Origin of the sequence: Devosia sp. WQ 349K1, from assembly GCF_016595685.1 — a bacterium.
Taxonomy (GTDB): domain Bacteria; phylum Pseudomonadota; class Alphaproteobacteria; order Rhizobiales; family Devosiaceae; genus Devosia.
In genome coordinates this window covers 57,672-113,400 of sequence record NZ_JAENGO010000007.1, presented here as the reverse complement: position 1 = coordinate 113,400, position 55,729 = coordinate 57,672, and the positions used below count along the sequence as shown (strand labels likewise).

The 55,729-nt window shown below is 57.1% G+C and carries 59 protein-coding genes, 2 tRNA genes and 1 riboswitch (2 of these 62 only partly in view); of the genes, 24 read left to right on the top strand and 37 right to left on the bottom strand.

Annotation, left to right across the window (positions count from 1 at the left end; genetic code table 11):
* From JHL21_RS14570 to JHL21_RS14535, 8 genes are all read left to right on the top strand, one after another.
* Window positions 1-21 carry the 3' end of an ABC transporter substrate-binding protein gene (locus tag JHL21_RS14570; protein ID WP_367948211.1) on the top strand. Its footprint begins 1,446 nt before the window's first position, so 21 of the gene's 1,467 nt are visible here — the last part of the coding sequence; its start codon lies beyond the left edge, outside the window; the stop codon is at window positions 19-21.
* A gap of 134 nt (window positions 22-155) precedes the next feature.
* Entirely contained in the window at window positions 156-1,103 is a 948-nt protein-coding gene (locus tag JHL21_RS14565; RefSeq protein ID WP_367948210.1) for an ABC transporter permease, read from the top strand.
* The gene (locus tag JHL21_RS14560) at window positions 1,100-1,945 is read left to right on the top strand and encodes an ABC transporter permease (RefSeq protein ID WP_200214242.1); all 846 of its coding nucleotides are present in this window, start codon (window positions 1,100-1,102) and stop codon (window positions 1,943-1,945) included. The genes JHL21_RS14565 and JHL21_RS14560 overlap by 4 nt, the downstream gene beginning before the upstream one ends.
* The gene (locus tag JHL21_RS14555; protein ID WP_367948204.1) at window positions 1,945-2,745 is read left to right on the top strand and encodes an ATP-binding cassette domain-containing protein; all 801 of its coding nucleotides are present in this window, start codon (window positions 1,945-1,947) and stop codon (window positions 2,743-2,745) included. The genes JHL21_RS14560 and JHL21_RS14555 overlap by 1 nt, the downstream gene beginning before the upstream one ends.
* Window positions 2,742-3,503: an ABC transporter ATP-binding protein gene (locus JHL21_RS14550; RefSeq protein ID WP_200214239.1), complete on the top strand. Its 762-nt coding sequence runs from the start codon at window positions 2,742-2,744 to the stop codon at window positions 3,501-3,503. The genes JHL21_RS14555 and JHL21_RS14550 overlap by 4 nt, the downstream gene beginning before the upstream one ends.
* A complete protein-coding gene (locus tag JHL21_RS14545) occupies window positions 3,500-4,285 on the top strand; it encodes a DUF1684 domain-containing protein (protein WP_200214238.1) in 786 nt (261 codons plus the stop codon). Before JHL21_RS14550 ends, JHL21_RS14545 begins: the two co-directional genes overlap by 4 nt.
* Window positions 4,286-4,615: 330 nt before the next feature.
* Window positions 4,616-5,023, top strand: coding sequence for a CidA/LrgA family protein (locus JHL21_RS14540; protein WP_367948203.1), 408 nt, complete (start codon window positions 4,616-4,618; stop codon window positions 5,021-5,023).
* Window positions 5,020-5,739 (top strand): LrgB family protein, encoded by a 720-nt coding sequence (locus JHL21_RS14535; protein WP_200214237.1) that lies wholly within the window; start codon window positions 5,020-5,022, stop codon window positions 5,737-5,739. Before JHL21_RS14540 ends, JHL21_RS14535 begins: the two co-directional genes overlap by 4 nt.
* Window positions 5,740-5,778: 39 nt before the next feature.
* On the opposite strand, the gene JHL21_RS14530 is transcribed toward JHL21_RS14535, so the two are convergent.
* Window positions 5,779-6,624 (bottom strand): division plane positioning ATPase MipZ, encoded by an 846-nt coding sequence (locus tag JHL21_RS14530; protein WP_254082074.1) that lies wholly within the window; start codon window positions 6,622-6,624, stop codon window positions 5,779-5,781.
* A 371-nt stretch (window positions 6,625-6,995) separates the two neighbouring features.
* On the opposite strand from JHL21_RS14530, the gene JHL21_RS14525 reads away from it, so the two are divergent.
* A complete protein-coding gene (locus JHL21_RS14525) occupies window positions 6,996-7,844 on the top strand; it encodes an HAD family hydrolase (RefSeq protein ID WP_367948202.1) in 849 nt (282 codons plus the stop codon).
* 12 nt (window positions 7,845-7,856) lie between these two features.
* On the opposite strand, the gene JHL21_RS14520 is transcribed toward JHL21_RS14525, so the two are convergent.
* On the bottom strand, window positions 7,857-8,906 hold the full coding sequence (locus JHL21_RS14520) for a helix-turn-helix transcriptional regulator (protein WP_200214232.1): 1,050 nt from the start codon (window positions 8,904-8,906) through the stop codon (window positions 7,857-7,859).
* Between the two features lie 166 nt (window positions 8,907-9,072).
* Here JHL21_RS14520 and JHL21_RS14515 point away from each other — a divergent pair, with 166 nt between their 5' ends.
* Window positions 9,073-9,759 carry a hemolysin III family protein gene (locus JHL21_RS14515; protein WP_200214231.1) on the top strand — a complete coding sequence of 229 codons (687 nt, stop codon included), beginning with the start codon at window positions 9,073-9,075 and terminating at the stop codon, window positions 9,757-9,759.
* 3 nt (window positions 9,760-9,762) lie between these two features.
* Here JHL21_RS14515 and JHL21_RS14510 read toward each other — a convergent pair whose 3' ends face one another.
* Window positions 9,763-10,215, bottom strand: a complete 453-nt coding sequence (locus tag JHL21_RS14510) for a DUF192 domain-containing protein (RefSeq protein WP_254082073.1) — start codon at window positions 10,213-10,215, stop codon at window positions 9,763-9,765.
* Between the two features lie 26 nt (window positions 10,216-10,241).
* On the bottom strand, window positions 10,242-10,850 hold the full coding sequence (locus JHL21_RS14505; protein WP_248306052.1) for a cold-shock protein: 609 nt from the start codon (window positions 10,848-10,850) through the stop codon (window positions 10,242-10,244).
* A gap of 200 nt (window positions 10,851-11,050) precedes the next feature.
* On the opposite strand from JHL21_RS14505, the gene JHL21_RS14500 reads away from it, so the two are divergent.
* The 3 genes from JHL21_RS14500 (at window position 11,051) to JHL21_RS14490 (ending at window position 12,240) form a co-directional block, all read left to right on the top strand.
* Complete coding sequence (locus JHL21_RS14500) at window positions 11,051-11,467, top strand: VOC family protein (protein ID WP_169196130.1); 417 nt, start codon at window positions 11,051-11,053, stop codon at window positions 11,465-11,467.
* Between the two features lie 139 nt (window positions 11,468-11,606).
* Window positions 11,607-12,083 (top strand): D-Ala-D-Ala carboxypeptidase family metallohydrolase, encoded by a 477-nt coding sequence (locus tag JHL21_RS14495; RefSeq protein ID WP_200214230.1) that lies wholly within the window; start codon window positions 11,607-11,609, stop codon window positions 12,081-12,083.
* An 82-nt stretch (window positions 12,084-12,165) separates the two neighbouring features.
* A tRNA-Glu gene (locus JHL21_RS14490) sits at window positions 12,166-12,240 on the top strand.
* A gap of 133 nt (window positions 12,241-12,373) precedes the next feature.
* Here JHL21_RS14490 and JHL21_RS14485 read toward each other — a convergent pair.
* The 10 genes from JHL21_RS14485 to JHL21_RS14440 form a co-directional block, all read right to left on the bottom strand.
* The gene (locus JHL21_RS14485) at window positions 12,374-12,826 is read right to left on the bottom strand and encodes a GreA/GreB family elongation factor (RefSeq protein WP_200214228.1); all 453 of its coding nucleotides are present in this window, start codon (window positions 12,824-12,826) and stop codon (window positions 12,374-12,376) included.
* A 179-nt stretch (window positions 12,827-13,005) separates the two neighbouring features.
* Window positions 13,006-13,227, bottom strand: coding sequence for a hypothetical protein (locus tag JHL21_RS14480; RefSeq protein WP_182395956.1), 222 nt, complete (start codon window positions 13,225-13,227; stop codon window positions 13,006-13,008).
* A 249-nt stretch (window positions 13,228-13,476) separates the two neighbouring features.
* Entirely contained in the window at window positions 13,477-14,712 is a 1,236-nt protein-coding gene (locus JHL21_RS14475) for a cyclopropane-fatty-acyl-phospholipid synthase family protein (RefSeq protein WP_200214227.1), read from the bottom strand.
* A 165-nt stretch (window positions 14,713-14,877) separates the two neighbouring features.
* A complete protein-coding gene (gene recJ / locus JHL21_RS14470) occupies window positions 14,878-16,668 on the bottom strand; it encodes a single-stranded-DNA-specific exonuclease RecJ (protein ID WP_200214225.1) in 1,791 nt (596 codons plus the stop codon).
* A 57-nt stretch (window positions 16,669-16,725) separates the two neighbouring features.
* Window positions 16,726-17,712: a class II fructose-bisphosphatase gene (gene glpX / locus JHL21_RS14465; protein ID WP_169196125.1), complete on the bottom strand. Its 987-nt coding sequence runs from the start codon at window positions 17,710-17,712 to the stop codon at window positions 16,726-16,728.
* A gap of 38 nt (window positions 17,713-17,750) precedes the next feature.
* Window positions 17,751-19,091: a homoserine dehydrogenase gene (locus JHL21_RS14460; RefSeq protein ID WP_254082084.1), complete on the bottom strand. Its 1,341-nt coding sequence runs from the start codon at window positions 19,089-19,091 to the stop codon at window positions 17,751-17,753.
* A 222-nt stretch (window positions 19,092-19,313) separates the two neighbouring features.
* Window positions 19,314-20,150, bottom strand: coding sequence for a DMT family transporter (locus JHL21_RS14455; protein WP_200214223.1), 837 nt, complete (start codon window positions 20,148-20,150; stop codon window positions 19,314-19,316).
* 121 nt (window positions 20,151-20,271) lie between these two features.
* Window positions 20,272-21,240, bottom strand: coding sequence for an iron-siderophore ABC transporter substrate-binding protein (locus JHL21_RS14450; RefSeq protein ID WP_200214221.1), 969 nt, complete (start codon window positions 21,238-21,240; stop codon window positions 20,272-20,274).
* A 77-nt stretch (window positions 21,241-21,317) separates the two neighbouring features.
* Window positions 21,318-22,463, bottom strand: a complete 1,146-nt coding sequence (gene rlmC, locus JHL21_RS14445; RefSeq protein WP_200214220.1) for a 23S rRNA (uracil(747)-C(5))-methyltransferase RlmC — start codon at window positions 22,461-22,463, stop codon at window positions 21,318-21,320.
* A 53-nt stretch (window positions 22,464-22,516) separates the two neighbouring features.
* On the bottom strand, window positions 22,517-23,737 hold the full coding sequence (locus JHL21_RS14440) for an LL-diaminopimelate aminotransferase (protein ID WP_169196121.1): 1,221 nt from the start codon (window positions 23,735-23,737) through the stop codon (window positions 22,517-22,519).
* Between the two features lie 420 nt (window positions 23,738-24,157).
* Here JHL21_RS14440 and JHL21_RS14435 point away from each other — a divergent pair, with 420 nt between their 5' ends.
* Complete coding sequence (locus JHL21_RS14435; protein ID WP_169196120.1) at window positions 24,158-25,453, top strand: glycosyltransferase; 1,296 nt, start codon at window positions 24,158-24,160, stop codon at window positions 25,451-25,453.
* 165 nt (window positions 25,454-25,618) lie between these two features.
* Here JHL21_RS14435 and lon read toward each other — a convergent pair whose 3' ends face one another.
* Entirely contained in the window at window positions 25,619-28,042 is a 2,424-nt protein-coding gene (gene lon, locus JHL21_RS14430) for an endopeptidase La (protein WP_200214218.1), read from the bottom strand.
* 251 nt (window positions 28,043-28,293) lie between these two features.
* Here lon and rocF point away from each other — a divergent pair, with 251 nt between their 5' ends.
* Window positions 28,294-29,274, top strand: coding sequence for an arginase (rocF, locus tag JHL21_RS14425; RefSeq protein WP_200214216.1), 981 nt, complete (start codon window positions 28,294-28,296; stop codon window positions 29,272-29,274).
* A 206-nt stretch (window positions 29,275-29,480) separates the two neighbouring features.
* Here the strand turns inward: rocF and clpX are convergent, their stop codons facing one another.
* From clpX to JHL21_RS14410, 3 genes are all read right to left on the bottom strand, one after another.
* Complete coding sequence (gene clpX, locus JHL21_RS14420; protein WP_169196117.1) at window positions 29,481-30,758, bottom strand: ATP-dependent Clp protease ATP-binding subunit ClpX; 1,278 nt, start codon at window positions 30,756-30,758, stop codon at window positions 29,481-29,483.
* Between the two features lie 174 nt (window positions 30,759-30,932).
* Complete coding sequence (locus tag JHL21_RS14415; RefSeq protein WP_169196116.1) at window positions 30,933-31,562, bottom strand: ATP-dependent Clp protease proteolytic subunit; 630 nt, start codon at window positions 31,560-31,562, stop codon at window positions 30,933-30,935.
* 228 nt (window positions 31,563-31,790) lie between these two features.
* Entirely contained in the window at window positions 31,791-32,018 is a 228-nt protein-coding gene (locus JHL21_RS14410) for a hypothetical protein (protein ID WP_169196115.1), read from the bottom strand.
* Window positions 32,019-32,202: 184 nt separating this feature from the next.
* On the opposite strand from JHL21_RS14410, the gene JHL21_RS14405 reads away from it, so the two are divergent.
* Window positions 32,203-33,462: a cytochrome P450 gene (locus JHL21_RS14405; RefSeq protein WP_200214215.1), complete on the top strand. Its 1,260-nt coding sequence runs from the start codon at window positions 32,203-32,205 to the stop codon at window positions 33,460-33,462.
* 94 nt (window positions 33,463-33,556) lie between these two features.
* Here the strand turns inward: JHL21_RS14405 and JHL21_RS14400 are convergent, their stop codons facing one another.
* The 6 genes from JHL21_RS14400 to JHL21_RS14375 all read right to left on the bottom strand — a co-directional run bounded on the left by JHL21_RS14400 (window position 33,557) and on the right by JHL21_RS14375 (window position 38,445).
* Window positions 33,557-34,924 (bottom strand): dicarboxylate/amino acid:cation symporter, encoded by a 1,368-nt coding sequence (locus JHL21_RS14400; RefSeq protein WP_200214214.1) that lies wholly within the window; start codon window positions 34,922-34,924, stop codon window positions 33,557-33,559.
* Window positions 34,925-35,090: 166 nt separating this feature from the next.
* Window positions 35,091-35,729, bottom strand: coding sequence for a hypothetical protein (locus JHL21_RS14395; protein ID WP_210338918.1), 639 nt, complete (start codon window positions 35,727-35,729; stop codon window positions 35,091-35,093).
* A 63-nt stretch (window positions 35,730-35,792) separates the two neighbouring features.
* The gene (locus JHL21_RS14390; RefSeq protein ID WP_200214212.1) at window positions 35,793-36,188 is read right to left on the bottom strand and encodes a VOC family protein; all 396 of its coding nucleotides are present in this window, start codon (window positions 36,186-36,188) and stop codon (window positions 35,793-35,795) included.
* A 96-nt stretch (window positions 36,189-36,284) separates the two neighbouring features.
* Entirely contained in the window at window positions 36,285-36,767 is a 483-nt protein-coding gene (rpsI, locus tag JHL21_RS14385; protein WP_169196111.1) for a 30S ribosomal protein S9, read from the bottom strand.
* A gap of 1 nt (window position 36,768) precedes the next feature.
* Complete coding sequence (rplM, locus tag JHL21_RS14380) at window positions 36,769-37,233, bottom strand: 50S ribosomal protein L13 (RefSeq protein WP_169196110.1); 465 nt, start codon at window positions 37,231-37,233, stop codon at window positions 36,769-36,771.
* A 159-nt stretch (window positions 37,234-37,392) separates the two neighbouring features.
* Window positions 37,393-38,445: a COX15/CtaA family protein gene (locus JHL21_RS14375; RefSeq protein WP_200214451.1), complete on the bottom strand. Its 1,053-nt coding sequence runs from the start codon at window positions 38,443-38,445 to the stop codon at window positions 37,393-37,395.
* A gap of 89 nt (window positions 38,446-38,534) precedes the next feature.
* Here JHL21_RS14375 and JHL21_RS14370 point away from each other — a divergent pair, with 89 nt between their 5' ends.
* Entirely contained in the window at window positions 38,535-38,753 is a 219-nt protein-coding gene (locus JHL21_RS14370) for a DUF2842 domain-containing protein (protein ID WP_169196109.1), read from the top strand.
* Here JHL21_RS14370 and JHL21_RS14365 read toward each other — a convergent pair.
* Window positions 38,750-39,790 carry a polysaccharide deacetylase family protein gene (locus JHL21_RS14365; protein ID WP_200214211.1) on the bottom strand — a complete coding sequence of 347 codons (1,041 nt, stop codon included), beginning with the start codon at window positions 39,788-39,790 and terminating at the stop codon, window positions 38,750-38,752. The genes JHL21_RS14370 and JHL21_RS14365 overlap by 4 nt on opposite strands.
* Window positions 39,791-39,801: 11 nt before the next feature.
* A complete protein-coding gene (locus tag JHL21_RS14360; protein WP_200214210.1) occupies window positions 39,802-42,078 on the bottom strand; it encodes a GumC family protein in 2,277 nt (758 codons plus the stop codon).
* A 149-nt stretch (window positions 42,079-42,227) separates the two neighbouring features.
* Between JHL21_RS14360 and JHL21_RS14355 the strand changes: the two genes are divergently transcribed.
* From JHL21_RS14355 to JHL21_RS14345, 3 genes are all read left to right on the top strand, one after another.
* A complete protein-coding gene (locus JHL21_RS14355; protein WP_210338917.1) occupies window positions 42,228-42,779 on the top strand; it encodes a polysaccharide biosynthesis/export family protein in 552 nt (183 codons plus the stop codon).
* A gap of 29 nt (window positions 42,780-42,808) precedes the next feature.
* Window positions 42,809-43,915: a glycosyltransferase family 4 protein gene (locus JHL21_RS14350; RefSeq protein WP_200214208.1), complete on the top strand. Its 1,107-nt coding sequence runs from the start codon at window positions 42,809-42,811 to the stop codon at window positions 43,913-43,915.
* Window positions 43,916-44,100: 185 nt separating this feature from the next.
* A complete protein-coding gene (locus JHL21_RS14345) occupies window positions 44,101-45,501 on the top strand; it encodes an undecaprenyl-phosphate glucose phosphotransferase (RefSeq protein ID WP_367948201.1) in 1,401 nt (466 codons plus the stop codon).
* Window positions 45,502-45,766: 265 nt separating this feature from the next.
* Here JHL21_RS14345 and JHL21_RS14340 read toward each other — a convergent pair.
* Window positions 45,767-45,843 (bottom strand) — tRNA-Pro (locus tag JHL21_RS14340).
* 233 nt (window positions 45,844-46,076) lie between these two features.
* On the opposite strand from JHL21_RS14340, the gene JHL21_RS14335 reads away from it, so the two are divergent.
* From JHL21_RS14335 to JHL21_RS14325, 3 genes are all read left to right on the top strand, one after another.
* Window positions 46,077-46,280, top strand: a complete 204-nt coding sequence (locus JHL21_RS14335; protein WP_169196103.1) for a YMGG-like glycine zipper-containing protein — start codon at window positions 46,077-46,079, stop codon at window positions 46,278-46,280.
* Window positions 46,281-46,470: 190 nt separating this feature from the next.
* A riboswitch (FMN riboswitch) is annotated at window positions 46,471-46,612 on the top strand.
* Between the two features lie 94 nt (window positions 46,613-46,706).
* A complete protein-coding gene (locus JHL21_RS14330) occupies window positions 46,707-47,669 on the top strand; it encodes a DMT family transporter (protein ID WP_200214203.1) in 963 nt (320 codons plus the stop codon).
* Window positions 47,670-47,745: 76 nt separating this feature from the next.
* Window positions 47,746-47,994, top strand: coding sequence for a hypothetical protein (locus tag JHL21_RS14325; protein ID WP_200214201.1), 249 nt, complete (start codon window positions 47,746-47,748; stop codon window positions 47,992-47,994).
* 33 nt (window positions 47,995-48,027) lie between these two features.
* Here JHL21_RS14325 and JHL21_RS14320 read toward each other — a convergent pair whose 3' ends face one another.
* The 6 genes from JHL21_RS14320 to JHL21_RS14295 all read right to left on the bottom strand — a co-directional run bounded on the left by JHL21_RS14320 (window position 48,028) and on the right by JHL21_RS14295 (window position 52,224).
* Window positions 48,028-48,483: a MerR family transcriptional regulator gene (locus JHL21_RS14320; RefSeq protein ID WP_169196100.1), complete on the bottom strand. Its 456-nt coding sequence runs from the start codon at window positions 48,481-48,483 to the stop codon at window positions 48,028-48,030.
* A 27-nt stretch (window positions 48,484-48,510) separates the two neighbouring features.
* Window positions 48,511-48,822 carry an integration host factor subunit alpha gene (locus JHL21_RS14315; RefSeq protein ID WP_169196099.1) on the bottom strand — a complete coding sequence of 104 codons (312 nt, stop codon included), beginning with the start codon at window positions 48,820-48,822 and terminating at the stop codon, window positions 48,511-48,513.
* Between the two features lie 212 nt (window positions 48,823-49,034).
* Entirely contained in the window at window positions 49,035-50,012 is a 978-nt protein-coding gene (locus JHL21_RS14310) for a beta-ketoacyl-ACP synthase III (protein WP_169196098.1), read from the bottom strand.
* Between the two features lie 5 nt (window positions 50,013-50,017).
* A complete protein-coding gene (plsX, locus tag JHL21_RS14305) occupies window positions 50,018-51,079 on the bottom strand; it encodes a phosphate acyltransferase PlsX (RefSeq protein ID WP_200214200.1) in 1,062 nt (353 codons plus the stop codon).
* 74 nt (window positions 51,080-51,153) lie between these two features.
* Window positions 51,154-51,699 carry a DUF177 domain-containing protein gene (locus JHL21_RS14300; protein WP_169196096.1) on the bottom strand — a complete coding sequence of 182 codons (546 nt, stop codon included), beginning with the start codon at window positions 51,697-51,699 and terminating at the stop codon, window positions 51,154-51,156.
* Between the two features lie 3 nt (window positions 51,700-51,702).
* Window positions 51,703-52,224, bottom strand: a complete 522-nt coding sequence (locus JHL21_RS14295; protein WP_200214198.1) for a ubiquinol-cytochrome C chaperone family protein — start codon at window positions 52,222-52,224, stop codon at window positions 51,703-51,705.
* 167 nt (window positions 52,225-52,391) lie between these two features.
* Between JHL21_RS14295 and JHL21_RS14290 the strand changes: the two genes are divergently transcribed.
* Window positions 52,392-52,829: an outer membrane protein assembly factor BamE gene (locus JHL21_RS14290; protein ID WP_169196094.1), complete on the top strand. Its 438-nt coding sequence runs from the start codon at window positions 52,392-52,394 to the stop codon at window positions 52,827-52,829.
* A gap of 20 nt (window positions 52,830-52,849) precedes the next feature.
* On the opposite strand, the gene JHL21_RS14285 is transcribed toward JHL21_RS14290, so the two are convergent.
* The 4 genes from JHL21_RS14285 to glyA all read right to left on the bottom strand — a co-directional run.
* On the bottom strand, window positions 52,850-53,836 hold the full coding sequence (locus JHL21_RS14285) for an acyltransferase (protein WP_200214196.1): 987 nt from the start codon (window positions 53,834-53,836) through the stop codon (window positions 52,850-52,852).
* A 93-nt stretch (window positions 53,837-53,929) separates the two neighbouring features.
* Complete coding sequence (gene nusB, locus JHL21_RS14280) at window positions 53,930-54,412, bottom strand: transcription antitermination factor NusB (RefSeq protein ID WP_169196092.1); 483 nt, start codon at window positions 54,410-54,412, stop codon at window positions 53,930-53,932.
* Window positions 54,413-54,432: 20 nt separating this feature from the next.
* On the bottom strand, window positions 54,433-54,909 hold the full coding sequence (nrdR, locus tag JHL21_RS14275; protein WP_169196091.1) for a transcriptional regulator NrdR: 477 nt from the start codon (window positions 54,907-54,909) through the stop codon (window positions 54,433-54,435).
* A 15-nt stretch (window positions 54,910-54,924) separates the two neighbouring features.
* Window positions 54,925-55,729: the 3' portion of a serine hydroxymethyltransferase gene (glyA, locus tag JHL21_RS14270; protein ID WP_200214194.1), read on the bottom strand. 485 nt of this gene lie beyond the right edge of the window; 805 of the gene's 1,290 nt are visible here — the last part of the coding sequence; its start codon lies off the right edge, out of view; its stop codon occupies window positions 54,925-54,927.

Genomic DNA, 55,729 nt, shown 5'->3' with positions numbered 1-55,729 from the left:
GGCATCGAAAAGACTGAATAAGCCTCGCGCTTATAGTCTTTAGAGACACGAATTATACGCGCCACCGGGTTCGCCCGGTGGCGTTGTCATTGCGAGGAAGCTAATGTCGCGCTTTCTCTTCGAATTAGGGATTCTCGGCCATTCTCGCCTATACGATCCGACGCACGTTCATCTTGTTGGTATCGCTGTTTATTGCGGCGATTGTGCTCTTTGTCCTTTTGCGTTTGCTACCCGGCGACCCAGCCAATGCGCTGCTTGGTGTCGGAGCAACTCCAGCACAAATTGAAGCGGCGCGCGCGCAGGTTGGTTCTGACCAGCCGCTTTACGTGCAATTTGGCAGCTATCTTCAAAGCCTCATCCGTTTTGACCTCGGCAATAGCTTTGTCAGCAAAGCCTCGGTGCTTGAGGAAATCGGCAACCGCATGTCGGTGACACTGCCGCTGGCGCTGCTGGGTTTTGTCCTTTCCATCCTCATTGCTGTCCCACTCGGCATCGTCTCTGCGGTGAAAGCGGACAAATGGTATGGCTGGTTGATCTCGGTGGTTTCCCAATTGGGCATTGCGATCCCGGTGTTCTGGGTGGGGATTTTGCTGGTGACGCTGTTTGCCATCAATTTGCGCTGGCTCCCTTCTGGCGGGTTTCCGCTCAAAGGATGGGCTAATTTCTCTGACGCTGCGATTGGCATGATCCTACCGGCGGTGACCATTGGGCTGGTGATGGGCGCTTCGTTGCTGCGCTATGTTCGAGCGGCAACACTGGACGTTCTGGGCAGTGACTATCTGCGGACGGCCCGCGCTATGGGCGCAGGCTTTACCGAAGCCCTGCTCAAGCATGGTCTACGCAATGGCGCTGTGCCGGTGATTTCTATTTTGGGCATTGAATTGGCGACGACTTTTCTTGGCGCCGTGGTGATCGAGAAGGTGTTTAGCCTACCGGGCATGGGCTCGATGCTGCTGCTGGCGATCCAACAGCGCGACTACCCCAATGTGCAGGGTGTTCTCATCATCTCTACTCTTCTCGTCCTGCTGATTGGCTTTGCTGCGGATATTTTGCAGCGTGTTGTCGATCCGCGTCTGCGGACAAAATCGCGGGTGCAAGCATGAGTCAGACCATGGACTTAAGCGCGCCAGCCAAACCAAAACTTTCACTCACCTTGTGGGCCGGAATTTTTCTCGTTGGCCTGCATGTTGTTGTTGGCCTGCTGACGCTCGTCTGGCTGCCCTATGATCCGAACGCCTTTACTGGCGGGCGACTTGAGGGCGCCAGTTGGCTGCATTGGACAGGCACTGACCGTCTCGGGCGCGATCTCTTCACCCAGTTGATGATCGGCAGCCGCATTGCGCTCCAGGTGGGCGTCTGCGCAGTGATCATTGGTGGTGTGATCGGGGTCACTTTGGGCACGATTGCGGCCTTTGCCACGCGCTGGCTGGATGATGCTCTGGCGGCAACGCTCGATATTCTGATCGCCTTCCCCACTCTACTCATTGCCATGCTGGTGGTGGCAGCGAGTGAGACGGCGTCGCTGGGCTCAGCCATCCTCGCACTGGGGATCGCGCTTTCGGCTATCGTGGCACGATTGACGCGTATTCTGGTGAAGCGCGTCCTTGTGATGGACTACATTACGGCCGCACGCACTTCGGGCTCGGGCTGGCTAAAAATCGTCTTCGTCCACATCATCCCCAATATCTGGCCAACGCTGTCGGTGAATTTTGCCCTGCAGTTTGGCTTGGCTGTGATCGCAGAAGCTTCGCTCTCTTATCTGGGCCTGGGTGCGCCGCCGCCGAACGCCTCTTGGGGGCGGATGCTGCAGGAAGCGCAGGCTACAGTTTATAACGCTCCCCTCGGGGCCATCGCGCCGGGTGTGGCGCTGGTGACGCTGGCAATTGGCGTCAATCTTCTCGCCGACGGTCTCCGCGACGTCATTGATCCGACGAGGCAGGGATGATGAGCCTTCTTACTGTCAACAATCTCACTGTGAAGGCTGGCGCAAAGGCGCTGGTCTCAGACCTGAGCTTTACCCTCGACAAGGGCGAGCGGCTGGGGCTGATCGGGGAATCCGGTTCGGGCAAATCTCTGACGTCACTGGCCGTGACAGGCCTTTTGGCAAGGCAGTTGCAGGCTGAGGGCATTGTGACGCTCAAAGGCACACCGATCATTGGCGCGAAAGACCGTGACCTCAATGCTCTACGCGGCACTGCAGTCGCCATTGTTTTCCAAGAGCCACTAACGGCGCTCGATCCGCTGATGCGCGTTGGCAAGCAGATTAGCGAAGTGGTCAACCGCCGCGCCAAGCGTGACGGCGATCGGGTGACGCGTGGGCATATGGACGCGGAAGTGGCAGCCCTCATGGAGGAGGTAAACCTCCCCGCCTCGCTCGCCAGCAAATACCCGCATGAAATGTCGGGGGGCCAGCGGCAACGCATCGCCATTGCTATGGCGCTCGCCTGCAAGCCTGATCTTCTAATCGCCGACGAGCCGACGACGGCTCTCGACGTCACGACGCAGGCCGAAATCATGAGTCTTATCAAACGGCTCGTGGCGGAACGTAACATGGCACTTCTCTTTATCAGCCACGATCTGCCGGTGGTCGCCAACACGGTGGACCGGGTGGTGGTGATGCGGCACGGGGTAGCCGTGGAAGCCGGTTCTGTGGGCGAGGTATTCCGTTCGCCTCAGCATGATTACACCAAGAGCCTGCTGGCGGCGGCGAAGGCCTTTGACAACGCGATCGGGGGCCAAGCATGAGCCTCGTTAGCATCGACAATGTCAGCTTCGCTTATACAAGCGAGCGGCAGATTTTGGCTGGCGTCTCCACTGAGATCGCACCGGGCGCTACCGTTGGCCTTGTGGGGGAATCCGGCTCGGGCAAAACCACGCTGCTCCGTCTGCTGCTGGGCCTGACCAAGCCCCAGGGCGGGACCATTCGGTTTGATGGGCAGGTGCTCGACCCGAGTAATCGGGCGTTTATGCGCGATTATCGTCGGCAGGCGCAGGTGGTGTACCAAGACCCCTACTCCTCGCTCGATCCGCGCCAAAAAGTGTTTTCCATTATCGCCGAGCCGTTGAAATCGCTGCGTATCGCAGGCGACCACAAGGCGATGGTGATGGCGGCGCTGGAGGCCGTTGGTCTTGAGGCCGATAGCGCCAATCGCTATCCGCACCAGTTCTCTGGCGGCCAGCGTCAACGCATCGCTATTGCACGCGCTATTGTGGCGAAGCCCAAGCTGCTGCTTGCCGACGAAGCCGTGAGCGCGCTGGATCTGACGACCAAGGTGCGCGTTGTCGAATTGCTCCGCACACTGAGCCGCGAGATGGCCCTGCTGTTCGTTTCGCATGACATCGCGGTCGTCGCAGCGCTGTGCGAACACATTATAATTTTGGAAAAGGGCGTGATCGTCGAGCAGGGTAAGACTGCTGAAGTTCTCGCCAATCCGCAACATGCCTATACGCAGCGGCTGCTCTCCAGCGTGCCGCGCCTCTCGTTCAAGGATGAAGAGCTATGACTGACTATCCAACTGAATATGCCGCCTGGAAAATCCGCCGCCTTGAGGCGCTGAAGGCTCCAGATGGCTGGCTCAATATCATTGCGCGCGACTGGCTGAGCGAAGGCACGGTCAAAATTGGCGCGGCAGACGATAACGACATTATCTTGCCGACCGGCCCGGCTCATGTTGGCACGCTGACACAGGACGCAGAAGGTGGCGTGACTTATGCCGCGGCTGATGGTTCGGCCCCGATCAAGCTCGAATTGAACAAGTATAAGCCACCGCGCTTCACGGCTGAAAACCTGCTGCTGGAAGTGACAACGCTGAACGGCGAGAACGCTGTTCGCGTGCGCGACACCGCGTCCAAGGCTGGCGAAGAGTTGGGCGAGATCGAGTATTTTGATCTGGACCCAAGCTGGCGCATTGAAGCCAAGTGGGTGGCGCTCGAAGAGGCGAAGAACCTCTCCATCTCGACCTCGAAGGCGATCCCCACCGAAGTTCAGGCAACGCATAAGGCCGTGTTCGACAAGGACGGCGTGACCTATGAGTTGCTGGCAACGCACGGCACCAAGGAAAGCCCGCAGTTCGTCATTCGCGACCTGACCAGCCGCGACAGCACCTATGGCGCGTGCCGCTTTGTGTTTGGTGAAAACGCGAGCGAAAACAGCATTGTACTGGATTTCAATAAGGCATTGAATCCGCCATGTGCGTTTACCGATTTTGCTGTGTGCCCGCTGCCGCCAGCCGAAAACGTGCTGCCGATCCGCATTGAAGCGGGCGAGAAGCGTCTCGGGCACTAAGGGCGTTTTAGGACGTGAGACCTCCACGTTCGGGGGGGGTACGGGGTGGTGAGTTTTCGGGCTCGCCACCCTTTTTGTATGTGTTTTGGGAGCCCCACCCCGGCACTCCCCACAAAGGGGAGAGGGATTGAGGGTGGCGGGTTCAAGCCTCACGAGATTGGAAGGCCCCCTCACCCGGCCTGCGGCTGACCTCTCCCCCTAAGGGAGAGGTGACGAAAGGTTCTGGGGCAAGTCGGGCGGGAGATTGCGTCTTGGCGGGGAGCGGCATATGTCGGGCGCAATAGCTCAGCGAAGCGGTAGCCCTATGCACGCTTCACAACGGAGATTTCGGTGCCCCCAATCGAAGAACAGCCGCTAAAGCCCGGTGATTATGTCGCCGGGTTTGCCATTCTCATCCTCTGTCAATTAGCGGGGGAAGTGCTGGTGCATGCGATCCGCATTGTGCTGCCCAGTTTTGCCTTCCCCGGCCCTGTGGCGGGAATGCTGCTCCTGCTCGCACTGCTGCCCCGACTTCCAAAGCAGCGGCGCTCGGTGATGGCCGTGGGCAATGCCCTCCTCGGTATTTTGGCGATGCTGTTCGTGCCTGCGGCAGTGGGCGTGATGCAGTATGGCGATCTCGTGCTGGCTTGGGGCATTCCCCTTGTCTTCGCGCTGGTTGTTTCAACGGTGCTGACACTGCTCGCGACGGTTGGCACGTTCCTGCTGACGGAAAAGCTAATGAACCGAGGCAAGCCATGACCGGGCTGACGGGCGTTTGGGTATATCTCGCAGCCTCCCCCCTGACCTGGCTGGCCGTGACGCTGGTGGCCTATGCCACCTCGCTCAAGATCGGGGCATTCTTCAAAGGCTCGCCCTTTGCCAACAATGTGCTGATCAGCGCCGCGATCATCATTCCGATCCTGCTGATCTCCGGAACGAGCTACCCGACCTATTTTGAGGGCGCGCAGTTCGTGCACTTCCTGCTTGGGCCAGCAACGGTTGCGCTGTCGATCCCCTTGTTCCGGAATATCGACGCTGTGAAGCGCTCGCTGGTGCCAATTGCTGTGTCGCTGGTGGTTGGCGCTGTCGTGGCCATGGCGAGCGCCGTGGGCATTGTCTATCTCTTCGGTGCGCCGGCTGAGGTAATCGCGTCGATCACCCCGAAATCGGTGAGTGCGCCGATTGCGATGGAGCTGGCCAAGAGCCTTGGCGGCATTCCATCGCTTGCCGCCGTCTTGGGGATCTCCACGGGCATTACCGGGGCTATTTTGGTTACGCCTCTGATGAACGCACTCAAGATCAAGAACTATGCGGCGCGCGGCTTTGCGGTCGGCGTAACATCGCATGGGATCGGCACGGCCCGCGCCTTGCAGGTGAGCGACGTGGGGGGCGCGTTTTCGGGCATTGGCATGGCGCTCAATGGCGCGTTCACCGCGCTGATCGTGGTGGGCTTACAAGTGTTGGTTAACGCGTAGCCAGACAAACAAAAAGCGGCGTTTCGGCGCCGCTTTCTTTTATGCTGAGAGGCGTGCGTCCTGCGCGAGACGCGGGTCTGGCAAATGCAGCATGGCGACCAGATCGCGGTATTCCTGCCGCGCATTGACGTGGGACATGGACGGCGCCGCGCCCAAAAGCTGGGCATCCAATGGATCAAACACGGTCATGCCGATGGGGAAGAGCGAGCGGAAGATCACGCGCTCGGCAATGCCATCGGCGACGCGGCACGTCAGTGCATCGGCAATTTTCACCACGCTATCATGCACGCTCGCGCCATTGCGATTGGAGAGCGCCGAGATGCGGTTACGGACGATGACCCAATCACTTGGCGCGCCGGTGGCGATTTGGCGCTCAGCGCGGGCGCGCTGCACGTTCTTGGAATAAGGCGAGAGACTTTCCGGATCGCCGGTGCGCACGTCAATTTTTGCCAGCACGTCGAGGTCGATCATGCTGTCATTGACGGGGGTCACAAGCGTGTCGGCCGCACTATGGGCGAGGCGCGCGAGATGGGCGTCAAATCCCGGCGTGTCGATGACGATGAAATCGACTTCGTCATAGAGCTTATCCATCGAGCGCGAAAAGAGCTCGAGCTCGGCCTTTTGGTTTTCCTTTATCGAGTCGCTCCAGCCAGTGGGCACATGGACGTGCTTGGGCATCGGAATGTCACGGCCCGTGGTGTCGAGCGTATTGCGGCGATTACGGATATAGCGGGTCAGCGTTTGCTGGCGGCTATCGACGTCGACGGTGGCAACGCGAAAACCTTGATGCAGCAAATAGACAGCTAGGTGCAGCGACAAGGTCGACTTGCCGGAGCCACCCTTCTCATTTCCCACCACAATGACGTGCGCGCGTTGCTGGCCCAATTCCGCCTCCAAATCACAGGAGTTACCCTTAATGCCATCAACGGCTCGCATGGTTAATAAGGATTTAAGAGCACCCCAAATCACTCTGCTTATGCCGCGTGGTTTTGCGCTTCAGCACATGGTGAGTCTGGTAAAAGACGCTGCGCCTGCACCTTGCATGAACGAGCGGGAGGCACCTTGCGCCGGGCCGTGGGAGTTCTTCCAATTGCATTTTCTGGAGGGTTAAGTCCCAAGGGCCACTCTCACGGTGCTCCACCGCGTGTGGGAATAAATTTCCAGCTTAAGTCAGCGACTTAATAGAGGGGGCAACTGGTCGCGAAGCTTGAGCTTTTTGGGAATATGTTCGGGTTCGGAGCAGTGGAAAGATCGTTTTGGAGGGCCCGATATTGTGGCTTCTCCGCGGCAAGAGGGCGCGGGGTTGTGCCTGCAGGGTTGTACGGAGGACAAATTTAGGCCATTTTAACTATCGTCTAACGGGAGCTGAACCTCTGGCTAACCAAGCGAACCGACCAACCATCGTCCTCTTCGATCTTGATGGGACCCTGGTGCACCACGTCAATCCACGCGTGCTGCAAATGCTCGAATTCTTGGACGACTGTTCCCATAAGGGTGGACGGCTGGCAGCACGATTCCGTCTGCAGCGTCGTCAGCGCTTAAAAGAACAACGCCCACCGCGGTTATTGGTTCACCGCGCGATCCACAAAGTGCGTCGCAAGACGGTCAACGAGATGCTTTCGCCATGCGAGAACATGCGTTGCGTCCTCGAGCGCCTCCACGCTGAAGGCATTGCCACTGGCGTCGTCAGCAACGGCCTCGGCCGCGGCTATGGCCACGATGTGCTGGAAGCTTTCGATCTGCGGAAGTATTTCTCCACGGCCGTGTTCCGTGAGGACGTACGCCGCGGCAAGCCGTGGCCAGATTCGATCCTGGAAGCGCTGTCCAATATTGGCCGCGAACTCCGCCGGACCGACGTGATCTGGTACATTGGCGACCAGCGTAAAGATATTGCGGCTGCGCAAGCGGCTTCGGAAATTATCGGCCACACCATTCGCCCGATCGCCTTGGGCGCACGCGCGGCGCTTGGCGCAATCGAACAGCGCATCCCGAATTCGCAGATTATGTGGTGTGCGGCCGACTTTGAACGCGCCGTCCATAACGCATTCGACAGCGATGATTACTCGCTGCCGATGTATGGTCCTGTCGCTGCGCCCGTCGTCTAACAGCCGACCTCTTTAGAAGTCGAAGCCCATTTGATTGATCGAAAGCTCAATCTCTTCGGCTTCGACTTTTTTGTCTTTCTTCTTTGGCTTCTGCTTGGCCTTTGCGGCCTCTTCCGCCTCAGCGAGTGCTGCCGCTTCAGCAGCGAGATCTGCCTCGGACTGAATGACGAAGATCGACTCTAGGTCGTCCACGGGCTTTGCATCAGCGGCACTGGCATCGCTCGACACAGGCTGCGCGACTCCGGCCTCAACAGCTTCAGAAGCGGTCTCTTCCAAATCCGTGCTCTGCAGGACACTTTCATCCTCGACAACGAAGTCCTCAGCGGCAGCAGCGAGCTCCTCCCCGTCGAAGAACGGCGTATCGTCGGTAGAGGCATAAGCGGGCGCGCTAAAGACCTCAGCGTCTTCCAAAGTGTCCATGGCCGCAAATACGGCTTCGGCTTCGGCTTCGGCTTCGGCTTCGGCTTCGGCTTCGGCTTCGGCTTCGGCTTCGGCTTCGGCTTCGGCTTCGGCTTCGGCTTCGGCTTCGGCTTCGGCTTCGGCTTCGGCTTCGGCTTCGGCTTCGGAGGTCATGTCATCTTGCTGTTCAGATGCAAGCGCTTCTTCGCCAAACACCGGCGCAATATATTCGCTCAGCTCAACGCGCTGCGGGTCTTCCGTTTCGGCAGGTAACACTGGCGCGCTGTGGGCGTGTTCAGTGGCTTCAAAACTTTCAGCGACCGGAGCCGACACGGTTACCTGTTCGTCGGCTGAGACGAGCACATCGGCTTCGTCATCCACCACCGCTTTGCTGAGCAGAAGCTCGACCCAATCGGTGGCTTTCACCAGCGGCTTGGTCTTAAGGGTGTAGAGGTTTTCGCGTCCCTTCTTCACCTCGACCACAAGCCCCGCCGTCTTTAGCACGCGCAAATGGCGCGAAATGGCCGGGCGGCTAATCGTGAAGGCGTCCGCGAGCTTATGCACGGGAATGGGCCCCTGCATGAGGATCTCGATAATGCGGCAGCGCGTAGCGTCGCCGAGTGCGGAATAAACTGCGATGGGGGCTTTGGTCTTGCGCTTCATACTCTGGTTTAAAGTAACATCAGAGTTACCCGTCAAGTGAGCACGCAGCTTCCTCAGAGTTTGTTCACTGAGATTGTTAGAGCATTCTAGACCATGGCCGTATTTTGCGGAACTGAAGAAAGGTTTCGGTCATTCCCGTCCCACAGGATGCTGGAAAAGGCCAAACATGAAACAGACCAATTACAGCACCAATGCCATGCAGTTCGACCCGCGCCGCCGATATTCGGTTGGCGAAATGGTGGCCGACGCGGTGGTGCATGTCCTGGGCCTGATCGTGGCGATTGCCGCTGGCTCAGCTCTATTGACGCTCACAGCCTTCGAGACCGCCCCGGAAGCGGTGCCCGCATTGTCGATTTACGTTGGCACGTTGATCTTCGTCTTGGGCGTGTCGCTGGCCTATAATCTCTGGCCACACAATTCCTGGAAACACGTGTGGGCGCGCCTTGATCAGGCGGCCATCTTTCTCTTCATCGCGGGTAGCTACACGCCATTTTTGGCAGTGCTCGGAAATTCCACGCTCGGGATTACGATGATGGCAATTGTCTGGGGCGCGTCGCTCGTCGGAGTAGCGCTAAAGCTGATCGTGCCAGAGCGTTTTGGGCGCGTTGCCATCCCGCTTTATCTCGGGATTGGTTGGAGCGGCATCTTCGTGTTCAACGCCCTTGCCACCGCCCTGCCCCCAACAACCCTATGGCTGCTGCTGGCAGGCGGCGTCGCCTATTCGGCGGGGATCATCTTCCACGTGTGGGAAAAGCTACGCTTCCAAAACGCGCTTTGGCACGTGTTTGTAGTGGCAGGGGCAAGCCTGCACCTTTGGGCCGTCATTGACTGTATGATCGTTGCGCGGATGTAGCGGTTACTGAATGCGCGAATGAACGACGCTGTCGCCAGCCTCGATGCCCAATTCGACGGTGCGTCCGCCGGGCACTTCAAGCACATACTGCACAGGACCATCCGAAGGGATTGAGGTCTTGTCATGCGGGACGGCGTTGACGTGAATGTTCTTGATGGTGCCATCCGAGGTGATGAACAGCATGTCGAGCGGGATGAAAGTGTTCATCATCCAGAAAGCGACGGGACGCTCTTCTTTGAAGTCAAAGAGCATGCCAGCGTCTGGTGCGAGCTCATGGACATTCATCAGGCCCTTGGCACGGGTTTCAGGCGTATCGACAACCTCAACCGTAAACACATGATCACCAGTCGAAGACTTAATGGTCAGGGTCTCTTCCTGGCTGTACGCAGCCAAGGGCAGCGCAACGACAAGAGCCGTCGCAGCGGCGGCGAGAGTACGGGTTACGCTGTGCATCATGAGGTCCTCGTCAGGTAGGGCAGCCGTCAGTGTGACGACGGCGCGTCGCCCCAACCGTCAGGCCGAATTTCGGCGACCATAAGGCCTTTCGGGCCGTTACCATAACGAACCAACACATATTGGCCGGGACGCAGTTCTGTAATGCCGAAGCGGCGCAGGGTTTCCATGTGAACAAACACATCCGGAGCACCCTCGCCTTCCGAGAGGAAGCCGAACCCGCGGATACGATTGAACCACTTCACTTCAAGGCGAACCATGCCGGAGGTTGGCTCAACCACCACATGGGTGCGCGCTGCTGGCATTTGGGAAGGATGGCGAGCCGTCGACTCGTCCATGGAAACAATGCGGAAGGCCTGTAGACCACCGGGGCGGTTCAGCGCTTCGACAACGATGCGCGCGCCTTCATATGCGGTCTGATAGCCGTCTCGTCGGAGGCAGGTGACGTGCAGCAAGATATCTGCGGTGCCATTATCGGGAATGATGAAGCCAAAACCTTTGCCTGCGTCAAACCACTTAATGGTACCGGTAACTTCGATGGTGTCTAAAGCGCCCTGTGGCGACAGGGCAGTTTCGTCAACCCGTTTCGTCACCGCTGCCTCACTGGACAGATCGATAGTGCCGTCGCTGTCGCCCATGCCCTTGGCCCCCATGACCCCTCAGCCCTTTTACACGTCCGCTTACGCGGGTACTCAACCACTAGACCAAATCAGTCTGTCCGATTCAGTGTCAGAAGTTAAGAAGTTCTTGCTGATTTGTCGACATATGCCGTGAACGCATTGTCGAATTGCCAGTGACTTGGTAGCCCAGAGGGAATTTCGTCCGATTGGAGGATGTCTTGAAGTATCTACACACGATGGTGCGCGTCACCAATATCGAAGAAAGCCTGCGGTTTTACTGTGAAGGCCTCGGCCTTGAAGAGGTGCGCCGCCGCGAGAGCGAAAAAGGTCGATTCACACTGATCTTCCTCCGCGCCCCGGGCGATGAGGGCGGCGAAGTCGAACTCACCTATAATTGGGATCCAGAAGAGTACACCGGCGGGCGCAACTTCGGGCACCTCGCCTACCGCGTTAAGGACATCTATGCCCTGTGCCAGCATTTGCAGGACATGGGCGTCGTCATCAACCGCCCACCACGCGACGGGCACATGGCCTTCGTTCGGTCGCCAGACGGCATTTCCGTTGAACTGATCCAAGACGGCACCCTTGAACCACAAGAGCCGTGGCTCTCGATGCCGAACACCGGCAGCTGGTAAACAGCGTTTAGAGCGAATTCATGTTTCGCTAACCTTTCCAGTTAGCGGGTGGTTAGCGAAACATCTCTAATTTTAGCGATTATCTCACCGGCCACTTGCCTGTTGCGCAATGACGACACTGGCCCCGTGGAAATCGCTCATGCTCCCTATCGCACGCTCACTCGCCGCTATCATCACCACCGCTACTGTTTTGGCGGGCTGCTTGCCAATGGCTCTGTTCGCGAGCGGTTCAGGATCTGGCTACAGTGGTGTGCGCCAAGACTGGGGCACTTACGTCGCGTCAAAGCAGGTGAATGCCTTCTGCATTTCTCCAAAACTCAGATTTGTTATCTGGGAGTTTGAAGGTCGCTTTGGCAAGAAGGTGGTTATGCAGTCGGGCTATCGCGACACAGCGCATAACAATGCGGCTGGCGGTGCCTCCAACTCGTTCCACACCAAGTGCATGGCGGCGGACTTCTACATACCGGGTGTTCCGAAGAACCAGCTCATCGCCTTCGCACGCAATCTTCCCAGTGTTGGCGGCTTGGGTTGCTATCCGGGCCGGAACTTCATCCACGTCGACGTTCGCGATCGTCCACGCGGTTATCGCGGCCCTGTTACCTTCTCAGGCTGTTGAAAACTAACAGGTTTGCATTTTTCTTCGCGCTCGGGGTTGCGCAAGCTGCAACCTCCATCTATACGAGCGTCATCGAACTGATGCGCCCTTCGTCTATCGGTTAGGACGGCACCCTTTCACGGTGCAGAGAGGGGTTCGATTCCCCTAGGGCGTACCACTTTCCACCTGTTTTCTTTGTAACGGTGGACGATCTCTCCTCCCCCAGACTGTTATAGAATAAGCAGACGCAAGTCGGCTCGGCGTTTTCTGCTCGAATTGGCAGCCCCTGCGAACAGAGACTGCCAGTGGTTTTAGGCTGCCGTGGGGCCAGATGGATCTGTGTCGGTGGTGTCTGGGTTTGACACACTAAGCACCTTAATGCGCCGCACGGACTGATCCGCCCCTTCAACCCAGCTCATGACATGGCCCGGCCGCAAGCCGAGAAGGGCCGCGCCCTCTGCCGAAGTCACCGATAGGCGGTATGTACCGCCCAATTGCACCTCTTCTGGCATGACCAGCTTGGCGCAACGCTCTTCGCCCGGCAGCAGAACATATTTGACCAAACTGCCTATCCGCACGACATCTCGCGGCAAGAACGCATCGGCAATAATGCTTGCCCGATCAAGCTCATAGAGCAAAAAGTCCATGCGCTCGGCAGTTTGACCAACTTCGGTCAGAGCTGCCACCGTCAGGCGCTTATGGTCCTGCTCCCCTATGAGGAGCTCTGGCGAAGGCATCCAATCAGACAAAGAAATGGTCGTCATTTTCCGGTCTCCTTGAGGGACAAGGCGGTCGATGGAATTTTCGATGCTCGGTCAAAGGTGGTAAATAAGTGTTCTGGTGCCGCAGGGGGCTTATCGAAATCGCGCAGGCACCACGGGCAGCGATTAGCTGCCCTTGGCCTCGGTCCTGAACAGGATCGACAATAGCGGAGAACCTGCATTCATTTCTCCGAGCCGTCGAGCGACCTTCGCGAGATGTTCTGCAACAGTGTCTGACGATCCTCCAGCGAGCGCAGACGGATGGTCATTGTCTCGGTCTTGATCGGCGTTTGTGGTGGAAGATTGTAATCGAGCTCCGGCATGTGAGCATCGGCCCAAGCCTTGAAACGGCTCAGCTTGTGACTGCCAAGGATAGGGAGGGTGACGGAATACTTATAGGTCATCGACAGGATCTCATGCGCAAGTAGACCCGATGCAGAAAGCATCCGGCTAAAGCGTTCAAAATGTTAGAGAGGGGAACACTGAGGTTATCCTGGTGCCGCTCTTGCCATTACGGCAGGTAGCAACACCAGGCTACTAAAGTGCCTGGCGAAGACCGTGTCCCAACAATCGGGTTATGCAGATCGTCCCGTTCATGGCCCCATCATGGCCATTTAGACAGCTTTGTCAAACCGTTGGCGACAAGCCCGAAATTACTCGGGCTTTCTGTATTGATAGATGCCGACGTCGATAGCGCCCTCGGCAAAACCCGCTTCGCAATAGCTCAGATAATAGACCCATTTGCGCTTGAAGTGCTCGTCATAGCCTAGCGGCGCGATCATGGGCCAACGCTCCAGGAAGCGTTCGCGCCAGAGTTTTAACGTGCGGGCATAGGACAGCCCGAAGAGCGACGTGTTTTCAAGCACGAGGCCGTGACGCTCGCCAAATTCCTTCATCACCGACTTGGTCAGCAGCATGCCACCCGGGAAGATATAACGCTGGATGAAATCAGGGCCACTTCTATAGGCCTCAAAATCCTCTTCCCGGATCGTGATTGCTTGGATGGCGGCGGTGCCGCCGGGCTTGAGACGGTCATTCAGGGTTTTGAAATAGCTTGGCCAATTGTCTTCGCCGACGGCTTCGATCATTTCGATGGAACAGATGTGATCAAACTGCCCCTGGGTATGGCGATAGTCCTCAAAGACGAGAGTGCCGAGATCATCCAGCCCTTGGCGGGCGAGGCGTTCTTTGGCGAATTTGAGCTGTTCCGCAGACAGGGTGATGCCGCGCAGATGGGCCTTATAGTCTCGCGTGACCGTTTCAGCGAACCCGCCCCAGCCACACCCGATCTCGAGAATACTACTCCCCTCCGTGACGCCTGCCATGTCGGCAACGCGGCGATATTTTGCCAGCTGCGCCTCTTCAAGGCTTTGGTCTCCGGAACTGAAGAGCGCTGAAGAGTAGGTCATCGAAGGGTCGAGCCACTGCCCGTAAAAGTCATTGCCGAGATCGTAGTGCTCGGAGATGTTTTTCTTGGAGCCCTCAAGCGTGTTCCGACGCGAAAGGTGATAGTGCAGATCGCCAGCGGCCTTCTTAAAGAACCCCTTGTTGGCATTATCGAACATGTCGCGGTTTTGCAGGAAGAAGCGGAACACCTGAGTGAGGTCATCCGCTTCGATATCGCCATTCATATAGGCGGCTGCAAACCCAACAGTGCCGCGCTGACTGGCTTCTTTAAGGACCTTAAAATTGTTCAGGCGAAGCGTGGCATGGCCACCAGCATTCCCCTGCCCGACGGTCCGACTGCGACCATCGGGAAACACAACCGTTAGGGAACCATGGCGCGGATTGCCGATTAGAGAAACGCCAATCTGCGCGACCAACCAAGACGAAAAATGCGCCCACAAAGACGCGCCGCCGTTGGAATTATTGACAGCTGTCTTGCTCATTGCCGTGTCGTCCTACCATCCAAAAAGGCGATGGCTCTTGGCCGTCGCCGAGATATCTAAGCGCAGGCACCCGAAGTGTTGCTCGCCCTTGGGCGCACTACAGGTCAGCGCTTAGTTTATTCACTGCAAATGGATACGCAAGCGGGCAGTTCCCAGATCACCGCTTTAGCGGCCGGGACGCGCAATATCTGTCAGGCGAAGTTGAGCTTGCTCGCGGCCTTGGTAGTGATCGAGCGAGAGGCTGCCAGCGAAGTGGAACGGCTGATCGGCTTCACGCAAAAGCGTGTCACCAATTGGTGTGCCGGCGGCGCGGAAGGCGATGGCTTTAAGCTTGGCACCATCGTCGGAGGTGAGGGTGAAACTGACGTGACCGCCCTTCCCCACAACTTGCGGGTAGCGCGCGCGGTGCGCCGGAAAGACAAAGACCGGATTTGGGTTGCCGGAGCCATAAGGCCCGGCTTTTTCGATTTTGTGCAGAAGATCAACCGTTGCACCGCGAGCCGTGAGCGCTGCGTCGATTTTGAGCGCTGAAGCGGCGCGCGCCGTGCGCACGCTGGCTTCAAGACGATCAGCCATAAAGGCGCGGAAGATGCCGAGGTCGCCTTCCTTGATGGTGATGCCTGCCGCCATCGCATGGCCACCACCCTTGGGCAGAATGCCAGCGTCCACAGCAGCGATAACGGCGCTGCCGAGATCCACGCCCGGAACCGAGCGGCCCGAGCCCGTGCCGGTCCCATCCGGATTGATGGCAATGGCAAAGGCGGGCCGGTCAAAGCGCTCTTTGAGGCGCGCAGCGACGAGGCCGACAACGCCGGGGTGCCACTTTGACGAAGCCAGAACCAGAAGCGGAGGCCCTTCACCGCCGGCGATTTCAAGCTCGGCAGTGGCGTAGGCTTCTTCGACGGCCTCAACTTCAATGCGCTGACGCTCGGTATTGAGTTCATCGAGCTTGGCAGCAATGACCATCGCCTGCTGCTCATCATCAATGGTGAGGAGCTTGGTGCCCAAAGCTGCGTCGCCAATGCGACCGCCAGCGTTGATGCGTGGCCCCAAAAGGAAACCAAGGTGATACGGGTTAAGGGGGCCATTGAGGCGAGCGGCTAAGCTAAGCGCCTGCATGCCGGGCTTCTCGCCCTTGCGCGCGACTTCCAGCCCGCGCAACACGAAGGCACGGTTAAGACCAACCAATGGCACGACGTCACAAACGGTTGCCAGCGCCACAAGGTCGAGCAATTTCATTAGATCAGGCAGGCCCGTGTCGCCGCGATTGCGCAACACACGGTTGACTGCGACCAGAACCATAAAGGTTACGCCTGCTGCGCAGAGGTGCCCAAGGCCCGAAATATCGTCGGGACGATTTGGGTTCACCAAGGCATTGGCGTTGGGCAGCGCGTGATCGGCTAGGTGGTGGTCGATGACCAGCACATCGGCGCCGCGCTCACGGGCATGGGCGATTGGCTTTTCGCTGGTAGTCCCACAATCGAGCGTGATGATAAGGCTTGCTCCACCATCGATGAGCTTATCCATCGCGCCAATGTTTGGGCCATAGCCTTCAAAGATGCGGTCTGGAATATGAACCTGCGGGTCGAGGCCAAAATGGTGCAGGAAGCGCGCCATCAGTGCGCAAGAGCAGGCGCCGTCTACGTCATAATCCCCGAATAGGGCAACGCTCTCATTGTCGGTGACGGCTTTGGCGATGCGCTCTGCCAGTTCGTCCATCGCCGTAAGGGTAGACGGATCGGGCATGAGATTGCGGATCGTCGGATCGAGATAGGTGTCCGCTTCCTCAATGCCGATACCGCGCCCGGCGATAATCCGGGCCAAGATATCGGGCAAATTGGCACGCTGAGAGATCGCAGCTGCCGTCCGAGCGCTCGCTGTATCCAAACGATCCACCCAGGCACGACTGGTGATGGAGGATGTGACGTCGAGGAAAGGGCGCGGAGCTTCTTGCATGAGGCAGGGTTAGGCGATTTTGCACGCGCGGTCGAGAGGCGATAAAGCCCCCCGGCCCTAGCGTGCGTGGCGCGCTTTGATCCAGCGAGTGGTTTGGCTCCAGGAGCGCATGACAACGGTGGAGGTTTCGATTGTCGTGCGGCGAAGGCGGACGCCATCGACGAGCGAACCATCGGTGACGCCAGTTGCCGAGAACAAAACGTCGCCAGAGGCGAGCTCGGAAACATCGTAGACGCGGTTTGGATCGGTAATGCCCATTTCATGCGCGCGCTTGCGCTTATCGGGCGTATCGAGAATGAGCTTGCCCTGCATCTGTCCGCCAATGCAGCGCAGTGCTGCGGCCGCCAGAACGCCCTCAGGCGCGCCGCCAGAGCCGAGGTAGATGTCGACGCCGGTGTCTTCGGTGTTCACCGCGTGGATAACGCCAGCGATGTCGCCATCGCTGAGGAGTTTTACGGAAACACCAGCGCTGCGCAGCTCTTCGATGAGAGCGGCGTGACGGGGCCGATCGAGCACGATAGCGGTGATTTCACTGACAGGAACGCCTTTGGCCTTCGCGAGCGAAGTGACGTTTTCAGTGGCGGTCCAATCAATGTGAACCGTTCCGGCCGGGTAGCCAGCACCAATGGCGATCTTGTGCATGTAGACGTTGCGAGCAACGTTGAGCAGACCGCCTCGTTCGGCCATGGCCAGTACGACGATCGAGTCAGGCTGGTTCTTGGCGCAGAGGGTGACGCCTTCGAGCGGATCGACAGCAATATCGACTTCGGGCCCCTCGCCCAAGCCGACTGTCTGACCGACGTAGAGATCGTCACATTCGAACTGTTCGCCTTCGCCAATAACGATGTTACCGGAAATTTGGACGCGGTTGAGTTCGGTCACCATGGCTGAGACAGCCGCTTCGTCAGCGGCCTTCTCATTGCCCTTGCCGCGCCATTCAGCGGCGGCAATTGCTGCCCGCTCGGTGACGCGGACCATTTCCAGCGTCAGCCAGCGATGCAGCTTGGTTGCGTTTCTGTCCTGGTCGACTTTACTCAGCTTCATGCCTTCCCCCTCCGAGCACTAAGCCCGGACCGGCAAGGTCAGAGCTTTTCGATGCGGATCAGTTGTGCTTTCCCGACTATGAACCCATCTGCTGCAATGAGTGCAAGCGCTTCTCGCACGGATGATTCCAAAGTCTGTTGGGTAATCATCACAACGGTACGGGTTGGTGACCCATCCGGAGCGACTGCCTTAGCACCAAGATCAGACCGCTGGATGACAGAATCGATAGAAATTCCCTTTTCACCCATGCGTGCGGTAATGGCCGCCAAAGCACCAGCGACATCCTTAGCGGCAAGGCGAACGTAGAACCCACCTGCATGAGGAAGCGACGGCGCCTCAACATAGGGCAGAAGTTCGTCGCTTGGCACGCCCAGAGGCGGCACGCGGGTGCCACGGGCAATATCGAGAATATCCGAAAGAACCGAAGACGCGGTCGGAGGACCACCTGCGCCCGGACCTGCGAGGAGCAGTTCGTGCACGTGGTCGGTTTCGAGCGCGACGGCGTTCATTACCCCATCAACGCCAGCAATGGCGCTGCCCTTAGGCACAAAAGTCGGGTGAACGCGCTGTTCGACGCCGTTCTCTGTACGCTCAGCAATGCCGAGGAGCTTGATTTTGTAGCCAAGGTCCTGAGCGACCTGAATGTCGTGCTGGGTGATGTTGGAAATGCCTTCGATGCGCATTTTGTCCGGCGCGATCTCATAGCCGAAGCAGAGGGTCGCGAGGATGGACAGCTTGTGCGCCGTGTCGAAGCCTTCGACGTCGAAGGTCGGGTCAGACTCGGCATAGCCGAGAGCCTGAGCATCCTTCAAGCAATCGGCGAAGGAGATGCCTTCATTGCCCATGCGGGTCAGGATGTAATTGCAGGTGCCGTTCATAATGCCAAAAACCTTGGCAATACGTGCGGAGCCCAGACCTTCACGCAGGGTTTTGATGACCGGAATACCACCAGCAACGGCAGCTTCAAAACCGAGTTGAGCGCCGGATTCTTCTGCGATCTTAGCAAGGCTCACGCCATGCTTGGCGAGAAGGGCCTTGTTTGCAGTGACGACCGGACGGCCGATTTCGAGAGCAGCTTTAACGGCTGCATAGGCCGGGCCATCTTCGCCGCCGATGAGTTCCACGAAGAGATCGATGCCATCCCATTTCGCCAAGGCGACCGGATCGTCGAACCACTCGATATTAGAAATATCAATGCCGCGATCTCGGGAACGCGAGCGCGCGGCAACAGCAACAACTTCGAGCTGACGACCAAGTTTTCGCGTGAGTTCGGTGCCATCTTTTTGCAGGATACGAACCAAGGTCGCACCCACATTGCCAAGGCCAGCTACGCCAATGCGTAGTGGTGCTTGGCGGTCAGCTTCGCCGAATTCCGCCATCGCCTTGAGAATACGCGCGCGCGTTTCGGTGCGTGGCTCACGGCCATCGCGCAGATCGAAAACGAACAGCGGATCCCCTGCAACAATTCTGCCGAAACGGGTGGGTGTCCACCCACGAGCAGAGATGAAGGATTCGACGGTTTGGCGGAAAGACTGAATGTCACTCATAGTGGGCGCCATCTGCATAGGAAATCGCCTAGAGGTCAATAGGAGTTTGGTCGATTATCGAGCGAGACCCAAGCAAATCGCGCCTATAGCGACGATGACCGCCGAGACGATGCGCCATGCGTTGAGTTTTTCACCCAAGAACAGCCAGCCGATGATCACCGCAAACACAACTGAGGTTTCACGCAAGGCAGATACGGGGCCAGCCGAACCGATGGAGAATGCAACGATGACCAGCGTATAGCTCACCATGGAGATCGCGCCACCAAGGAGAGCCTTGTGGGTTTCTCGGCTTTTCCAATCGACAGTGAACCGCCTGCGAACGGCCAGCACGCAGAGCGGCAGCAGAATGCCAAAGCAGATATTGCCCCAGGCCGAGTAGGCAATGGCATTCTCGGCGAACCGCACGCCGATTGCGTCGGCGGTTTGATAGCTGGCAACGAACAGACCTGTGGCAAAGGCAAAGAGTATGGAACTCGTGTTGGCCCTGCCCCGCGAAAAAGCCAGACTCATGATGCCGACTGCGATGATCGCAACGCCAATGATCTGAAGTTGCGATGGCACTATTCCGGTGAGCAGGAATGCACCCAGCATAACCAGCAGAGGAGCGGTGCCGCGAACAATGGGATAGACCTGCCCCAGTTGGCCATAACGATAAGCCGCCACAAGGAAGAAGCCATAGGCCGTCTGGAAGAGTGCCGAAAGAAGAATGTAAGGCCACGCCTCTGCGCTCGGCATGGGCAAGGCGATCACAAGCGGAATGGAGATCAGGGTGCCGGCAAAGCTCATGACCGTCAGCACCCAGAGGCGATCGGCACCAGAGCGCAAGAAGGCATTCCACGTGGCGTGAAAAATTGCTGCGGTTAAAGCCAGCAGGATTACAGTCGTCGACATAAGTGCAGTCCAGCCGCCCACAAACAGGGGCAGCAGCACGACGCCCCGACAATATCCCCTCAGGCAGGCTATCAGCGCCTAAGGGGATGTCAATTTAACGCCAAGGCGTTTCGCCCCGATATTACTGCGCTTTAGACTTATCCACGGCTTCGCTGATGCGCCGAATGTATTCCGGATAACCCCATTTGAGCGAAAGAGCGCTCGGAGGCGATACTGAATTGATCAACTCGGGACCAACCATGCTGGCAATAGCGCCGGAGCGCACTTGAGGGGTTCGTGCCATGGCTGGGTGACTAAAAAACGCCTCCGCATCGGCGTCGGTGTCAGCATAAGTGATATAGATGTCACTGGTCAGCTCGTTCGCACGCTCGAAACTGAGGCTGTAGTAGAAGCTGTTCACGTCACCCAATTGCGCAACACTGGGCGCGAGGTTGAGGCCAGCATCTTCGAGGAAAGTCATGCGCGGATCGACCGCCGTATAGACCGACACAGCGCCATCATAACCACCAATACCGGCGAAGGTGGCACCTTGTACCTGCGGGTATTTTGCCGTTTCGTCGGCGATGAACTGCTCCAATTCAGCGACCAATGCCTCGGCATCTGCGGCTTTGCCCATAGCCGTCCCGGTCAGGGTGATTGTGTCCTGCCAAGTCGTGCTCCACGGCTTGTCCGGGAAGGCAACAACGGGCGCGATTTGGCTGAGGCGGGTGTATTCCTCTTCGGTGATGCCGGAATAAACGGCGATAATCACATCGGGCGTAAGCGCTGCGATGGCCTCATAGGGCACGCCACCGGATTGAGAGAGAATTGTTGGAAAATCGGCGCCAAGCGCAGCAATCGCGTCTTTGGTCCAGGTCAGAGCCCCATTGTCATCGCCCCCGTAGGTGAAATGCGGGATGCCAACAGGCGCTTTGCCCAAGGCAACGACAGCGTCCTGAACGGCCCAGCCCCAGGTGACAATGCGCACCGGCTTTTCAGGAATAATTGTCTCCCCGTAGGTGTGCTGCATAGTGAGGGGGAACTCTTGGGCGAAACTTGCACCAGCGAGCAGGAACAGCGGAACGGCGTATACAATTGACTTCGTCAGCATTGCGCACCTTTTGCGGTTTAGGGAAACCTACAAAAGCTGACAATTGTTGTCATGTAAATTATTAGATGCCCGCTAAGTCAGGTTCGGCGAGTGAGCAAAACCATGATTTCGTAGTGATCGGTTTGCGGGAACATGTCGAAGAGGCGGATACGTTGGGCTGCATAGGATGGCAGCATTTCCAAGTCGCGCGCCAAGGTGACCGCATTGCAGCTGGAATAGACGATGGTCTCAGCCTTAGTCGCTTCGAGCGTGGCACAAAGCTTGTCGCCAAGCCCACGACGAGGCGGATTGACGATAATGGCGTCAATCGTTGTTTCGGCGTTGAGCCCTGTGGCGTCTCCGACAGCGAAGGTGACATCGACGAGGCCCGCTTCAGCGGCGCTCAGACGCGCAGACTCGACGGCAGGCTGACTAACCTCGACGCCATGCACTTTCCGTCCCGGTGCTGCGACGTGCAGGGCAAAGCCCCCTACTCCGCAATACAGGTCCCAAACGTTGCGCGCTTCCGCTTCGTCGATCCACTCGCGTGCCTGATCGTATAGAGCCTTGGCAATATCGGTGTTGGTCTGGAAGAAGCTCGCCGGGCGCAGGTGCAGCACATGCTCGCCCAAACGCATAGCAAGCGTTTCATCGCCCGCCAGAAGAACCTCCTCATCCCCCTCCACCACGGCTTTATGCTCGGGCAGAAGGTTTGCAGTAATGACAGCCAACTGAGGGAGCGCGGAGAGAAGGTTCGGCAGATGCTTTTGCATCCGGCCAAGCGCTTCGGTGGAGCGCAGGACGAAGCGCACCATCAATTCGCCGGTGGCAGATTGAGTGAGGAGGACGTTCTTGAGTTCGCCACGACGATTGGCAACATCGTAGGGCGGAATGCGCGCGGCGGTGATGAAAGCTTTAATTGGGTCGAAAGCGGCACGCAGACCAGTTTCGAGAATGCTACAGGCTGTGAGATCGACGCCATGCTGGGTTGCGTCGAGAATGCCGAGTGTCGGCGCATCTATCGTGCCGCCCACAACCATCTTGGCCTTATTGCGAAAAGCCTCGGGGCGGCTAAGCATGGCTGGTAGCCATTGCGCCGAAGGGTATGCGGCGAGCAACGCGCGGGCATGCGCTTCTTTTGAGGAAATCTGCGCATCATAGGGTGTCCCCATGAGCGTACACGAGCGGCAGGCGCCGGTATCGTAGTAGCCGCATTGCATAACGGTGCTCAGAGATGAATTCACCCGTTTACCTCACGGCAAATAGGGAGGCGGCGTCCGCCTCCCTAAGCTTGAAATTACTTTACTTCAGCAACCGGAGCGGTGTTGCTCTCATCAGACTTGCCGCCAAGGAAAGCCTTGATGTTGCGGGCCGCCTGACGAATGCGCTGTTCGTTTTCAACGAAGGCCAGACGAATGTACTGGTCGCCGTATTCACCGAAGCCAACGCCTGGAGCCACAGCAACGCCGGTCTCACGAACCAGAAGCTTTGCAAACTCGAGCGAACCGAGGTGCGCGTATTTTTCTGGGATTGGTGCCCAAGCGAACATGGTCGCCTTTGGTACAGGAATATCCCAACCAGCACGGCCAAAGCTCTCGACCATAACGTCGCGGCGGCTCTTGTAGATCTTACGCACGTCTTCAATGACGTCGTCCGAACCATTGAGCGCGGCAACTGCCGCCACCTGGATCGGGGTGAATGCACCGTAGTCGAGGTAGGATTTTACACGGGCAAGAGCGGCGATGAGGCGTTCGTTGCCGACGGCAAAGCCAACGCGCCAACCTGGCATCGAATAGGTCTTCGACATCGAGGTGAATTCAGCGGTGATGTCGATCGCGCCCGGAACCTGCAGAACCGACGGAGGTGGTTCGCTTTCGTCGAAGAAGATTTCCGAATAGGCCAAATCCGACAGGATGAAGATGTCGTGCTCTTTGCAGTACTTGACGACTTCAGCGTAAAAATCGAGCGTCGCTGTGTAAGCGGTCGGGTTCGCTGGGTAGTTCAGAACCAATGCGATCGGCTTAGGGATCGAGTGGCGAACAGCGCGATCAAGCGAGCGCATGAAATCTTCATTGGGATCAGCAGGCATGGAGCGGACAACGCCGCCAGCCATGATGAAACCGAACGAGTGGATCGGATAGGTCGGGTTTGGCACCAGAACCACGTCACCCGGAGCGGTGATGGCCGACGCCATATTTGCAAAGCCTTCCTTCGAACCCAAGGTTGCCACAACCTGAGTGTCCGGGTTCAGCTTCACGCCAAAGCGACGCTCATAATAGTTTGCCTGAGCGCGGCGCAGGCCGGGAATGCCACGCGAAGTGGAATAGCGGTGGGTGCGCGGATCGTTGACCGTTTCCTTGAGCTTATTAACAATACGCTCAGGGGTCGGCATGTCTGGATTGCCCATGCCCAGATCGATGATGTCTACGCCATCGGCGCGCAGCTTCGCCTTAATCGGGTCAATGTGAGCAAAAACGTAGGGCGGGAGACGACGGATGCGATGGAATACTTCGCTCATGGGGTCCTCGTGGTCTTTTCGACCGAAACAGGTCGCGACGCGCTCACAGGCAGCAGACCTCTGTATAGGAGATCAATTATCGCGGAATTGTGGTTCTGAATGGGTTAAGAGTCCGCTCGGCGGACCTCGACAAATTCTATTCGGCTCTTCCCGGCCAGCTCGTGGCCATTGGGAAGAGCTATCGGGCGCTCGCCTTAGCGACCGCAACGGCCGCCACAATATTGCCGGTGAGCGCAGCTCCAAACCATGCAACAGTGAACGGAGACGCCATGTCTCTTGCCCTTCGGAAACGACTTCTGGTACCACGTCGACGCGTGACCAAGCTTTCATAAGTTGTCCGACCGTGCTTGTAAATGCCGTAGAGGCGCTACAATTATGTCTGACCCAAGGGTTATCGGCCGGAATTATTCAGGTAGGTGCATGAAGAAGCGTATCGCTATCGCAACCATAGGCACCTCGGGCGACGTTCGCCCTTATCTCGCGCTTGCGCTGGAATTGAAGCAAGCCGGCCATGATGTGATTCTGGGCACTAACGCCGACTTTCAGCACCTTGTGGAAAGCCACGGCATCGAATTCTGCAATCTTGGAACGCGTATTCAGGACTGGTTGAACGACAGCCGGTTCGACGACGCGGTCAGCAAGATGAAGATTCACCAGTTCCCTCAGATCCTGCGCAAGGGTCAGGCGCTGGTCGAAACTGCTGCCCGCAATGCCTGGACCATGGCGCAGGGCGCCGACGCGATTGTGGTCAATATTAACACTAGCTTTGGGATCGATATTGCCGAAGCGCTGAACATCCCAGTCATCATGACGGCGATGCAGCCGCTGAACCCAACGCGCGAATTTCCGATTAGCGCCTACGAAATTCCTGATCTCGGGGCGACGTTCAACAAGCTCTCCTACATCTCGATGAACTTCCAGCAGGCCTATTTTGACCTGCCGCGCGACCGTTTGCGCAAGGAACTCATGGGTCTCGGGCCGCGCAAGAAGGGCGGGCTGTTCAAAGACAGCCTCGGCAATAATCTGCCGACGCTTTACACTTATTCCTCGCTGGTTTCCCCGCGCCCACGGGATTGGCCGCAGACGGCGGTCGTGACGGGCTTTTGGTTCCTCGACGACCGCACAGGCTGGAAACCATCAGCAGAACTGCAGGCGTTCCTCGATGCGGGCCCTGCCCCGGTTTATATCGGCTTCGGCTCAATGCCCTTTGGATCAGATCGCAATACGGAAATTCTGCGTGGCGCGATCAACCTCTGGGGCGGTCGGGCGATTGTTTCGCGCGGCTGGGGCGGCATCAACACCGACAATTTGCCGGATACCGTCTTTGCAGTGGATGAAGCCCCGCACGACAAGCTCTTCCCCCTTTGCTCGGCCGTCGTGCACCACGGTGGCGCCGGAACCACAGCAGTGGGGCTACGCGCAGGTCGTCCGACCTTCACCGTGCCGCAGGCGTATGACCAGCGCTATTGGGGCCGTCGCGTGCGCGCATTGGGCTGCGGCCCTGCCCCGATCCGTCAACGCGAGATGACCCAAGAAAAGCTTGCTGACGCGCTGCATGAAGTCACGAGCAATAAGCAAATGGCCATTAACGCACGCAACATCGGCGAAGCGTTAAACCAGGAAAACGGGCTAGAAACCTCGGTGACCTTTATCGAGGCGACGATCGCTGCCGCAGCTGCGGGTGCTCGTCGGTTCCCACGGCCCAGCAAGCTCTGAGCTAAGAGCCTATCACTAAAATTGCCAACAGCGCCTCCTTTGGGACGGCGCTGTTTTCGTTTTGAAACAACGCACTAGCGATTGTCTCTCAGACATTGATTCCGAGCCAAAAACAAAAATGGCGACCCGAAGGTCGCCATCTTCAAAGTTTGGTCTGTGGCCCGGTTAGTGGGTCACGCCGAGTGCTGCTTCGTCAGAAGTGTCAGCGGCCTTGACCACTGGCTGTTCATCGAAGTTCCACTCGATTGCCTCCGGCTTGCGCACCAGAGCATGCTCGATAACTTGATCCATCCGGCTCACAGGAATGATTTCCATGCCCTGCTTGACGATGTCCGGAATCTCGACGAGATCGCGAACGTTCTCTTCTGGGATCAGCACGGTCTTGATGCCACCACGGAGTGCCGCAAGGAGCTTTTCCTTGAGCCCGCCGATTGGAAGCACGCGACCACGCAGCGTGATTTCGCCAGTCATGGCAACGTCGTTGCGAACCGGAATACCGGTCATGACCGAAACGATTGCCGTTGCCAGACCGATACCAGCCGATGGGCCATCCTTCGGGGTTGCCCCTTCTGGCAGGTGGACGTGGATATCGCGCGTGTCGAACATGGGCGGCTTAATGCCGAAATCAATGCAGCGGGACTTCACGTAGGCCTGTGCCGCAGTCAGCGATTCCTTCATCACTTCCTTGATGTTACCGGTGACCGACATGCGGCCCTTACCCGGCGTCATCACGCCTTCAATGGTCAGCATTTCGCCACCAACCGAAGTCCACGCCAGACCAGTCACCAGACCGACCTGTGCTTCCGCTTCGATTTCGCCGTGCTTAAAGACCAGCGGGCCGAGGTATTCGGTCAGCTTTTCATCGTCGATGGTGATCGACTTGACCTTCTTGCGTACGATGTCGGTGACAGCCTTACGCATCAGCTTGGAGATTTCACGCTTAAGGTTACGGACGCCAGCCTCACGGGTGTAACCGCGAATAACCTTCATCAGCATCTCATCGGAGAGAATGAACTCTCCGTGCGCCACGCCATTTTCCTTCGCAGCCTCTGGAAGCAGGTGCTGCTTGGCAATCGCGTGCTTTTCCTCTTCGGTGTAGCCGGAGAGGCGGATGATCTCCATACGGTCCATCAAAGGACCTGGAATGTTGAGCGTGTTCGAGGTCGTCACGAACATCACGTCCGAAAGATCGAAATCGACTTCCAGATAGTGGTCCGAGAATGAGTTGTTCTGTTCTGGATCAAGCACTTCAAGCAGAGCCGACGACGGGTCGCCCCGGAAGTCCTGGCCCATCTTGTCGATTTCATCGAGCAGGAACAGTGGGTTGTTCTTACCCACCTTCTTGAGCGACTGGATGATCTTGCCCGGCATGGAGCCGATATAGGTACGACGGTGCCCACGGATTTCCGCTTCATCGCGCACGCCACCAAGGGCCATACGGACGAATTCACGGCCCGTAGCCTTAGCAATCGACTTGCCCAGCGAGGTTTTACCAACGCCTGGAGGACCAACGAGGCAGAGGATCGGCCCCTTCAGCGTGCCTGTGCGCGCCTGAACAGCCAGATACTCGAGGATGCGTTCCTTGACCTTTTCGAGGCCATAGTGATCCGCGTCGAGAACCTTCTCAGCAATAGCCAGGTCGCGCTTGACCTTGCTCTTCTTGCCCCAAGGCAAGCCGAGCAGCGTGTCGAGATAGTTGCGCACGACTGAGGCTTCCGCCGACATCGGGCTCATCGCCTTAAGCTTCTTGATTTCGCCTTCGGCCTTAGCCTTGGCTTCCTTGGAAAGCTTTGTCTTGGCAACGCGGTCTTCGAGCTCAGCGACTTCGTTGGCACCTTCTTCGCCATCGCCCAGCTCGCGCTGGATCGCCTTCATCTGCTCGTTCAGGTAATACTCGCGCTGGGTCTTTTCCATCTGGCGTTTTACACGCGAGCGGATGCGCTTTTCGACCTGAAGGACGCCGATTTCGCCTTCCATGAGAACGATGATCTTCTGCAAGCGTTCGATAACGCTGACCATTTGCAGAAGCTCTTCCTTCTCAGGAATCTTGATGACGAGGTGGCTCGCAATCGTATCGGCCAGCTTGCTGGCGTTTTCGATCTGACCAACAGCGGCAACGACTTCAGCTGAAATCTTCTTGTTCAGCTTGACGTAATTTTCGAACTCGGACTGAGCCGAGCGCGACAGCGCTTCAATTTCGGTGGCGTCTTCGACTGGCTCTTCCAGCACAGACGCTTCGGCTTCGAAATAGTCTTCGGTCTGCAAATACTGGTCGATGCTGGCGCGGCTGAGCCCTTCCACCAGTACCTTAACGGTACCGTCGGGGAGCTTGAGCAACTGCAGCACAGTGGCAATCGTGCCAGTAGGATAAATCTGGTCTGGCGCCGGATCGTCGTCCTGCGCGTTCTTCTGCGTCACGACAAGGATATGCTTGTCGTCGCGCATAACTTCTTCCAGCGCCTTGACCGATTTCTCACGGCCAACGAACAGCGGCACAATCATGCCTGGGAAGACGACGATGTCGCGCAGAGGGAGAACCGGATAAACCCGGTCCCGGCTGGTTTCGCCGGTGGAAGTAACTTCCGACATCACATTTCCTTTCCGAGGTGCGCCTGAGGCAGGCAAATGACGCACCCGTATTGCGACAACTCAACCAAACTAGGTTGGGCGATTTCCATTAATAAATAGGTTTAAGGAACGCTGTCGCAAGTGACCAATGACGCTTTTCTATCACATCTATGCCCTACGCACAGGAGATATGTCCGAGTACAGGGAACACTGATGTGCCTTGCATTCAGGCCGGGTGTATAGTTTCCGAACCGGAGCACAAGGAGCGCCCCATGACTGGCCCATTCCGACCCAAGCGTATCGACATTATAGGGATCGCAACCGCGTCTGGCGCCTCAGTGAGAGGATGCGGCATGGGCCCTGAAGCGCTCCGTGTCGCGGGCCTTGCGGAAGCCCTCATCGACCTTGACCACGAGGTTGCCGATTATGGTGACCTGAGGCGTTCTCAGCCAGAAGTCTCCACCAATCCATCCAGCACGCGCCTGCCCGAAGTGCGCAAGGCAGATGTGCTGGATTTGGCGGCACGCACCAGCGACGCCGGCTTTGCAATTTTGCAGGCTGGGAATACCCCGGTCTTTTTAGGTGGCGACCACTCGATCGCAATCGGAACGGTGTCGGCCGTCGCCCGTCATTGCGCGACAACGGGCCGACCTGTGCATGTGTTGTGGATTGACGCCCACGCTGACTACAACACGCCCGTAACCTCCCCTACCGGCAATCTGCACGGCATGCCGCTGGCACTGCTCTGTGGCGAGCCGGAGTTTGACGAGAGTTTTAAGGGCGACTGGCTCGGTCGGATTGAGCCCCGCAATGTAACAATTTTTGGCGCACGCTCTGTGGATCGCGATGAACGGCGGCTGGTGCAAGCGCGTGGTGTCGATGTGGTCGACATGCGCCGCCTGGATCAGCTTGGTATCGTCGCCGCCATGCAGAAGGTTATCGACAAGGCCAAAATTGCGGGCGCGCATCTGCACGTTAGCTTCGACGTCGATAGTCTCGACCCCTCGGTTGCGCCCGGGGGCGGCACGCTGGTGCCGGGCGGCCTCACCTATCGTGAGGCGCATTTGATGATGGAAATGATCCACGACAGCGGCGTTATGGGGTCGCTCGATGTTGTGGAGCTGAACCCGTTCCTCGATGAAGGCGGCAAAAGCGCCACGGTTCTCGTGGATTTGGTCGCCAGCCTTTTTGGGCGGTCCATTATGGGCGAAGAGCCTGGGCCGATGGAGTTTGTGACAGGGGAAGAAGGCTAGGCACCACACGCTCACCCACTGCCCTCTCCACGCCGTCATCCCCGGGCGCGCCCCGGGGATCGAGACTGACGCGCCATAGCAATGGATTGCCCGGTCGAGCCGGGCAATGACGGGGAATGGGATGCAGGAACCGGCAGGGGATATTTACCCAAAAACAAAAAGGCCTCCCCGAAGGGAGGCCTTTTCTAATTCGTCGGCGGGGAAGCTTAGGCGGTTGCCGGCGCTTCTTCCTTGGCCTTGTCGGAGTAGATGTAGAGCGGACGAACGTCCTTGCCCTTGACCACTTCTTCCGAGATGACGATTTCCTGGACGCCTTCGAGGCTTGGCAGGTCGTACATGGTGTCGAGCAGAATGCCTTCCATGATCGAGCGCAGGCCACGAGCACCGGTCTTGCGTTCGATTGCCTTCTCCGCGATCGCCTTGAGAGCGTCTTCGTGGAAGGTCAGTTCAACTTCTTCCATCTGGAAGAGGCGCTGATACTGACGAACGAGTGCATTCTTCGGTGCAGTCAGGATTTCGAGCAGAGCCGGAACGTCGAGATCTTCGAGCGTTGCCAGAACTGGCAGACGACCGATGAACTCTGGGATCAGGCCGAAGCGAACCAGATCTTCTGGCTCAACATCCGCCAGGATCTTGCCGACGCGACGATCGTTTGGATCCTTGACGACAGCGTTAAAGCCGATGCCGGAACCTTCACCGCGAGCGGAGATGATCTTTTCGAGGCCAGCAAACGCGCCACCACAGATGAACAGAATGTTCGTGGTGTCGACCTGTAGGAATTCCTGCTGCGGGTGCTTACGCCCGCCCTGCGGAGGCACGGAGGCAACGGTGCCTTCCATGATCTTGAGAAGAGCCTGCTGCACGCCTTCGCCCGACACGTCGCGGGTGATCGAAGGATTGTCCGACTTGCGGGAAATCTTGTCGACTTCGTCGATGTAGACGATGCCGCGCTGCGCCTTTTCAACGTTGTAGTCAGCAGCCTGAAGCAGCTTCAGGATGATGTTTTCAACGTCTTCACCAACGTAACCGGCTTCGGTCAACGTGGTGGCGTCAGCCATGGTGAACGGCACGTCGAGAATACGAGCCATTGTCTGCGCGAGCAGAGTCTTACCCGAACCCGTCGGGCCGATCAGCATGATGTTGGACTTGGAAAGCTCAACATCCTGATTCTTCTGCGCGTGGTGCAGGCGCTTGTAGTGGTTGTGGACAGCCACGGAGAGCACGCGCTTAGCGCGGTACTGGCCGATGACGTAATCATCGAGCACCTTGCAGATTTCTGCAGGGGTCGGCACGCCCTCGGAGGACTTGACCATAGAGGTCTTGTTCTCTTCGCGGATGATGTCCATGCACAGCTCGACGCATTCATCGCAGATGAACACGGTCGGACCGGCGATTAGCTTCCGAACTTCGTGCTGCGACTTTCCGCAGAACGAGCAGTAAAGCGTGTTCTTGGACGTTTCGCCGTTTGTTGTCTCTTTGGACATCAGTCACTCCCGGAGACTCATCGCCCCCAAAATCAAGCATTCGCCTTTAAGGCTAACGCTCAAGGCATAAAGAAAGTCTAAGCCGAAACAACCTTAAAGGTCGCTTCGGCTATGCGCAATTGCACCAGGATCACACTCCACGGCGCATTGGTTTAGTGCTTAACGCACCAAACCTTAGATGGCGGCGTCTGGAACAACGCGCTTTTCAAGCACGGTGTCGATCAAACCCATTGCCTTGGCTTCTTCTGGCGACAGGAAGTTGTCGCGTTCGAGAGCCTTTTCGATCTGGTCGTAGGTCTGACCAGTGTGTTTTTCGTAAATCTGATTCAGGCGACGCTTCAGGCCTTCAACTTCCTTGGCGTGGATCATGATGTCAGTGACCTGACCCTGGAAACCACCGGAAGGCTGGTGAACCATGATGCGCGAGTTTGGCAGCGCTGTACGCATGCCAGCCTCACCCGCTGCGAGCAGGAGCGAGCCCATGGAGCATGCCTGACCCATAACCATGGTCGCAACCGCAGGGCGGATGAACTGCATGGTGTCGTAGATCGACAGGCCCGAGGTCACAACACCGCCCGGGGAATTGATGTAGAGCGCGATTTCCTTCTTCGGGTTTTCCGATTCAAGGAAAAGCAGCTGCGCGACGATCAGCGAGGCCATGTTGTCCTCGACCGGACCGGTCACGAAAATGATGCGCTCGCGCAGCAGGCGCGAGTAAATGTCGAACGCGCGTTCGCCACGATTGGATTGCTCGACGACCATCGGAACGAGCGTGTTGGTCAGAATATCGTGCGGATCCCGCATGTGTAGCCCCTTGGCTCCCCGAATGGGTGAGCGGTTTTAGTTCACCTCTAGTCCCTTACGCGCACCGGACAGGACCATAACGTGAGAAAGAAACGAATCGGCGCGTTTGAAGCCGATTGCATTCGATTTGCCCTTAACGCGCGGTAAAGGCAGAGATAGGCACCAATAGGGCAAGCTTCAATAGGAAGCACGCCCTATGATGCGGAACGGTAAATACGCGCAAATTTATCAGCTGAAGCTGACAGCTACGCCCTTCTTTTTGAAGTAGGACTGCATCAGCTTGCGACCCTGACGGTTCGGCTGGGGAAGCTTTGCTGTTTCAAACACTGCTTCCTTGACGCCTTCATGGGCCATAGCGGCCTTGAGCGCTGCAATCTGCAGGTCCAGGTCTTCGTTGTCGTTCTTGATCGATGCCAGTACGGCATCAATCGCGGCAGAGACGGTGATATCGCTCACTTGTCCAGAATCCTCAGTCGTATTTGCTCCTTCAAGACATGATTGCGAGGCAAATGCCAAGCCCTCTATGTTCACAGTGGCTTTTGAAAGGCTCAGCGTCTGCGGGCAAACTAGCATGCAAGAAGTGGATTTGCTTTGTTGCAAGAGCGCCTTAAGCTGGGCCATCGTATGAAAGTCCCGACCCATGGCCTCCATTCTTCAAGTTCGACCTGTCACCGATGTCCCCGCCCATTTGCGGGCGAGTGCCAAGCCACAAGACCCCGCATTCTTCCAGAACCCCTACCCGTTCTATGCTGAACGACACGCCACGAGCCCGTCGTTCTTCTGGGAGGAATATGGCCACTGGTGCTTTGCGGACTTTAAAACCGTCAGCCTACTTATGCGCGACAAGCGATTTGGCCGCGACATTCTGCATGTGGCAACGCGTGAAGAAATTGGCCTCGAACCGCCAAAAGCGCACACAGCAGACTTCGATCTGACCGAAAAATACTCGCTGCTCAATCTCGAAGCCCAAGCGCACACGCGCCTACGCACGCTAGTGAACCGCGCGTTTGTCTCCCGCCAGGTAGAGGCCCTGCGTCCGCGCATTCGCCAGCTGGCCAACGACATGATCGATAAGTTTGAGGGCCAAGACAGCGTTGATCTGATTAAGGCTTTTGCCGCACCTATTCCGGCAATCATCATCGCCGAGATGATTGGCCTGCCTGCGGAAATGGCACCCAAACTGCTCGAATGGTCCAACCGCATGGTGACCATGTACATGTACAATGTGACCATGGACACCGAGCTCGACGCCAATCAGGCGGCTAAGGAATTTACCGAGTATTTGCGCGGGGTGATCGCTGAACGTCGTAAGGAGCCCAAGGCGGACCTGCTCAGCCACATGCTGACGTCAGACCGCGATGGCGACGTTCTGATCGAAGATGAGGTCATGTCGACCGCCATTCTCCTGCTCAATGCCGGTCACGAAGCGACCGTGCACACGACGGGCAATGGGGTGAAATCCATCCTCGAGAGCGGTCTTGATCCGAAGACGCTATTCGCAACACCAGAGCAGACGGAAAAGACGGTGGAAGAATGCCTGCGCTATGACGCGCCGCTGCATTTGTTCACCCGCTACACACTGGGCAACGACACGGAGCTGAACGGCATCCCCCTGCGCAAGGGCGATGTGGTCGGTATGATGTTAGGCGCCGCCAACCGCGATCCAGTGCGTTTCGCTAACCCGAACACATTTGATCCCTTCCGGACTGATGGCGCCAACGTGTCGTTTGGCGCGGGCATTCACTTCTGCATTGGCGCGCCGCTTGCGCGTATCGAATTGCAGGAGGCGATGAGCGTGCTTTTCGAGCGCCTGCCGAATTTGCGGATCGCGGAAGAGCCAGAGTACGGCGACGTCTACCACTTCCACGGCCTCACGAAGCTCATGGTGAGCTGGAAGTAATTCTTGCGCTAATAGCACCAGACGTCGAAACGCATGCAAAAACAAAGGGGAGGCCCGAAAGCCTCCCCTTCTGATTCAGGATGATGTGTCGCGCTTATTCTGCAGCCACGGCGTCTGCATCGAGGTCTTCGATGGTTTTGCCGTTGTCGTAGACAGACTGATTGAGAATGCCCTGACGCTTAGCAACGATGGTCGGGACCAAAGCCTGCCCAGCCACGTTGACCGCTGTGCGGCCCATGTCGAGGATCGGGTCAATCGCCAGCAACAGACCAACGCCTTCCAGCGGCAGTCCAAGGGTCGACAAGGTAAGCGTCAGCATGACGGTCGCGCCGGTCAGGCCTGCCGTAGCCGCCGAACCAATAACCGACACGAACACGATGAGCAGGTAGTGTTCCAGACCGAGCGAGATGCCGAAGAACTGCGCAACAAAGATCGCGGAGATCGCTGGATAAATCGCAGCGCACCCGTCCATCTTTGTGGTCGCGCCTAGAGGCACAGCGAAGGAGGCATACTCACGCGGCACGCCGAGACTTTTTTCCGTAACACGCTCAGTGACGGGCAATGTGCCGATGGACGAACGTGACACGAAGGCAAGCTGAATTGCAGGCCAAGCGCTCTGGAAGTACCGGATAGGGTTGAGGCCATTGACCTGCAACAGAACCGGATAGACGACGAAGAGGACAAGGAAGAGGCCGATGTAGATGGCAGCAGCGTACCAGCCGAGTTGCGCCAGCGCGTCCCAGCCATAGACCGCCACAGCGTTGCCCAGAAGGCCAATAGTGCCGATTGGGGTCAGGCGAATGACCCACCACAGAACCTTGTGGATGATCTTGAGGAATGAGCGATTGAACGCAAGGAATGCGTCAGCAGCGGGGCCAACGCGCAGGGCTGCAATACCGACCACGATTGAGACAATCAGGATCTGCAGTACGTTAAAGTTGAGACTGGTCGTCGCCCCAGCGTCGGTGACGCGAGTTGATGCCTGCAAGCCGATGAAATTGGACGGGATGAGCCCCTTCAAGAAATCAAGCCAGGAACCCGTCGAGGAAGGCGCGCGAGCCGCTTCTGCGGCGACTGCGGTGTTTACACCTGGCTGAATGATCAGACCAAGCGCGATGCCGATGGCGACAGCAATGAGAGCCGTAATGGCGAACCACAGAAGCGTCTGCCAAACGAGCTTAGCAGCGTTGTTGAGCTCACGCAGATTCGCGATGGAGGCAACAATGGCTGTAAACACCAGCACAGGCACCAAAGCGCGCAGCAGCGACACGAAGGAGGAGCCGACGGTGGACAGCGTAACAGTGAGCCAGTTCGCGCCGCCGGCCGCGTCTGGCCCTATGTTGCGGGCGATAAAACCCAGGATGAGGCCAATCACCATGGAGATGAGAACCTGAACACCGAAATTGGTGTACCAAGGCTTTGGCGCGCGAGAGGCGACGCCTGACGATAATGAGGTGGGCATTTTCTTTCTTCCCCAAAGAACGGCATCGCCCGAGCTGTGAGCAACTTGCCTAGTAATTGGCCAGACTCTACGCCTGTGAGTTGCGAAACGCAGCGAATGGCGTTTCATTTCCTTCGGGGAGAGAAGTTTTTTCTGCCCAGCTACGCTGTTCTGCGGGAAGTTTGTCTCAGAGGCGACGCGTCAGCAGAGTTAGAAGCGCGGCAAAGATCGGCAGGGACACAAGTATTGCTGCCATCGTAACGACCATCGGACCCGGCCCAGCATAGAACCAGACACTAGCGGCAAGAGCCACAGCAGCGAGTATGGTGACGAGGGCTGTGCCTTTGTGAACCACGGCCCAAGCGCGATCCGAGCCCACGCGCCAAGGCATGCGCATTCCTGCGTAGCTGTGACGCTCCGCCTCGAACAGCACAACAGCCAACACAAGCAAAGTCATGACAAGCAGGCCTGCTGTGATGCGGAAAAAATCGAAGTCTGAGCCTATACCAAGGGCGAGCAAACCCATCTGGCAACCCGCTATGACGGAGAGCAACAAAGTCAGCGCCGGCTGCAGCAAATGCTCAACTTTTGAGAAATGGTTTTTGGTGAGCAGACGTCCCAGGCCCCAGAAGGCGGCCATTAGTGCGATTTGCACAACGGGACCAGTTGCTAGAGCGTCTTCAAGTGGCCAAGTCCAATCGGCCTCGCTTCGTGTCCAGTGCGCTGCAAAGACATAATTAGCCGGGATATTGAACAGAGCCACACCACTGATGGCAATGGTGACGCCGAATAACAGCAAGTGGAAACGAGTTACGAGATTCTGCATTTTGGCTATATAGGGCGTCGGCACTGGCTTTCCATAGTGTAGCGGAAAGAAATCCCTTAACGATCAGTCAGATGCCCGCCTGACGATGTGAATTTTGTTTCCGTCAGGATCCCGTAAGTAAGCGCCAAAATAGCTGGAGGCATAGTGGGGGCGGAGCCCGGGCGCTCCCTCATCGCTACCGCCATTGGCCATACCACCGTCGTATGCCGCAATGACCTCCGCTTCGGTTTGAGCGCGGAAGGCAACCATGACGCCGTTGCCGGGATGTGCTGGCTGTCCGTCATAGGGTTCGTAGACATAAAATCGAGGAAGGTGGTCTTCAACAATCCAGCAGAGCGCACGTGGGCCACCATCTGGGTCAACTATGCGCCGCTTAAGGCCGAGTGGAAACAGGAGCGCATCGTAAAAGCGCCCTGCCCGCTCCAAATCATTGCTGCCGACAGTGATGTGGTTGAACACGCTATTTACCTCCCGAAGCAGATTTGTAGCCACTCAGTAGGGCAAAAGAAAAGGGCCGGTTTCCCGGCCCTTTCCAAAATACAGAATCCGTAGCGATTAACGCTTGGAGAACTGGAAGGACTTACGGGCTTTCGCCTTACCGTACTTCTTACGTTCAACAACACGGCTATCACGGGTCAGGAAGCCACCCTTCTTCAGAACGCTACGCAGGGTAGGTTCGAAGTAGGTGAGAGCCTTGGAGATGCCGTGACGAACAGCACCAGCCTGACCGGACAGACCACCACCGGCAACGGTGACGTTCACGTCGTACTGGTCCAGACGCTCAGTCGCAACGATTGGCTGCTTGACGATGAGCTGGAGAACTGGACGAGCGAAGTACTTGGAGAACTCACGACCGTTGATGGTCAGAGTTCCCTTGCCTGGCTTGATCCATACGCGAGCGACAGCGTTCTTACGCTTGCCGGTTGCATAGGCGCGGCCGAGGCTGTCGAGCTTCTGAACGTGAACCGGAGCAGTGTTAACAGCCGGAGCGACTGCTGCAGTGCCGAGATCTTCGAGAGAATTGATGGTTTCGGCCATGTTACTTCACCCGTGCATTCTTGGGGTTCATCGCAGCAACATCCAGCGTAGCTGGGTTCTGTGCGACGTGTGGGTGCTCGGAACCAGCGTAAACGCGGAGGTTCTTGAGCTGAGCGCGGGTGAGCGGGCCACCTGGCATCATGCGGCGAACAGCGTTTTCAAGAACGCGGTTCGGGAAGCGACCTTCGAGCAGCTGACGTGCAGTGCGGTCCTTGATGCCACCAGCAAAGCCGGTGTGCCAGTAGAAGCGGTGCTGGTCGAGCTTGCGGCCAGTGAGCTTTACCTTGTCGGCATTGATGACGATGATATTGTCACCCATGTCCATGTGTGGGGTAAAGGTTGGCTTGTGCTTGCCGCGCAGGCGCGATGCAATGATCGAAGCAAGGCGACCCACGACGAGGCCTTCGGCGTCGATCAGGATCCACTGCTTTTCGATATCGCTCGGTTTTGCCGAGAACGTTGTCATAATCGAATTCCCTAGATTCAGGAGGCCAAATCCGCGCACGGATGGCCGTTTCGTGGCGGGTTTAAGAGGGATTCCCTCACCCGTCAAGAGCCTTTAAAAAGCTCAACAAAAACAACAGGTTAGAACTGCGGTATTATATTACCGCAGTTCTTTGTGTTGTTATCGGGCGCGACGCATATCAGCCAAGTAGAGCACGATAGCGCCTGCCAGAATAAAGGCGAGCCCCTGGTGCGCGACAGCCAGATCGATCTGAATGTCCGACAGGAGTGTCGCAATGCCGAGGACAACTTGAGCGAGAACGAGCACGCCAATTCGGATTAGCCAGGTGTGCACGCCAGCAAAACCACCATCCTTAGCGCGACGCCAGATCAGGAAACCAACGAAGGCTGTGATCAGATAGGCGATGTTGCGGTGATTGAACTGAACAGTCAGCGCGTTCTCAAAGAAGTTCTTCCAAACCGGATCCATCACCAAGAGGCCGTTCGGAATGACCGAGCCATCCATGAGTGGCCAAGTCTGATAGCCCTTCCCCGCATCCATACCGGCTACAAACGCACCCGCAGCGATCTGCAAGACGAGGGCGACCAGCAGAGCGATCGTCGTCACCCAATTAAAGCTGCTGACGTGCCCAAGTGTACGTCCGGGTGTGATCGTCCGTGCAACATAGAGCAATGCGTAGAGCAGCACGCCAGCGGCGGACAAGTGCGCCGCCAAGCGATACTGAGATACCGAGGTCAGCTCAGATAGGCCCGAGGACACCATCCACCAGCCAAGGAAGCCCTGGAAACCGCCCAAAAGGAACAGACCGAAAAGGGGCAGAGCGAGGTCTTTGGAAAAGCGCTTCTGAGCCAAGAAAACAACAAATGGGATCAGGAAGACGAACCCCAGCGCACGCGCCAAAAGACGGTGGAACCATTCCCAGAAAAAGATCAGCTTGAAATCGTCCAAGCTCATCCAATGATTGATGACCGTGTATTGCGGGATCTGCTTATACGCTTCGAACTCCGCTTCCCAATCGGCTTGGGTCAATGGAGGAATTACACCCGCAACGACATTCCAGCTGGTGATCGACAGACCAGACTCGGTGAGGCGGGTGATGCCGCCCACAACGACAATCAGCAGCACGAATGCCGCCATGCCATAAAGCCAAATACGCACCGGGCGGAGGCGGTCGGCCGCAAAGCTCACTTTGCCCGGGGCCGCATCTTGCATGAAGGTCACGACGCTAATTTCCAGTATCAGTTAAGGTGCGGGAGTGGTAATCCCCCCGCGACATTATCGCAACAGACCGGATGCCGCATATGAGTCAGCGTAACCGCAAGTTGATTGGCGCATTTTTGCTGGTCATTTCCATCGCTGGATGGGCCGTTTTGGGCACTTGGGGCTATCTACTCTTGCCTGAAGGGCTGCCGGGGCTGGTGCTGATCATCTATTTTATTTTCGCGGGCATGGGTTGGACGATCCCAGCGATGATTCTCATTCGCTGGATGGCCAAGCCAAATCCCCTGCCCCAACGCTAACCCGATATCCGGCCCAACTGAGTGAAGAGCCCGCCACTGGCAAAGATGTCGGCGTAGCGCTTTTGTTGAAACAGCCCATTGAGCGACACTCGCGGCAGCGCCGTGGGTGTTTTGCGATGATGAGGATAAAGACCGCCGGGTCGCGTCGTCACGCCCGAGGTGAACCCCAGCTGCGCGACAAGTTCAAACTCCCGCTCGCCGCAAGAAAGCGGCCCACCGAGGGGATAAGAGAAATGTTTTGGTCGTTGGCCGAGGCGCTGCTCTAGTGCCGTCACCGAATCCACAATTTCAGCGCGTGCTTGATCCAACGGCAGTTTGGCCAATTCATAGTGGTTGACGGTATGCGCCCCGATCGTTGCCAGTGGGTGATTGGCCACCTGCTTGATCTCGTCCCAATCCATGATTTCTGCGCGACATTGGGCTGAGAGGTCATAGCGGTAATTGGCACTGAATTCCGCCAGCAGCGACAGTCGCTCCGTTTCCGGCATTTTGCGCAAATGCCAATAGAGCTGATTGAAAGCGGTGTGCTTTTCTTTTGTTGAGCGAGCCGGGAGAACGACGGCACCTGCGGTGCCTTGGAACCGAACCTCCCCTGCCTTGCCGATTATGTCCTCGATAGCTTGCCACCAGAGCTGTCCGCCGCCCGAAGGAAATGCGGTCGGCACATAAAGCGTGAATGGGGTGCGGGCGGCCTCCAGCACTGGGAGGGCATGGATCAAATTGTCCTTATAGCCATCGTCGAAAGTCAGCACGACAAATGTCGATTTGGCCCTCGGCATCGTGAGGCGATCCAGCGCCTCGTCAAGGGTTACAACCGGTATCTTGCGATCGGCGAGACGCTCGAGGCAGTAGGCGAGGAATTCCGGCTGCACCTGCAATATGCCGTTTGGCGCAAAAGCCTTTGGGGGCTGCGGCAGCACGCGATGTAGTGTCCAAATGACGCCCCGCGCCTCTGAAAATTGGTCGAACAACCTCGGTGCGTTCGCGAGCCAAAGTGCCTCAAAAGCGGCACGGATCAGGGTGTATTTCAGCGCCATAGTCAAACTGCCTAGGCTGCGACAGGCTTGGTGACCGCAGCGACGTCCACTGAAGCGTATCCGGCCTCAAGCAGCTGTTGTCGGGCCACAAAGGCTGACGTCAATTCGCTATTGCGACCAACAACTAGAACCACACGCCCCCCCACTTGCGCAAAATCAGCAAGCAAGGACTGCGTCTTCGTCTCCCCAGTCAGGACCACGACGATCTCGTAAATATCCGTCAGGGCTTCAATCAATGTAACTGGACGCGGTGAGGTGCGATCGAGACCTGCGTGGCGACCCCAAGACACTTCAGCAAAGCTGTTGTCGGCAGACTTCTGCACCACATCTCCGAAGCGCGCCTCCCCCAGAGTGAGATCGGACAGTCCCGGCGCCGCCGTAACCTTGCCAGACCCCGCATCAACCAGCGCCACACTTAGGCCTTTGGAAAGCGCATCCGCGACGAGAATTTCAGCAAGATGCTCGCCACCCTCCTCGGCTCCGTGATCGGTCAGCAGCAGAAGATTGGTGCGCCCCAAAACCAGGTCAGCAACGAGTTCGTCATAACGGATCAGCCCCTTGTCGACGGGCTCAACAACAGGCTCAGCCGCATTGAAACCAAACCGCTCAACAGACGCATCCTCTACAGGAGCAGGCGAAGCATCTGGAGCCCTGTTCTGGTCTGTCTCGGCAAGAATCTTGCGCACCATTTCTTTGACATTTGCCAGATCCACACCGCCGGACTGAGGTTTTTCCGCAGTTACGATGGTCTCATCATCAGAAGCGGCCCCAGCGAGAATTGGCTGTTGAAGCGTAGCGATATGCTCTACAAGATCGCCCGCGGTATTGTTACTGGGCTCATCGGACGGGCGGGCTTGTTGGCCCCAATACTCTGCAGCTGTCCGGGACGACACGACCGCACGACCGGACATCAACTCACCAAAAATTGCCCCGCCGATCTGGCAGAAAATCGACACAAAGGCGACCGCAGACATGATGAGCGCGGTCTTCGGCGCTGACGGCGAAGAGGACGCAGCAGCTGCGGTTACGACGCGCACGTCAGGCAATTCAGAATTGATGTCGACGCGTGTTGATGACGCGTTGTAGCGCAACAGATACGCTTCCAGTAGGTCGCGTTGCGACTTGGCCTCACGCTGCAGGCTATCAAGGGTCACGGTATCGATGGTTGCCGTCGACGCGGTGTTCTTGGCCGCTTCAAAGTCAGCACGCAGAGACGCTTCTTGGTCGGTGTAAATCTGCGCTTCGGCCTCTAGCGCGACGGCCATCCGCTGCGCTTCAGCACGGACCTGCGCATTGAGTTCGCCGATTTGAGCATTGAGGGCACGCATCGTTGGATGGCTACTGAGGAGCGTTGCGGAACGCTGGGCCAGTTCACTCTGAATGCGCGCCTTCTCTTGTGACAGCTGCTGCACGACGAGGGATGACTGAACGTCGACCAAGCTCTCAACCGGCTGGTTACGACCAACAACGTCACGGATTAGGGCAGCACGTTTTTCAGCATTGCCACGCTGCTCTTGTACTGCGCTGATCTGCGACGCGATGGTCGACAAACGCTGATCCAGCAGGCTGGTGTTACCCTGTCCGATGTAAAGATCATTAGCGACTTTGAAGTCAGCGACCGCACGTTCGGCCTCACCGACCGACATGCGCAGGCGATCAATTTCTTCAAGCAGCCAACCGGACGTCTCGACATTGTCGGATAGGCTCAGTCCCGCACGACGCTCGACATGCGCTTTCGCGATGGCATTGGCGATTTCCGCAGCCAACTGCGGATCACGAGACGATACTGTTATCGCGATCACAGCGGACTGAGGCTGCTGCGACACCGACAGGCTAGCAGAAAGAGCAGACAGAACCTGTGCATCAACGTTTTCTGGTGTTTCGGTGCGGCGACCGAGCTGCGGCAGCAAGGCACCCAGCTCAAAACCACCTTCTCCAGCGCCACTAAATTCTGGCACAGAGCGCAAATCCAACTCATCAATAACCCGCATCAGCGTGTCAGGTGACTTAATGAGCTGTATTTGATTTGCCACAACACCGGCCGGGTTCGTGGCAAAAATACTAAGCCGGGCATCACCCGAATTCTGTCCGGACGCACTCTGTCGCGGCTCCACAAGGACTGCCGCAGTTCCATCGTAAGTCCTTGGAACAAACATTAGAATTACGAATGTCACTGCGAGCAAAGCAAGTGTTAGCGCAATAATTCGCGGCAACTTCCGACCTACTGCAGAGAGCAAGCCAGCAACGTTAATTCGCGCATCGTCGATGACCGGTGACTCGTAAACCATTAGTGGACCCCAAATTCCTTATTGGAATAGAGCCCGTTACGATCAAAATTCAGTTAATCATTTCGCGTTTTTACTAACACCTACTCCGCGCTATCACTTTCTTAACCACGACAGAACATAAGTTCTACGACAGAATAAGTAGGGTTAAGATGCGCTGCGCTCTCATTATTGCATTAGTTTTGCCAGTTATGCTGGGCGCATGCACGACAACGCGCCCAACAGCCTATTCTGTTGAAACACGCGGCCCCTACCAACTAGACACAGGTGATACTGTTCGGGTGTCGGTTTACGGCGACCCCGAAATATCCAAAAGCTACCGAGTGGACGATAAGGGCGCCATTGCCTTCCCGCTTGTCGGCGCGGTTCAGGTCCGGGGCACCACAACAGAACAGGCGTCCAAGCGCCTCGCCTCGGCGCTCGCCAATGGCTACATGCGCAGCCCGGATGTGGCAGTTGAGGTCGAGCAATATCGCCCGTTCTATATTGCCGGCGAAGTGAAAACCTCCGGCCAGTTTCCCTATGTCTACGGCATGACAGTGCGCGCAGCGATTGCCACTGCCGGTGGTTTTACGCCCACCGCGGACCGAAACCAAGTGATCGTCTATCGCCGCCAGGCCGACAAGATGGGCCGTAGCCCAGTACCACTGGATTTCCCGATTGCCCCCGGCGACACGCTGGTGATTTCAGAGCGCTGGTTCTAAACAAATATTCGCACATAAGGAGCGTGCCAATGCGTATTTTGCAGGTGCTGCGCGCTCCGGTTGGCGGCCTATTCCGCCATGTCTGCGACCTTACTGAAGAGCTTTCGGCCAGAGGCCACGAGATTGGCATAGTCGTTGACGCCCTCGCCAGCGATGCTCAGACCGAAGCTAAGCTCAAAGCGATAGAACAGTTCACGAGCTTGGGCGTCTATCGCCATCCAATGCCCCGAGTTTTCGGCCTGGGCGATCTCAAGACACCGTTCGCGGTCAACAAATTGGCCAAACGCCTAAACGTGGATGTTATTCACGGTCACGGTGCCAAAGGCGGGTTCTACGCTCGTCTCGCCCGACTGGGCGGCAATAAGGCCCGCACCGTCTACACGCCTCACGGTGGCGTCTTGCATTTTCCGTCCACCTCGCGCTCTGGGCAGATATTCCACAAGTTGGAACGCGCACTCATGCGCAAAACAGATGCGATAATTTTCGAAAGCCATTTTGCGCTCAAAACCTACAGCGCGCTGATCGGAGCCCCCACCTGCCCGACGAGTGTTATTTATAACGGGCTACGCCCTGCCGAATTCGAGCCACTCGAACATCGCCATCCGCTGTCGGATTTTGTCTTTGTGGGCGAACTGCGCGAACTCAAGGGCATCTTCCACCTTGTAGAAGCACTGGCCCAAGTCCAGCGAGCCGATGACAGCCGACCGACCCTCGTCGTGGCAGGCGATGGCCCATCTCGGCCAGAACTAGAGCAATTGATTTCAACCCTCGGACTGACGGATCAAGTCCGGTTTCTGGGATCGCGTCCGGCTCGCGAGGCTTTTGCCCTAGGCGAGTGCGCAGTTCTCCCGTCCCTCGCTGAATCCCTACCCTATGTGGTGATGGAAGCAACCGCGGCGGGCCTACCGGTGATCAGCACCCGTGTTGGCGGAATCGCTGAAATATTCGGCCCCACTCAGGACCGACTAATTCCGGCTGGAGACACAACTGCCTTAGCTAACGCAATGCAGGCGCACCTAAACAACCCTCAGATCGAAATCAATGCGATGCACGCTCGTCGTAGCTATGTCTCTGAATTATTTACGTTAGATTCAATGACAACATCGATATTAAAGATCTATCAACCAAGCAAATAACTTCGACCATATCGATTCACACATTCGGTGATGTTTGTGGTCAATAGTACCCATAGAGCGGGTATTAATTCGATATGTTTCAGATCGACACGCAGTCAGCATTACATAATCAGGTAAGCCAGAGAGCACCATCTAGTGGCACATTATCGCCACGAGCAGAGGAACTCATCAGCGCACCTGCTGACGTGGGGTATTCAAGCACCGTTATTGCAGGCTTCGCGCAAATCGTCGAAGCACTCCTCTTGGTCACCATAGGCTCTGCGATCTACTGGAGCTATGTCGGCACTGGCCAAGAGAATTTCTATCTTCCGGTCATCCTCGCAAGCGGCCTCGTGGCAAACTTGCTCTTCAACATTGCGCAAACCCATCGCATCCGCGCCTATAGATCGCGATTTTGGCAACTGGGGCGTGTGTTGGCTGGCTGGTCCAGTGTCATCGCAATCTTGGCTATCGGGTTCTTCTTCTTCAAAGCGGGCGATCAGGTTAGCCGCGTCTGGCTGATGAGCTGGTGGGCCCTCGGCGGCATTACCCTCGTAGTCTATCGACTTAGCCTGCGTTCGTTGGTTCAACATTGGAGCGACGCCGGGCAACTCAAGCGTCGGACTGTTATCGTCGGCGGCGGACAAGACGCCGCTCAGCTGATCAACCAAATCCAAACTAGCGCCAAGTCTGACATTGAGCTTATTGGCCTATTCGATGATCGCGTTGACGATCGCTCACCAGATGAAGTGAGTGGATTTTATAAGCTCGGCCGTGTTTCTGATCTCGTGGAATTTGCCCGTCGCACGCGTGTCGACCTCGTGCTCGTCTCTATGCCGCTGTCCGCAGAGAAGCGCGTTCTCGACATGCTGACCCAACTCTGGGTTTTGCCTGTCGACATCCGACTCTCAGCACATATGAGCAAACTGCGTTTCACCAATAAGGCATATTCTTATGTCGGCGACCTGCCCGTGCTCGACATGGCGGACAGACCGATTTCAGACTGGAATCTTGTATTCAAATGGGCTTTCGACAAAACGGTCGCGATACTGGCGCTCATCGCGCTTTCGCCCATCATGCTCATCACCGCCCTTGCGATTAAGCTAGAGAGCAAAGGTCCGATATTTTTCGTTCAAGATCGACACGGCTTCAACAACGAGCTGATCCGCATCTACAAATTCCGCTCCATGCGAACAGACATGCTCGACGCCAATGCTGCGAAGCTGGTGACAAAAGACGATCCGCGCGTCACAAAAGTTGGCAAGTTTATCCGCCGCACCTCAATTGATGAGCTACCGCAGCTTTTCAATGTGCTCAAAGGTGAGTTGTCGATCGTCGGCCCGCGCCCCCATGCCCTACAGGCTAAAGCCGCGAACACGCTGTATTACGAAGCCGTGGAAGGGTATTTTGCCCGCCACAAGGTCAAGCCTGGCATAACCGGATGGGCTCAGATTAGTGGCTGGCGCGGCGAAACTGATACGCTCGATAAGATCGAACAGCGTGTGAACCACGACCTCTATTACATTGAAAACTGGTCGATCCTGTTCGACCTCAAGATCCTTGTACTAACGCCGTTCCGCCTCTTCTCGTCCGGGAATGCATATTAGGGCCTGTCGCGCTGCGATTAGGCAGCCCAGGACAGACCCAACAACGCCTAGCGCTAAGCTTCCCCGCCCTTGGGGACAGCCGACTGCCATAAAGGCAGGATATGGAGGCAGCTCAGGAGAGGAATAAGCGGCCTCTTGGGCGCTGATAGTCTCCCGATCCCACAGGACACGTGCCGCAGGCAAAAAGCGGTCAAGACGAGCGGTAGTGGCAAACAAAAAAACCGCTCAGCGAGGCTAAGCGGCGTATGAACTGTCATCATTATAATGGTCGGAGCGGCGGGATTCGAACCCACGACCCTTTGTCCCCCAGACAAATGCGCTACCAGGCTGCGCTACGCCCCGACTAAAAAATCTCATAAGGAAACAGGGGTTTTGGCGCAACCCCTAAAAACTCGGCGCATAGACCATTTGCGGAGTATCGGCAGGTTTTACACATCTCGGACACGAATGACGCGAACCGTTTGCCGTCTCGCAACTTGGGCTATCACCGATAGCGTTGGGCATGGGGGATAAGTGTTTTGCTCGCCTGCTAGATCGACTATGCTCAAACTCCCATACCTATCCGGAGGACTACAATGAAGAAGTTCGCACCAATCGCGCTTGTCGCTTTCGCTGCCCTGACAATGACCGCATGCACAACCACAGAGCGCACTGTGACCGGAGCAGCTGTAGGCGGTGCTGGCGGCGCATTGGTTGGCGGGGCCCTTGGCGGCTATACCGGCGCTGTCGTTGGTGGCGCTGGCGGTGCGGCTGTCGGCGCTCTGGTCGCCAACCGCTAATCGTCGACCTCTTCTTAGGGCCCTACCCTAAGCTAGTAAGCTAGGCTCGATCCAGGTGCCGAGGTATCCGGATTGAGTGACTTTTTAGAAGCCTAAGCGGCCCCGTCGCCCTGCTGCGCCAGTTACACTCTTGTGCTCTCTTGCATTCTCTGGCGCCCTCCCCTAGGTCTGAGGCATGCGGGATTAACCGCATAGTTCTCAGGGCGGGGTGAAAGTCCCCACCGGCGGTAAGGCTCACAAGGCCAAGCCCGCGAGCGCTTCCTTCGGGAAGGTCAGCAGATCCGGTGTGATTCCGGAGCCGACGGTCATAGTCCGGATGATAGAGAACGGGATTAGGTACCCAGATTGGGTATGCATGCCTTTGCGCGCGCATACCTGCTGTCGCCGCCCGTAACCCTGAGGAAACTGGTTACGGAAAGGACGACAATGAACCAGATTTCCTCCCCGACCCGAAATGCAGCCCTCGGCGCGATGTTTATGCTCGCTGCCTCGCTTGCTTTCGCAGGATCAAACACGCTTCAGTCTGTGTTGCCTTGGCAGTTTAACATGAGCTCCACAGGCATGGCCTTCTGGCAATATGTTATTGCCTCCCTGCTCGCCTTACCGCTGATCATGCGCATTGGCCTCCAAAACCTCAGAACACGACACCCGATGTTGCACGAGCTCCGCGCCTTTGTGTCGGCACTCGGCGTGCACGTGTTCGTCTACGGCTTCGCCTCCGGCGTACCGATCTGGCAAATGGTGACGCTGCTCGCTACTGGCCCCCTCTTTATCATTATGGGCTCGTACTTCTTTCTCGGGGAACGCGTCTCTGCTGCCCGCCTTGGCGCGGCGGTCGTGGGCTTTATCGGCGCGGTCATCGTCTCGGGCGTTGGCAGCGAAGGCTTCTCCGCACAAACACTGATACCCATTCTCGCTGCAGCCCTGTGGGCCGGTACAGATATAATCACCAAACACCTCGCCCGCGAGGAGAGCCCCGAAACGCTTACCATTTCGCTTCTGCTGCTGGTGACGCCCAACCATCTGGCAATCTTACTGATCGTCAATGCTCTCGGCTGGCTTGCCCCGACAGTGCTGCCTGCGGGACTGGCCACTGGCTTCCCGTTTGCATTGCCTGAAGGTTTTGGCCTGCTCCTGCTTTTGCTGCTCGGCGCACTCACCGCTGCAGCGAACTATCTGCTAGCCTTTGCCTATCGCAATGCAGACGCTACCTATCTGCAGCCTTTTGGAGACCTCAAGGTGCCGCTTGGCGGATTGATCGGCTGGATCGCTCTAGGACAAGTGCCGTCTGGCTACTTCTGGATTGGCGCCCTTTTGATTGTTGGCGCATCGGTGTTTATCTATTGGGTCGAACGCGACAGCACCCCAAACAGACTACAAACAGCGTAACACTTGCGTAATAAATGCTGGAGCATTGGTTGAGGGCCTTGTACTAAGGCCCTCAATGTTTTTGAGAGGGGGCCAGATGGCGCTGAAAGAAAACGACGTCAGCTTTTTTAGACCGATGTGGATACGCGGCGGTATCTCCGTGTTCCTTGCGATTTGGTTAGGCTGGGAACTGCTCTATACAGGCGACATGTTCTGGGCCTCTATCGTCGGCGTAGTTCTGATCTACTTCGTATGGAATTTCTTCGTCAAATTCCCAAAAAACGACGCTTCGCCCCCAGAGACGGCACCGACAGAGACCACTCAAAACGACGAAGAGCCGCGCTAAGCGCGGCTCTTCCGTATTCATTGCGTGACTGATTTAGTGTTCGCGAGCCCGCTCAAGGATACGCTTGCACTCGAGCAGTTCGCGCAGAACCTCTGAAAGCTTATTGCGCGAATCTTCATCGAGCTCAGGGCTAGCCGACAGCACGGCTTCTTCAAGCTCAGCTGCATCTCCCGCAGCTTCCGCCTCTTCAATCAACGGCAGTATCTCATCAAGCCCTTTGCCCTCGCCTACGGCGATGACATAGCGCGGTCCTTGATCCTTGAGGATCTTTTGGACGCCTTTGATGGTAAACCCTTGATCGTAGAGCAAATGGCGGATGCCGCGTAAAAGCATCACATCTTCCGGCCGGTAGTATCGCCTGCCACCACCTCGCTTTAGAGGCTTGATGGTAGCAAACCGAGTTTCCCAGAACCGCAGTACGTGCTGCGGTAGATCCAGCTCTTCAGCTGCCTCCGAAATCGTGCGGAACGCGTCGGGCGACTTATCCAAAACAGCCGGTCCCCTCGTAAGAAAGCCTTACTCTGCAGAGGAAACCATAGACTTGTTGATCTTGGACTTCAACACGTTGCTCGGTTTGAACACAAGAACCTGCCGAGGCAAAATCGGAACCTCCTCGCCCGTCTTAGGATTACGTCCGATACGCTCGTTCTTCGAACGCACGTGGAACGACCCAAAGGACGATAGTTTGACGTGAGAACCGACGACCAAAGCGTCTGAGACCAGCTCAAGCACTCGTTCGACAAGCTCAGCAGATTCCGTCCGAGATAGACCCACAGAACCATAAACTGCTTCGGCCAAATCGGCGCGCGTAATAGTCTTCTGCGACATAGCACCCCCAAAATCCAACGGACTGAATGTCCGTACCCAGTATCGAAAGCGACGAGACTGCTGCGCCCTTTGGCACAACGAATACTGCCCAGTCAGGAACACATCCCAATACTGCCCATTTTGCGGCATAAGCACGCTCAAGGCATTGGATCCTTCTCCCCGAGGGAGACAGTAATGCCTTGAACAGCTTAACGTCAATGCATGTCAGATATTTACCAGCGAATGAGCGAAGCGCCCCAAGTAAATCCGCCACCCATTGCTTCGAGCATCACCAGATCACCCGGCTTAATACGGCCGTCTGCGACGGCGACACTCAATGCGAGCGGCACAGACGCAGCAGAAGTATTGGCGTGTTGATCTACAGTGGTCACAACCTTCTCTGGCGCCAGGCCAAGCTTGGCCCCAGCACCATCGATGATCCGCTTGTTGGCCTGATGCGGCACAAACCAATCAAGGTCGTCGGTCGTGTAGCCAGCCTGTTCCAATGTTGCGTACACAACGTCGGTGATCTTGCCCACGGCGTGGCGGAACACTTCTGGACCCTGCATGCGCACGTGGCCAGTGGTGCCTGTCGTCGATGGCCCACCGTCGACGTAGAGCTTGTCCCAGTGCTTGCCATCCGAACGCAGAGCAGACGCTAGGATACCACGCTCTGGCTCGCCCTCAGCCAATTCGACGCGCTCCAGTACGATAGCGCCTGCCCCGTCCCCGAAAAGGACGCAGGTGGTGCGATCATTCCAGTCGAGGAGGCGGGAGAAGGTTTCCGCGCCAATAACCAGAACACGCTTGGCCATGCCCGACTTGATATAGGTGTCAGCGGTTGTCACCGCATAGACAAAGCCCGAACACACGGCCTGGATATCGAATGAAAAGCCGTGGCTCATGCCCAACTTCATCTGCACCAGCGAGGCCGCCGATGGAAACGTATAGTCAGGCGTGGTGGTCGCGACGATGATCAGGTCGATATCGTCAGGCGTGAGCCCTGCATTGTCGAGCGCCGCACGTGCAGCCGCAGTCGCGAGGTCAGATGTAAACTCACCTTCCGCTGCAATGTGGCGCTTCTTGATACCAACGCGCTGCTGAATCCACTCGTCCGAAGTGTCCACACGCTTAGCGAGATCTTCGTTCGTGACAGCGTTTGCAGGCAGATAGCTGCCGACACCGCGGATGATGGATCGTACTCTGGTCACGCCGATTATGCCTCGGTTTCTGTAGGCAGAGAGGTCTCTGTCTTGTTAATGGGGAAGCGCTGCAAGGTATCGCCAACTTTGTCCATCAGGCGATTGCGCGCCATGTCATAGGCAAGGCCGAGAGCACTCTTGTAGCCGACTTCGTCAGTACCGCCGTGGGATTTAATGACCACGCCGTTAAGGCCGAGGAACACGCCGCCATTGACGGTACGTGGATCCATTTTGCGCTTGAGAGCGCGCAAGGCAGAGGACGCGAATAGCGCACCAATCTTGCTCATCAAATTGGCGGTCAGTGACTGCTTGAGATAGGCAGCGACCTGACGAGCAGTACCTTCAGCAGTTTTTAGCGCGATATTGCCAACAAAGCCTTCGGTGACGACAACGTCGACGGTGCCCTTGCCGATATCATCGCCTTCAACGAAGCCATGATAGGTGAAGCCATTGCCGCTCGCCTGAGCGAGGATTTTGCCAGCATCCTTGATAGAATCCAGGCCCTTCACCTCTTCAGTGCCAACGTTGAGCAGGCCCACGGTCGGGTTTTCGGAATCAAACAGCGCACGCGCGAGTGCCGAACCCAGAATGGCGTAGTCTACCAGCTGCTGAGCGTCAGCGCCGATGGTCGCGCCCATGTCGAGAACGATGATGTCCGAGCGCACTGTCGGCCAAATAGCTGCGATACCAGGACGGGAAATCCCTTCCATCGGCCGCAAGCAGAAGGTCGACATGGCCATAAGAGCACCGGTGTTACCACCTGAAATGGCAACATCGGCTTCGCCGTCCTTAACTGACTGAATTGCCTTCCACATGGACGACGTGCCGCGCCCCTTGCGGAGAGCCTGGCTTGGCTTTTCGTCCATCGCGATCACGGTTTCGCACGGAACGAGTGTCGACGCGGCTTTAAGCGCAGGAAATTCTTCAAGGAGCGGAGCAACCTGCTCCTCAATGCCGTGGAAAATAAAACGCGTGTTCTTGCGCTCTTTCAGCGCCAGATAGGCACCGTGGAGGACCGCGCGGGGCGCGTTATCGCCGCCCATAGCGTCCACGGAAATAGTTATAGTATCGTTCATTTCAGCCTGTTATCTGGCCCGCCGGTGGGGCGAGCAAACATATCCCAAGATGGGGTCGACGCAAGCCCTTCACCCTAGGACTTGTCTGCGTCCTTCTTCAAGGCTGCGAGCTTAGCAAAGGGATTTTCTTCCCCTTCGTTCTGCAAGTTTAAGCTCTCGACGGTTTCACCCGGGAGACGCGGATAGGGATCGAGCGCAAGTGCAAGAGTTTCAAGCATCAAAGCGCTCAAATCGACCTCAGAGCCATCGATGTGATCTGGAAATTCGTCATCTTCAAGGTCGATGAACACTTCCGAGCCTGGCGCAGCAGGTTTTTCACCCTTAGCTGCAGGCAAAAACACGCGATCGATAGGTTCACGCAGCTTTTCTTCAACCGGATCCTGGCTGATGATCGAGGCTTGCTGGACCACTGCATCCACAAAACCCTGCGCGCGTAACCCGCCGCGCAATGGCACAACGGTCAGCTCGGCAACAAAACGATCAACGGCGAGTATTTTTAGCGACTCAGCAATTGCAGCGCGCTGCGCTTCGTCGGCGTTGACGTTAACGGAACGACCAGACGCTGGGAGCTTATCAAGACGCACAATGGCGTCGAAAATTGGCTCGTCTTGGATAGTCATAATTTAGGCTCCAAAAGTCAGCTTACCGCCGGTTATGTCGGAGGTGCTCTGCGCCACCAGTGCTTGGTCTTGTGCCAGCACATAAGTCGCAAGAGCCGAGACATGTTCGTCGGTCGGCTGGTCATAAACGTTGCGGGCAAGAACGGCCTTCAAGGCTTCCTTATCGCCGCTATCGATGGCGGTATTAAGGGCTGCTAAGAGCCCAAAGAAGATGTTCCCCATCTTCTGAATTTTTTTCGGTATACCGATATCCGTCACGCCCATTTCGCGCAGCGAGCGATCCATATCCTTAAAGAAGAGATCGAATACGGCCTGGCTAAACGCCTTGTCAGATTCGCCGCCCGCGCGCAGACGGCGGAAAAGCAGGGCCATGTGCAGGCTGATCATGTCGAAACGGCCCGTAACTGTGTCAGCTACACCCCATTCGGCATAGAAAACAGGCTGCCGGGATTGCGCCACAATGGCGTTATAAATCGCATAAACTGGCTCTGTAGCGGAGTTCTTGCGAAACAAGGACATAATCATGGGATTGCGCTCGGCGTCGGTATGGGTCAAACACAGGCAGATTGGGGTGCCGGACCACTGTCAGCTTGCCAGAAAGCTAAGTTGACAGCTACACATTCCGGCGGCCACAAAAGGCACGCGCCTCGTTACAACCGCCTATAGTCGAGAGCCATTGGGAAAGTCAAACTATGAGCCTGCGTCTTGCAAAAGCCTCCGTTGTCGCGACCATTCTGGCCGTTGCGCTAGCTGGTTGCAGTAGCAGCACTGCTCTGGTGACACAGCGCACCCAAGGGTACGTCATCCCAAGCACTGCGCTGCAGCAGATCCGTCCGGGTCAAAGTCAGCAGACGGTACAGTTGGTTCTGGGGTCGCCGCAGTCGACCAACACATTCGGTGACCAGACCGCTTGGTACTATGTCGAGACCAAGGTGAACCAAACCTCGTTTGGCTTCACGCAGATCAAGGAACGTACGGTTCTGGCGGTCTATTTCGACAAGAGCAAGAAAGTCAGCGAGCGCGCTGTCTACTCGCTACAGGATGGCCGCGCGGTCGACATCGAAACCCGCCGCACCCCATCTTTCGGTCAGGATGCGACCTTCATCGACTCGATCCTCTCCTCGTTCTAATTCTGATTCCAGAAACGAATTTAAGCCTCGGATTTTCTGAGGCTTTTTTGTTTTCTTGGCCGCTGTGATTGTGCCCAAGTGAGGCCGTATCGATAGGCCGTTGCAAGGCCTAACGACACCACGATCACCACTATAATCTGCGTGTATGGAGTCCAGTGCGGGAAGTAGTCCTCAACCCGTCTCAGGATGAAGACGTGGACCAGATAGGCTCCGAAACTGGCTTGCGCGAGTGCCGACAGAATGGGCGAAGTCGGCCTACTGATACGTAGGAATACAACGCCTACCCCCACGGCCCAGAACAGCGTGCCAATTGAGTACTCGTTGTCCGAGAAACTTGCCCCTCGGAGCCTGTACTTCTCAACCAAGTGCAGCACGAGCCCCAGAAGACTCACGAGGAGCCACCAGCGTGTCGAGAGCTGCATCCACCTTGGATCGCGCTTCAGGCTGACACCAATCAGGAAGAATAGCGGCGCGAAGAACAGTCCGCTGCGCATCCAATAGATGGGAAAAACTTCGCCAGTCAGCAGCGCGCTATATACACCTAGCAACATGCCCGTTGCGTGTAAAACAGTCGTCAGTACCGCGGTTGCGGCAAAGCCCATGCTCGACAGACCAGCGAATACGATCGACCCGCCGACGAGCAAGGCCGGCAAGTACCACAGATGATATCCGGCCCCTCCGGTCCACGCGACGAGCAGAACCCGTTCCACGAGCACGACAGGGTCGCCCACATAGGCACCGGGGCGCACATTATAGAACGCGAGCCAGAACAAGAGCGGCCATGCAATACGCTGCCAGAGTTTGCGAACAGGAGCGTTTGTGGCGCTGAAAAATCCGGCAAGGATGAAAAAGCTTGGCACGGCGAAGCGCGACAGGTCGCGCAGGATGTCGCGCATCGGATCGCCTTCGGGAAACGCCCCGTAGGCATGGATGCAAACAACGGCGCAGAAGGCGACGAGGCGCAGTAAATCCGCCCCCGCATGTCTGTTTACGGTTGTCTGTCCCATCCTCTACCCTCCCAACGGTCAGGATAGGGCGATCGCAGAACAAAAAAATACCCGGATTTCTCCGGGCATTTTGAATTCTTGATTTTGGCGCTCTTAGAGCTCGGAACCGGCGTCGCGGGCAATCTTGTCGAGAGCGCCATTCACGAGGCCCGCTGCATCGTCCTCATAGAACGCGCGTGCAACATCAACATATTCAGTGATGACGACGCGTGCCGGAATATCCTTGCGGAACAGCAACTCAAACGCAGCAGCGCGTAAAATAGCGCGCAGGGTCGCGTCTACACGCCCAATTGGCCAGCCTTCTGCCAGCGCTTTGTCGACCGTCGGGTCAACTTGGAGCTGATGCTTAGCAACGCCGGACACGATCTGGCGGAAGAAATCGGCGTCAGCGGGTAGATACTGTTCGCCTTCGATTTCACGGCCGAGATGGAAGGCGCCGAACTGTGCGAGCGTGTCTTCCAGCGTCGCGCGGCCAATATCCATCTGATAGAGCGCCTGAACGGCGGCAAGGCGCGCAGCACCACGCTGATTAGCGGGGCGCACAGCGCCGGGATCACGTTTTGGATGGTCGGTCATCGGCTGTTCAATCGGTTCTATCAGTCATCTTCACTCAGGACGGTTTTGTCCTGAGCAAGTTCGGCTAGGAAGTTACGGAAGTCGTCCGCCGCAGAGAAGTTCTTATACACACTCGCGAAGCGAACAAATGCGACATCGTCGAGCCCTTTGAGCCCTTCCATCACATATTCGCCAATTTGGTCAGAGGTGACCTCCATATCGCCCAAGCTTTCCAGCTGGCGAACGATACCGGAGATCATGCGCTCTGCGCGCTCTGGTTCTACAGCGCGCTTACGCAAGGCCGTGTTAACAGAGCGGGCGAGTTTATCCCGATCAAACGGGACTTTTCGTCCGCTCTTTTTCACGACAGTCAGGTCACGAAGCTGCACGCGCTCGAAGGTCGTAAAACGCCCCCCGCAAGCGTTGCACACGCGGCGACGCCGAATAGCGCCCGAATCTTCAGTCGGGCGGCTATCCTTCACCTGCGTGTCGTCATTGCTGCAATAGGGGCAGCGCATGGGCCGTAACCTCTATTAGCTGTAGATCGGGAAGCGTGCGGTCAGGGCTTTCACCTTCTCGCGCACAGCCGCTTCTACAGCGCCGTTGTTGTCTTCGCCGTTGGTCTTGAGACCATCGAGAACTTCGATAATCAGCTCACCAACTTCGCGGAATTCAGCTTCGCCAAAACCACGGGTCGTGCCCGCTGGAGTGCCGAGACGAATGCCCGAGGTGATCGCTGGCTTTTCAGGATCGAACGGCACAGCGTTCTTATTGCAGGTGATGTAAGCGCGGCCGAGGGCAGCTTCTGTTGCCTTGCCGGTCAGGCCCTTCGGACGAAGGTCAACCAGCATCAAGTGGTTGTCCGTACCGCCGGAGACGATCTCGACACCACCCTTTACGAGGGTATCAGCCAGCACCTTAGCGTTAGCAACAACTTGCGCCGCGTACTGCTTGAATTCAGGCTGCAGAGCTTCCTTGAACGCAACTGCCTTACCGGCAATCACATGCATCAGCGGGCCGCCCTGAATGCCTGGGAAAATGGCCGAATTGATCTTCTTCGCGATCGCTTCGTCATTGGTCAGGATCAGACCACCGCGTGGGCCGCGCAGGGTCTTGTGGGTGGTGGTGGTCGCGACGTGCGCATGTGGGAATGGGCTTGGGTACTGGCCACCGGCCACGAGGCCTGCAACGTGCGCCATATCGACGAAAAGCAGCGCGCCGACTTCGTCAGCGATTGCGCGGAATTCAGCCCAGTCCATGACGCGCGAATAGGCCGAGAAGCCTGCGACGATCATCTTTGGCTTGTGCTCACGCGCCAGCGCACGCACCTGATCCATG

What these genes read in the sequence shown, in the direction of transcription:
- JHL21_RS14365 (WP_200214211.1), bottom strand. Translation starts at nt 39,790, where the DNA reads ATGGCGCTGAAATACACCCTGATCCGTGCCGCTTTTGAGGCACTTTGG.
- JHL21_RS14515 (WP_200214231.1), top strand. Translation starts at nt 9,073, where the DNA reads ATGAAACAGACCAATTACAGCACCAATGCCATGCAGTTCGACCCGCGC.
- JHL21_RS14510 (WP_254082073.1), bottom strand. Translation starts at nt 10,215, where the DNA reads ATGATGCACAGCGTAACCCGTACTCTCGCCGCCGCTGCGACGGCTCTT.
- JHL21_RS14480 (WP_182395956.1), bottom strand. Translation starts at nt 13,227, where the DNA reads ATGACCTATAAGTATTCCGTCACCCTCCCTATCCTTGGCAGTCACAAG.
- nrdR (WP_169196091.1), bottom strand. Translation starts at nt 54,909, where the DNA reads ATGCGCTGCCCCTATTGCAGCAATGACGACACGCAGGTGAAGGATAGC.
- JHL21_RS14455 (WP_200214223.1), bottom strand. Translation starts at nt 20,150, where the DNA reads ATGTCGACGACTGTAATCCTGCTGGCTTTAACCGCAGCAATTTTTCAC.
- JHL21_RS14395 (WP_210338918.1), bottom strand. Translation starts at nt 35,729, where the DNA reads ATGCAGAATCTCGTAACTCGTTTCCACTTGCTGTTATTCGGCGTCACC.
- JHL21_RS14520 (WP_200214232.1), bottom strand. Translation starts at nt 8,906, where the DNA reads ATGAAGCGCAAGACCAAAGCCCCCATCGCAGTTTATTCCGCACTCGGC.
- JHL21_RS14560 (WP_200214242.1), top strand. Translation starts at nt 1,100, where the DNA reads ATGAGTCAGACCATGGACTTAAGCGCGCCAGCCAAACCAAAACTTTCA.
- JHL21_RS14290 (WP_169196094.1), top strand. Translation starts at nt 52,392, where the DNA reads ATGAGCCTGCGTCTTGCAAAAGCCTCCGTTGTCGCGACCATTCTGGCC.
- JHL21_RS14460 (WP_254082084.1), bottom strand. Translation starts at nt 19,091, where the DNA reads ATGGCGGAATTCGGCGAAGCTGACCGCCAAGCACCACTACGCATTGGC.
- JHL21_RS14400 (WP_200214214.1), bottom strand. Translation starts at nt 34,924, where the DNA reads ATGCCCACCTCATTATCGTCAGGCGTCGCCTCTCGCGCGCCAAAGCCT.
- nusB (WP_169196092.1), bottom strand. Translation starts at nt 54,412, where the DNA reads ATGACCGACCATCCAAAACGTGATCCCGGCGCTGTGCGCCCCGCTAAT.
- JHL21_RS14450 (WP_200214221.1), bottom strand. Translation starts at nt 21,240, where the DNA reads ATGCTGACGAAGTCAATTGTATACGCCGTTCCGCTGTTCCTGCTCGCT.
- JHL21_RS14405 (WP_200214215.1), top strand. Translation starts at nt 32,203, where the DNA reads ATGGCCTCCATTCTTCAAGTTCGACCTGTCACCGATGTCCCCGCCCAT.
- JHL21_RS14440 (WP_169196121.1), bottom strand. Translation starts at nt 23,737, where the DNA reads ATGAGCGAAGTATTCCATCGCATCCGTCGTCTCCCGCCCTACGTTTTT.
- JHL21_RS14505 (WP_248306052.1), bottom strand. Translation starts at nt 10,850, where the DNA reads ATGGGCGACAGCGACGGCACTATCGATCTGTCCAGTGAGGCAGCGGTG.
- JHL21_RS14330 (WP_200214203.1), top strand. Translation starts at nt 46,707, where the DNA reads ATGAACCAGATTTCCTCCCCGACCCGAAATGCAGCCCTCGGCGCGATG.
- JHL21_RS14315 (WP_169196099.1), bottom strand. Translation starts at nt 48,822, where the DNA reads ATGTCGCAGAAGACTATTACGCGCGCCGATTTGGCCGAAGCAGTTTAT.
- JHL21_RS14295 (WP_200214198.1), bottom strand. Translation starts at nt 52,224, where the DNA reads ATGATTATGTCCTTGTTTCGCAAGAACTCCGCTACAGAGCCAGTTTAT.
- JHL21_RS14375 (WP_200214451.1), bottom strand. Translation starts at nt 38,445, where the DNA reads ATGCAAGATGCGGCCCCGGGCAAAGTGAGCTTTGCGGCCGACCGCCTC.
- plsX (WP_200214200.1), bottom strand. Translation starts at nt 51,079, where the DNA reads ATGAACGATACTATAACTATTTCCGTGGACGCTATGGGCGGCGATAAC.
- JHL21_RS14360 (WP_200214210.1), bottom strand. Translation starts at nt 42,078, where the DNA reads ATGGTTTACGAGTCACCGGTCATCGACGATGCGCGAATTAACGTTGCT.
- JHL21_RS14355 (WP_210338917.1), top strand. Translation starts at nt 42,228, where the DNA reads ATGCGCTGCGCTCTCATTATTGCATTAGTTTTGCCAGTTATGCTGGGC.
- glpX (WP_169196125.1), bottom strand. Translation starts at nt 17,712, where the DNA reads ATGAAGCTGAGTAAAGTCGACCAGGACAGAAACGCAACCAAGCTGCAT.
- JHL21_RS14285 (WP_200214196.1), bottom strand. Translation starts at nt 53,836, where the DNA reads ATGGGACAGACAACCGTAAACAGACATGCGGGGGCGGATTTACTGCGC.
- JHL21_RS14485 (WP_200214228.1), bottom strand. Translation starts at nt 12,826, where the DNA reads ATGACGACCATTTCTTTGTCTGATTGGATGCCTTCGCCAGAGCTCCTC.
- clpX (WP_169196117.1), bottom strand. Translation starts at nt 30,758, where the DNA reads ATGTCCAAAGAGACAACAAACGGCGAAACGTCCAAGAACACGCTTTAC.
- JHL21_RS14475 (WP_200214227.1), bottom strand. Translation starts at nt 14,712, where the DNA reads ATGAGCAAGACAGCTGTCAATAATTCCAACGGCGGCGCGTCTTTGTGG.
- JHL21_RS14350 (WP_200214208.1), top strand. Translation starts at nt 42,809, where the DNA reads ATGCGTATTTTGCAGGTGCTGCGCGCTCCGGTTGGCGGCCTATTCCGC.
- rocF (WP_200214216.1), top strand. Translation starts at nt 28,294, where the DNA reads ATGACTGGCCCATTCCGACCCAAGCGTATCGACATTATAGGGATCGCA.
- JHL21_RS14415 (WP_169196116.1), bottom strand. Translation starts at nt 31,562, where the DNA reads ATGCGGGATCCGCACGATATTCTGACCAACACGCTCGTTCCGATGGTC.
- JHL21_RS14370 (WP_169196109.1), top strand. Translation starts at nt 38,535, where the DNA reads ATGAGTCAGCGTAACCGCAAGTTGATTGGCGCATTTTTGCTGGTCATT.
- JHL21_RS14495 (WP_200214230.1), top strand. Translation starts at nt 11,607, where the DNA reads ATGCTCCCTATCGCACGCTCACTCGCCGCTATCATCACCACCGCTACT.
- JHL21_RS14335 (WP_169196103.1), top strand. Translation starts at nt 46,077, where the DNA reads ATGAAGAAGTTCGCACCAATCGCGCTTGTCGCTTTCGCTGCCCTGACA.
- JHL21_RS14535 (WP_200214237.1), top strand. Translation starts at nt 5,020, where the DNA reads ATGACCGGGCTGACGGGCGTTTGGGTATATCTCGCAGCCTCCCCCCTG.
- JHL21_RS14300 (WP_169196096.1), bottom strand. Translation starts at nt 51,699, where the DNA reads ATGACTATCCAAGACGAGCCAATTTTCGACGCCATTGTGCGTCTTGAT.
- JHL21_RS14555 (WP_367948204.1), top strand. Translation starts at nt 1,945, where the DNA reads ATGAGCCTTCTTACTGTCAACAATCTCACTGTGAAGGCTGGCGCAAAG.
- rplM (WP_169196110.1), bottom strand. Translation starts at nt 37,233, where the DNA reads ATGACAACGTTCTCGGCAAAACCGAGCGATATCGAAAAGCAGTGGATC.
- lon (WP_200214218.1), bottom strand. Translation starts at nt 28,042, where the DNA reads ATGTCGGAAGTTACTTCCACCGGCGAAACCAGCCGGGACCGGGTTTAT.
- rpsI (WP_169196111.1), bottom strand. Translation starts at nt 36,767, where the DNA reads ATGGCCGAAACCATCAATTCTCTCGAAGATCTCGGCACTGCAGCAGTC.
- JHL21_RS14435 (WP_169196120.1), top strand. Translation starts at nt 24,158, where the DNA reads ATGAAGAAGCGTATCGCTATCGCAACCATAGGCACCTCGGGCGACGTT.
- JHL21_RS14545 (WP_200214238.1), top strand. Translation starts at nt 3,500, where the DNA reads ATGACTGACTATCCAACTGAATATGCCGCCTGGAAAATCCGCCGCCTT.
- JHL21_RS14550 (WP_200214239.1), top strand. Translation starts at nt 2,742, where the DNA reads ATGAGCCTCGTTAGCATCGACAATGTCAGCTTCGCTTATACAAGCGAG.
- JHL21_RS14325 (WP_200214201.1), top strand. Translation starts at nt 47,746, where the DNA reads ATGGCGCTGAAAGAAAACGACGTCAGCTTTTTTAGACCGATGTGGATA.
- recJ (WP_200214225.1), bottom strand. Translation starts at nt 16,668, where the DNA reads ATGCAAGAAGCTCCGCGCCCTTTCCTCGACGTCACATCCTCCATCACC.